The organism is Pseudomonas sp. App30 (assembly GCF_047947025.1).
Classification (GTDB): domain Bacteria; phylum Pseudomonadota; class Gammaproteobacteria; order Pseudomonadales; family Pseudomonadaceae; genus Aquipseudomonas.
The window spans coordinates 5,976,799-6,033,579 of record NZ_CP133165.1 but is presented as its reverse complement, the minus strand read 5'-3'; the positions used below and the strand labels follow the sequence as shown (position 1 = coordinate 6,033,579).

Below are 56,781 nucleotides of genomic sequence, written 5' to 3'. Positions count from 1 at the left end.
CGCTGGAGCTGATCCGCGAGGCCGGGCGCTCCATCAGCGAGGACATCGTGCTCAAGCACAACCTGCAGGGCCCGCTGCAGGTGTTCGGGGTCGACAAGATGGACCTCAACGGCATCTCCCTGACCGCCCAGTTCCGCACCATATCCGGGGGGCAGTATGGGGTGAACCGGGCATTCAACGAGCGCTTGAAAAAGCTGGTGGACCAGAGCGACAACGTACGGTTTGCGCAGTACTCGCAGCCGGTGCTGGCGGTGTCGTGATCAGGGCTGTTCGCCGGCGAACACGCTCACCGCCTCCACCGCCCTGCCCGCCCCCTCGCAGATCTGCACGATCACCTCGCCTGCCTGGTCGGCCAGGGCCACGCTGCGACCGGCCTGCTCGCGGGTGGCGTCCATGCTGGCGATGGCCGAGCGGGTTTCCTGCTGGATGCGCTCGATCATCGCCGAGATCTCCGCGGTGGAGCCGCTGGTACGCCCAGCCAACTGCCGCACTTCGTCCGCCACCACGGCAAAGCCACGGCCCATGTCGCCGGCGCGCGCGGCCTCGATGGCAGCGTTCAGGGCCAGCAGGTTGGTCTGGTCGGCGATACCGCGAATGGTATTGACGATGGTGGTGATCTGCTCGGAACGCTGGCCCAGGTGGCCGAGCATCTGCGAGGAATGGTCGATGTTAGTGGCGATCTCGCGCATCTGCCCGGCGGCCTGGTGGATCACCTCGGTGCCCTGCTCCGCCGCCCGGCGGGTGTCACGGGAAATGTGATAGGCACGGGCGGCGCTCTGGCCGTCTTCGGCCTGCTTGAGGATGCGCGCGGTGATGTCGGAGGCGAACTTGACCACCTTCACGAGCCGCCCGCTGGCGTCGAATACCGGGTTGTAGTTGGCCTCCAGCCACAACACCTGGCCGCGCTTGCCCACGCGCTCGAATTGGCCGCTGAAGAACTCGCCCTTGTTCAGGCGCTGCCAGAAGCTCTGGTAGTCCTTGCCCTTGAGCACCGCGGGCGGGCAGAACAGGCCATGGTGCTTGCCACGGATTTCCCCCAGGCTGTAGCCGGTCACGGTGAGAAAGTTGTCATTGGCGCTGATCACCCGGCCGTCGGGCTCGAACTCGATAACCGCCATGGCCCGGTCGATGGCGTGCAGGCGCCCCTGGGCGTCGTTGTCGCGCTGCACGCGGCCCGTCACGTCGGTGGCGTATTTCACCACTTTCACCACCCGCCCCTGGGCGTCGCGCACGGCGTTGTAGGTGGCTTCCAGCCAGATCGGCGCGCCGCTGGCGTCCACGCGCTGGAAGGTGTCGGCAATGAATTCACCGGCCCTCAGGCGCGCCCACAACTGGCTGTACCCGGCGCTGCGGGCGTAGTCGGGGCTGCAGAACAGGCGGTGGTGCTGGCCGATGACCTGCTCGGCGCGGTAGCCCAGGGTGCGGAGAAAGTTGTCGTTGGCGCGCAGCACCACGCCGTCGAGATCGAACTCGACCACCGCCATGCTGCGTTCGATGGCGGCCAGCAGGCTGGTCTGCTGGGCCAAGCGTTGTTCCAGGTCGGCATTGGCCTGCCGCAGGCGGGAGCTGAAGAACATGGTCGCATCTCGTATACGCAAGGTGAGGTTGATGCTCGACCTTGAGCAGACAGACGTACATGTCGATCGCTGGCCCGGGGGCCACTGCAGCGTCGTGTCGGGGAGTTGATAGCAATGTGCCAATACTCACCAGATCCTATACAAGACCTGTACAAAGCTCAACGCCCCGTCAATAAAAAATGGTACGGACGTGCCGCGCCGCACGAAAAAAAACCGCCCCCTGAAACAGGAGGCGGTCGCGGGTTACGGCATTCGACTCAGTGCATGAACAGCGCGATCAGGATGATGACCGGGATCGGCACGCCGAGGAAAAACAGCAGTAGTGAGCGCATGGTGATTCTCCTGTTAGCGGATCGGGGCGGTGGTGGTGTACGCGGTGGCAGGGATGATCACCACGGCGTCACGGCGGCGACCGCCGTAGGTAGCCGCCAGGCTGGCGAAGAAGGCACCGCACAGCAGGGCGACGAACATCCACAGCGAGGTGTAGGCGGCAACCTTGGCGGCGGCGTCAGCGGCTTTCTGCGCGGCGACCTTGGCGTCTTCCACGGCCTGGCGGGCCTGGCCGTAGACCTGGTCCACGCGCTGCTGGGCCTGCTCGGGCGTCAGGTTGGTGCGTTGGGCCACCAGCTGTGCCAGGTAGGCACGGTCCTCGGTGCTCAGTTGCCCGCCGTTGTTGACAGTGCGGGCGAACACACGGGTGACCTGGGCGTGGGCGGCGTCATCGCTGACGGCGGCCGGGCGGTCGTCACGGAACAGGGTGTCGACGAAGTAGCCGAACGGGTCGCTGTTGCCCGAGGCCTGGGCGCCGGCAGAGGCGCTGGCGGCAGTCACGGCGCCGGAGGCCATGGTGGCGCCGGCTTTCACGCCGCCACCGACCACGCCGCTGACCGAACCCACCACCAGGGTGGCGGTCACCAGGGTGGCCACGGCCCAGGCCAGGAAGCCATGGGCGGTGTCGCGGAAATACACCTCGTCACCGTGCACGGTGGCCCACTTCACCCGCAGGCGGCCGGCGATATAGCCGCCCATGCCCGAGGCGATGATCTGGGTCAGGGCCAGCCAGACAATGGCCGACACCCCCAGGGTCTTGGCGCTGGCGCCCTCCCCGGCCCACGGCGACACCGCCGAGAAACCAAGGCCGAAGCCCAGCAGCACGAGTATCAGCGACAACGCGGCGGCCGCGGCGGCCCCGGCGAATATCGCTGCCCATGAAACGCCCGAGTGGTTGGACCCCTCGGCGGCAGTGGTAGCAAGTTCAGCGTTCGTGATCATTATTGTGGTGCTCCCGGCAAACAGTCAGTGAGACATGCACAGGGAGTGGTGCAGCCCTCATGCCAGCGGCGGCGGAAACTTGTTGTCTTTTAATTCAAGCACTTACTAATCCCGTCGGGAAAAGCGTCATGCAAAGTGCATGATTGGCACCCGCGGCGGCAGGCGTAATGCATCCCCATGGCTTCATGATGGGCGTGCCGGCGCTGTGCTTAGATGAGGGCTGTGCCCATTAGCCTTGCCGGAGCTGCCATGTCCTCGTCCCTTAAAGACCACCTGCGCTTTCACCGCGAACACGATCACCTGAACACTACGTTCGGCAATGACACCTTCGCCCTCAAGGCCGAGGCGTTTGCGCGCTTCTTCGGCACGCCGACCTTCCTGGGCGCGCAGACCCTGGTGGTGGCGCTGTGGGTGCTGGCCAACGTCACCGGGCTGACGACCTTCGACGTCTACCCGTTCATCCTGCTAAACCTGGCCTTCAGCCTGCAGTCGGCCTATGCCGCGCCGTTGATTTTGCTGGCACAGACCCGCCAGGCAGCGCGGGACAAGGCGCAATCGGAGGCTGACGCGTTGCACCGCGAGGACCTGGCCAAGGCCAACGTCGAGCGCCAGGAACGGGCGGAAAAGAATACCGCGCTGCTGTTGCAGCTGATGGACCAGAACACCCAACTGACCGAGACCACCCGCCAGTTGGCCGAGCGGGTGGAGACGTTGACCAAACAGATTCACGAAAAGCTGGTGTGAGCCGTGGCCGTGTTCGACGCGGCCCAAGGGCCGCTGCTACAGGTAGTGCCATTGCACCCGGTTGCGTAGCCGCTTGCGCAAAGCGGATGTAGGGGTTGCCTCGCGCCGACCAATCCGAGTAAGGTTCGCCCGCCGCTGCACATCAGCGGTGCAGGATTGGCGTCCTGGTCGTATGGAGCAGATGGGAAGCCGCTATTAGCGGTCTTCTTCCCATTTGCGGCATGGTTGCGCCTGTTATGGGCGGGGCCGTGCGTGGGTGCCTTCGGGCACGCCGGCCCTACGACCGGTACGCCAACCCGTACGGCTTCGCCCACCTGATTGGCGTCAGGAGGGCGTTCATCACTTCGTAGGATTCAAACCATGCATAACCCAACCCGCTTAACCGCCTCAGCTTCCACCCAGCTGCAATCCCTTATCGCCTTGCTCGATAACCTCGCGCCATCCCAGGCTAACCCCGATAATCTAATCAGCCCCGACCTCCAGGCGCTGGTACTGCGACAGTTGCGCGAAGCGCTCGAAGCGTGCCCAGGCGACGCGGTAGTTCGGCACCACGCTGTTCGATCATTGGGATACCTGCGCTTGAACGCCGAAGAAAAAACGCTGGTAGAAAACCTGCGCTGGACCCGCCACAAAGGCCGCGACAAGGTGTACCGCCTGGCCGAGCAAATGCGCCTGCAAAAGCCCTGGTAACCCATCCCCGTAGCAGCAACTGTCTTGACATGGCGTCGTCTGCATCGCGACTAAAGTCAGCTCCTACACCGTTCGTGGTAGGAGCCGGCCTTGGCCGCGATGCGGGCGACGCGGTCCATGGAGTATCCGCATTCGCGTAGCAGCTGCCGCCAGGCGGCGTCCGGCTGCAGCGCGGTATGCCTGGGAATCCACTGCACCTGCGGACGAGGTTCAGGGTACCTCGTCGATCGCGTTGCCTGCATCGCGGCCAAGGCCGGCTCCTACCGAGTACGGCGTAGGAGCCGACTGTAGTCGGCGATGCGGACGACACCGTTTCAAGACCGTTGCTGCTACGGGTGCAGTGTGCGCGATTGCTGTAGCCGCTGCCGCAGGCGGCGTCCCGTCGCAATACCGTGGCGCGGCCTGTCGGCTTAATCCTTCAGGGCCTTGCCCAGGGTCTCGATGTTGGCGCGGTAGAAGCCCAGGTAGGTGCTGGCCGGGCCGCTGGCGGTGAGGGCGTCGGAGTACAGCGTGCCGCCGATGCGCGCGCCGCTTTCCTCGGCGATCTGCTTGAGCAGGCGCGCGTCCTCGATGTTCTCGATGAACACCGCCTTGATATGGTCGGCGCGGATCTGGCGGATCAGCGCCGCCACCTCGCCAGCCGACGGCTCGCGCTCGGTGTTCAGGCCCTGGGGCGCCAGGAACTGGATGCCGTAGGCCTGGCCCAGGTAGCCGAAGGCGTCGTGGGAGGTGACGATGCGGCGGTTGCCCTCGGGCAGGCTGTCGAAGGTCTGCTTGGCCACGGCCAGCAGCGCCTGGATCTGTGCCACGTAAAGGTCGTGGTTATGCTGGTACTGGCTGGCGTGGGCCGGGTCCACCTGGACCAGGCCACGCAGGATGTTGCCGGCATAGATCTCGGCGTTGGCCAGGCTGTTCCAGGCGTGCGGGTCGGGCACGGTCTGGCCTTCTTCATCGAGGGTGCGCGGCAGCACACCCTGGCTGGCCTTGATCACCTTGGCGCGGGTCTCGCTACTGGTCACCAGGCGGTCCAGCCAGGGTTCGAACGACAGGCCGTTCTCGATGATCAGGTCAGCCTGCTGCACGTGCTTGGCGTCGTCGGGGGAAGTCTCGTAGACGTGGGCGTCCTGGTCGGCGCCCACGACGTTGTCCAGCTGGATGTAGTCGCCACCAATCTGCCGAGTCATGTCGGCAAGAATGCTGAAGCTGGTCACCACCTTCACCTTGTCGGCGGCCTGGGCGAAAACGGGCAACAACACGGACAACAGCAGGATCAACGCGCGCATGGTTCGACTCACTGGGGGATGGGCGACCCGTCACGGCGCAGCACGCCATGCACCGGGCCAAACAGCACGGACAACAGGTAGCCGGCACCGGCCACCACGACAATCGCCGGGCCACTGGGCAGCGACAGGTAATAGGACAGCAAAAGGCCCAGCCACACCGACACCGAGCCGATCAGCGCCGCGCACAACAGCAGCACCGGCAGGCGCCGGCTCCAGAAGCGCGCGGCGGTGGCTGGCAGCATCATCAGGCCGACCATCATCAACGCGCCGATGGCCTGGAAGCCGACCACCAGGTTGAGCACCACCAGCCCCAGGAACAGGCCATGGGCCAGCGGGCCGAAGCGGCTGACGCTGCGCAGGAACAGCGGGTCGAGGCTATCGAGCACCAGCGCCTTGTAGATCAGCGCCAGCACCGCCAGGCTGCCGATGGCCACCCAGACCATGGCGTCGAGGGTGGTCTTGTCCACCGCCAGCGCCGAGCCGAACAGCAGGCCCAGCAGGTCCAGGCGCTTGCCCGCCAGGCCCAGGATCAGCACCCCGGAGGCCAGGGAAATGGGGTAGATAGCCGCCAGGCTGGCGTCTTCGCGCAGGCCGGTGTTGCGGCTGATCCACGCCGCCAGCCCCGCCACGGCCAGGCCGGCGGTGAGCCCGCCCAGGGTCAGGGCCGGCAGCGACAGGCCAGCGATCCAGAAGCCGGTGGCCGCGCCGGGCAGGATGCCGTGGGCGATGGCGTCGCCGATCAGGCTCATGCGCCGCAGCACCAGGAACACCCCCAGCGGCGCGGCGCTGGCGGCCAGCAGCAGGCCGCCGAACAAGGCACGGCGCATGAAGGCGAATTCAACGAAGGGTTGCCACAGGTGCGCCAGCATCAGGCCACCTTGCGCAGGCTGGCGCCGGCGATCAGCTGTTCACTCTGATCCAGCCGGCAGCCCTGGGGCGAGATCAGCAGGCATTGGTCGATGCGCTCGCGCACCGCCGCCAGGTCGTGGCACACCAGCACCAGGGTGCGGCCCTGGTGGTGCCATTGCAGCATCTGCTGCCACAGCAGGGTCTGGCTGGCCTCGTCCAGGCTGGCGTCGGGTTCGTCCAGCAGCAGCAACGGCGCCTCGGTGAGGCTCAGGCGCGCCAGCAACGCGCGCTGCAGTTCGCCGCCCGACAGCGCCTGCAGGTGGCGGTTTTCCAGGCCACCCAGGCGCCAGTCGTCCATGGCCCGGCCCAGGCGCACGCGGCGCTCGGCACGGCTCAGGCGGCTGCCCCAGAAGCCGGCGCTGACCAGCTCGCCCAGGCTGATGGGGAACTGCCGGTCGATGGCCTGCTGCTGCACCAAGTAGCCGATGCCGCCGGTGCGCGCGTCAACCTTGAGGCTGCCCGCCAGCGGCCGCTGCAGCCCGGCGATGCACTTGAGCAGGCTGCTCTTGCCGCAGCCGTTGCCGCCGATGACCGCGGTCAGGCTGCCGGCCGGCAGGTGCAGGTCCAGGGGCGGGGTCAGCGGGCGCGCGGCCGGGCCCCATTGCAGGTGTTGGCAGGTGATCAAGGGCGGCCCCCGGAACGAAGCGGGCAATAGAAGAAGGGCAATGGCATGGGTCTGGGCAGTGTCAGCGGGCAATGTTGGTTATGATATAACATCTTTTGCCACCACAGATGAAAAATCTGTCATCCCCCCGACGGTTCGTATTGCCCTGCTTTTCCCGTTATCCTGAGCGTCGTTCGCGCGCTGCGCCACGCTTTTGCTTTTCGCCTGCCCATTACAAGGAACCCATAATGTCCAAGATCATCCTGGTACTCAACGGCCCCAACCTGAACATGCTCGGCCTGCGCGAGCCGACCGTGTACGGCCACGAGACCCTGGCCGACGTCGAAGCCATGGCCACCCGCCGCGGCGAGGAGCACGGTTTTACCGTGGAGTGCAAACAGACCAACCACGAAGGCGTGTTGATCGACTGGATTCACCAGGCCCGCGGTCGCGTGGCCGGTATCGTCATCAACCCCGGCGCCTGGACCCACACCTCGGTGGCCATCCACGACGCACTGATCGCCAGCGAAGTGCCGGTGCTGGAAGTGCACATCTCCAACGTGCACAAGCGCGAAGCCTTCCGCCACCACTCCTATGTCTCGCTGGTAGCCCTGGGCGTGATCGCCGGCTTCGGCACCCAGGGCTACACCCTGGCCATCGACCGCTTCGCCACCCTTCTCAAATAAGCCGCCACATATCGTGCCTGTAGCAGCGGCCCAGGCCGCGTCCCCGGCGCCGCGTGCTTTCAGGCACACCGTTGGCGGGGCCGGACGCTGCCTTCGGCAGTTGCTACGGGGGCGCGAGCCGCCAAAATCCGGTCTATGCTTGCTGGACGCCGCTTCCCGAATGCCGTCAGGGTCGGCAAGCCATTGGAATATTTACCAAAACAGGGAGTACGCGATGACCGCAGCGGCGTTTGGCACCCTCAATTTGAGCCTCGGTGCGCTGGATGACCAAGTGATCGGCGAGGTGCGCAACCGCATCGGCCACATCACCCTCAACCGCCCCACCGAGCTGAACGCGCTGAACCTGGACATGGTGCGCACCGTGCAGGGCTACCTCGACGCCTACGCCAGCGACCCGCATATCCACGCAGTCATGCTGCGCGGCACCGGCCGTGGCTTCTGCGCCGGCGGCGATGTGCGCTGGCTGTACGACACCTACCTGGACGGCACCCAGCGCCACGAAACCTTCTTCACCGAGGAGTACGCCCTCGACCAGTGGCTGCATAACTACCGCAAGCCGGTGCTGGCACTGATGGACGGCTATACCTTGGGTGGCGGCATGGGCCTGGCCCAGGGCGCTGACCTGCGCATAGTCACCGAGCGCAGCCGCATCGGCATGCCCGAGGTGGCCATCGGTTATTTCCCCGACGTGGGCGGCAGCTACTTCCTGCCGCGCATTCCTGGCGAGCTGGGTATCTACCTGGGGGTCACCGGCGCGCAGATCCAGGCCGCCGACGCCTTGTACTGCGGCCTGGCCGACTGGTACGTGGACAGCGGCAAGCTGGCCACCCTGGATGAGCGCCTGGATAAGATCAGCTGGTCCGACTACCCGCTGAAAGACCTGCAAAGCGCCTTGGCCAAGCTGGGCGTGCAGACCTTGCCCAACGCGCCGCTGGACCGCCTGCGCCCGGCCATCGACCACTTTTTCGCGCTGCCCGACATCGCCAGCATGATCGAGCAGCTGCATCAGGTTACCGTCGCCGACAGCCATCAGTGGGCTGACGCCACCGCGCAGCTGATGAAGCAGCGCTCGCCACTGGCCATGTCGGTCACCCTGGAAATGCTGCGCCGGGGCCGCCACCTGAGCCTGGAAGCCTGCTTCGCCATGGAAATGCACCTGGACCGCCAGTGGTTCGCCCATGGCGACCTGCTGGAGGGGGTGCGGGCGCTGCTGGTAGACAAGGACAAGCAACCGCGCTGGCGGCCAGCCACCCTGGAGTTGCTGGACCGCAAGCAGGTGCAGCAGTTTTTCGAAGGGGTGTGAGGCCCGCTTCAACCATCGACTCGGTTGCCCTCAAGCCATTCCTGGGTCACGCGCAGCAGCTCGGCTTCATCCTGCAACCGCTGTTGCTCCCTGAACCAGTCATAGATCTGCAGTTCCACGCCGTCGCTCAGGGTGATGCGCAAATGCTGCGGCACCCCCTCGGCGTTGCGCCAGGGGATGGGCGCCTGCAGCAACGGTGAGGTAAATTCGCCCAGCACCGCCACGGCTTCCTCCAGGTCGGCGCCCGACAGGTCGAAACTGTCGACGATGGTAGCAGCATCGAAGGCTGGGTCCTGCAGATTGGCCGCCTCGCTGGTCGCATCGAGAAAGGCCGTCAACACGTTGTCCCAGCGCTGCTGCACTGCCGTGAACGGCGCGGGCCGCACCTGCCGCCAGTAGCGGTTCCAGAACGGTTGCTGCACCAACCAGTCGCCGAAGGCGGCCGGGGTGTCCTGCATCCGCACCGCAGTTGCCACGCGTGCAATCATGGCCTCGGTGGCGTGGGCGGCGTACAGGCGCGGGGGCTGGGGTAGCAACCGCAGTTCGGTGACCAGGGCATGGCGCAGGTAGAGGCGCATCTCGACCTCGTCAGGGGTGTAGTCCAGCAGGTCCTCATCGCTGATGTCGTCCAGCGGCTCGAGCGGCGCTTCCGGGCCTATGCCCCATAACCAGGTGCGCCGCCGCTCGCGCGCCGCCTCGATCAGCCGGGCCAGGTCGTCCACCAGGCGCTGGCGGAACAGCCGCCAGCCCAGGTGCGCCAGCGGATCGATCATCGCCTCGCCCCCTTCGATGGCCGACGACGCCGCCTGCCAGGCCTGCAACGTGGTTTCCAGTTCGTCCACCAGGGTGCTGATGCCGTCGCCGCAGGTGTCGATCACCAGGTCGGCCTGGGCGAGCAATTGCGTGCGCAAATCCTCCAGGCCCAGGCCATCGCCGGGCAGGGCATCGGCGGCAGGCACCACCGCGTCCACCAAGGCCCACATGCGCCGGCGCACGCCGTTCGGGTCCAGGGTGTAGCCATGGGTATTGGGCACCTGGTCCAGCACCCGATAGAAATTCTGCGCTTCGGGCAGCAGGCGGTCGGCCTCGCTGCGGGCGACCAGGTCTGCGGCTGCCCCTTCCAGCCAGCCGCGGCTCAGGGCCGGCCGTGGCGCAGGGGCCAGCTCGGGGCCGACAATCCCGATGCGCGCAGCGCGCAGGGTAGCCAGGCTTTCGGTCGACCATGGGTTGCCGTTGAAATTGACCATGATATTGTCGCCCAGGCCTGCCAGCACATCGACTGGCAGCGGCCCCACGTCGACCATCTGGTTGTCGCCCAGGTTAATGTCCCGCAGCTCCATGGGGTTGCGTTCAAGCAACGTGTCCAAACCGGGCGGCATGTCCAGCAGGCCGCTGTTCCACAAGCCAAGGGTACGAAGCTGGTGGAAGCTGCCAACGTCCGGCGGGACGATCAGGAAGTTGTCGCTCAGGTCCAGCCAGCGCAGGTTTACCAGCCTGGCCAGCGCTGCCTGCCGTGTGGCGTTGAGGTCAACCCAGGTGCGGCGCAGGCGCAGGTCGACAAGGGTATCGAGCTCGCCGAGCACCTCGAATGCCGCGTCATCCAGCGTAATGGCGTTGCTCGACAGGTCGAGCCAGCGCAGTTCCCTGGCACGCCGCAACGGGGCCAGCGCCGTGGCGCTCAAGGCACGGGGCTGCGGCACGCCCTCTTCAACCGTGGTGCGAAAGGCAAAGTCCAGCTCCAGGCGGGCGATGGCACTCTCGCGCCCTTCAGGGAACAGGCCTTCGAACACATCATCAGGCATTTCCAGCACATTGCCGTCCAGCCGCACCACCCGCAGCCGCTGCAGGCTGCCCAAGGCCGCGGGGATTTGCGTCAGGCGGTTGTCGCTGAGGGCCACATCGGTGACGTTGGGAAACTGGCGCAGGAAGGCCGAAGGGTCCTCCTCCAAGGCCAGGCGAGCCATACCCAGGCTACGGGCGTACGGGAACTGGGCAGTGAGCACTGGCAGCTCACCCACGCCCCGCCAGCCACTGAGCCTGAGATGACGATTTTCCCAGCGCCAGACGCCCAGCAACTCCTGGCGAAAGTGGATGCGCACGGCGCCCTGGTCCGGGCTGGTATTGGCCAGCATCCATTCGTCCAGGCTGCGTTCAAGCACCCGCAGCTCCTGCTCCAGGCCGGTGAGGGCCACCTCGAAATCGACATGGCGTGAGCGGATCCAGGCGAACAACTCTTCCTGATTATTTTCGCCGACCCAGGGAAACAGGCGCCGCACGCGCATACGCTGCCACCAACCCGCCTGGCCACGGCCGCTAAGCACATAGCCGATGTGCTGGCCTTGGCGCGTCGGCGCCTGGAACCATGGCCGCACCCGCCGCTGGCCCAACAGCAAGGCGGCGCGCTCGCGACGGGTGGCCGCCTGGCGCAACAGCTGCAGGCGCAGACGCTTGGCGGACGAGATATCCATGGCCTGGCGCACCGCCGGCGGCAAGGCCTGGGCGATGACCTCGAAGAGGTCCTGGGCCGGCGACAGCGGCTGCGCCTGCGTATCGAACGCCTGGTACACGCCTTCGCGCCTTACCACGCGGATGACCTGGCTGGCGGCTTCCGGCTCCGCCGCGGCCAAGGGTGACAACGTTTCACTCACCAGTTCGAAGCGGATATCGGCTGGCCAGCCAGCCAGGGTGTCGAGGAAGCCGAACACCAGCACATCGCGGTCCGGCGACGGCCGACGGCCATCCACCAGGCCTTCCATGGCGCGATTCAAGCGCAGCTCGCGCAGCTCCAGGCGTGCCTGCTCACCCAGGCGGGTGGGCACCTTGCCGGCAGAACTCAGCTGCTGGAACTCGACTTCAGTGGCTTGAACGGCAATCTCGTTGGCAACGCGCACCGGCAGGCCGGGAAAATCCCGCCGCAACGGTTCGGCAGCGGGCAGCAACCGTGGTTGCTGGCGCGCGACAATGCCCGCCACGATCTCCACACGGGCACGCTCGGCCTGCAACGCCAGTGCATCGGCGAGGGCGGCAGCCTGGGCGTGGATTGTGGTGCCGAGGACCTGGGGCAATAGCTCGGCGCGTTGCCCCGGCGTCAACTGGCGCAGTACCTGCGGGGCCACCTCACCGGCCAACCAGTCTTCACGGCGCAGGACCACCCGCCCACCGCCCTCACCCGGCAGCCGGTAATCCAGCACGCGCCCATCCTCCAGGGCAATGCTCAAGCCCAGGCTGCGAGGCCACGGCTGCAGCCGGGCAAGCAGCGGCATCACATAGTCACTGCCCTCGCCCAGCGGCCGCTGGCCGGCCAGTTGCTCCACCAGCACGTCCACCTGGCGCTCGCCGCGCAGCCGCGTCAAGGTGTCTTCCAGCAGCGCTGGCATGGGCGCACGGTTGACGTGCAGCGCGCGCAGCTCGCGGTCGGCCACACCGCAGGCACGGCGCATGCGGAACAACTCTTTGTCGGTGAACCCGTCGGTCAGCGGCCCGAAACGGCGCATCAGCGTCGCCCCTTCCCACTGCAACGGATCCTCCAGCACATGCTGCCAACCACCGCCGCCGTTGTGCCGCAGCACCGGGCGGTAGCGCCCGGCCAGCCTGGGGTGTTCCAGCAGCCACTGCTGACTGCGCGGGTCCCAGGCCTGCTGGTACAGCTGGTCATCCAGGGTAATGTAGTGGCCACCGTTGATCTCGTACTGGCCCTGGGCGTTGGGCTGCAAGGCCGCCGGCAGTGCCAGGTCGCTGGCGTAGGGCGCAAGGTCAGGGTGAATCAGGCTGGCTGCGCCGCTGCTGTCCGCCACCGGCACCAGGCTTTCCATGAACGGCGAGCGCGCGATGGCCACGCCGCCCAGCACCCCCGCCGCCACCATGGCCAGGCTCTCTGCCACGCTGGCGAAGTGCGCCATGGCCTCTTCGGTCTGGCCGTGCTGCCAGTCATCGACGCCCACGCACAGGTCCCGAACCAACTGCTCGGCGCCTACCACCGCCATCAGCGCACCCACCCCGGGCACGGCGAAGGCCGCCAGGTTCAGCAGGTTCAGGCCCGCGCTTTGCCACCAGGCCACCCGTGCCCGGCGCGCCTGCTCATCGTGCTGGGCGGTGGGCACCATCTGCGCGAGGGCGTTGCGCTGCACCAGGTCGACGTACATCTTGAACAGCACCCGCGTCAGGCTGATTTTCTGCCCCGGCAGCACCAGGCCGATGTCAGCCTCGGGATCCGGGGTGCCGGGACGCGGGAACTGGCCTGGCAGCAGCACCGGCGGCGGTGTCAGGCTGTTGTTCAGCCGTTCGAAGAAGCCCGACGCCCGCTGATGGTCGAGGAATCGTTCGAAGTAGCGCTGGTAGCCACGGTCGCGCAGCTTTTCGCGCAGGGCGTGCTCGAACGCCGTGCGGTTGGGGTACTGCTTCAACGGCTGGTCGGGGTCGCCAGGCAAATACACCACGCACGGCCCCGGCACCTTGTCCACGTAGCGGCGGCTGATGCACAGGGCGCCCAGCAGCTCCACCGGCTCGTGATAACGCGTGCGCAGCAGCCTGATCTTTTCCACGTAGGCCTTCTGCCCATCCCACATCGGCACCTGGTTGGCCGATTGCGGCTGGGTGAATTGCAACAGCATCTGATAAGCCGTCTCGGACAGGTCACCTTTCATGAATGCTGTGACCGCCTCCACTTCCAGGCGGTCGCGCAGGTGGAACTTGAGCAGCGTGCGCTGCTTCTGCGGCGCCAGGTCCTGGCTGGGCGCCTTGTAGCGGCCAACGCCGCAAACGGCCTCGATGTGGGCCTGGTAAAGCTTGCCCAGGTCCAGGCTGCGACACAGGCCGGCAAAGGCATCGGGCGTAAGGTCGACCACCTTCGATTGCGGGTAGGTGTAACGCAAGGTGCCTTTGTCGGTGATCTCGAAGGTGAACACGCCCACGGGCAGGATCACCGAGCCACGCTCGAAACCGCCAGACTGCGCGTCGCCAGGGGCGAAATTCTGCATCGCCGCCTCCAACAGCGTCTGGTGTTGGGGCCGCAGGCGGCTGTACAGCGCGTCCACGTCGCGCGTCATGCGCACTAGCTCATGCTCGATGGCGTGTAGCTTCAGCGCCGGGTATTGGCGGTCCAGCTCGGCCTGCAACAAGGGCGCGCAAAAAGCCGCTGGGGCCTGCAACCGCGCCATCAGCGGCCGCGCGGCGGCGGTCGAGCGAAAGCTCACGCCACTGCTGTCGAAAAAGCGCTGGCGCAACGCCGCTGGAGCGTGCACCAGCCACCCTGGAAGCGCAGCTTCAATCAGTGCGCGGTGGGGGGTGCGTTCGTCGGGGAGTAGATCAAGGGACATGCCGGTAGCTCCATCTGCCGGGCCTGCCGTGGAAGTACGGCAGGCGGGGCAGCAGTGAAGCAGTTCACCGGGCAGGCAATGGCATAGATAGTTAGGCGGCCTTCGACGCGGCGCGGCGCCGCTGCTACAGGGGCTTGTCGTCACCTTCGCACAGCGAGGCCGGCGGCGCCTGGGCAATGCGTGCCAGCCCGGCGTTGACCTGGGCCGGCACGTTCAGGCCATTGCCGCCAGGCTGCGTCCGGCACGCTACCACTGCCTACGAAAGAAACGCTTACGATTATTTCCATTCCTTCAGGCAAGGTTTGGATACCCTGCCGGCCCATTCGGGGAGCTCATCACCCTTCCATCACCGGCACACCGGCCTTGTCTAAACCGTACTTTATAGACTACAGTGGCATCATTGAAAAAGATCGAATCCAGCAAATTCCGATCCTGGCTTACCAAGCTGAAGGACGACATAGGTCGAGCCCGTATTACCGCACGGATCAACCGACTGGCAGAGGGGCTACCTGGCGACGTTGCTTCGGTCGGCCAAGGGGTGTGGGAATTACGTATTCATTTCGGGCCCGGCTATAGGGTGTATTTTCACCAGCAAGGCGACACATTTATCATTTTGCTTTGCGGTGGTGACAAGGGAAGCCAGAGCCGTGACATCGAGGCGGCCCAGCAAATCCTGCAAGCGTGGAGAGCACAACATGACTGAGACCTTCAAAGACTTTGATCCCGCTGAATACCTCACCACGCCCCAAGCGATTGCCGAGTTCATGAACGACGCCCTGGAAACCGGCAATGCCGGGTACGTCGCGAAGGCCCTGGGCGTGGTGGCGCGCGCCAAGGGCATGACCGAATTGTCGAGGGAGACCGGCTTGTCGCGGGAACAGCTTTACCGCTCATTCAGCGATCAGGGAAACCCGACCTTGAAAACCTTGTTGGCAGTAATGAAAGCCCTGGGAATTGATCTCGCCGCGCGCCCACACAGCGCGACCTGATCAGGACCGGTGCAAGCGTGGGCTTTCATGTAGCAGCTGCCTCCATGCGCCCGGGGCTCAACGCCCCTTGAACCGCGCCTCGCGCTTGGCGATGAACGCCGCCATGCCTTCTTTCTGATCCTCGGTGGCAAACGCCGCATGGAACACCCGACGCTCGAACCGCACGCCTTCGCTGAGGCTGACCTCGAAGGCGCGGTTGACGCTTTCCTTGACCATCATGGCCACCGGCAGCGACTTGGCGGCGATCTGCGCGGCGCAGGCCATGGCTTCCTCCAGCAACTGCTCGGCCGGCACGATGCGCGCGACGATGCCGGCGCGCTCGGCCTCCACCGCGTCCATCAGGCGCCCGGTAAGGCACAGTTCCATGGCCTTGGCCTTGCCCACGGCGTGGGTCAGGCGCTGGGTGCCGCCCATGCCCGGGAGCACGCCGAGCTTGATTTCCGGCTGGCCGAAGCGCGCGGTATCGGCGGCCAGGATGAAGTCGCACATCAGCGCCAGTTCGCAGCCGCCGCCCAGGGCAAAGCCGGCTACCGCGGCGATCATCGGCTTGCGCCGGTTGGCGATACGGTCGGTCTCACTGAACAGGTCGTCGAGGTAGATCTGCGGGTAGGTGCGCTCGGCCATTTCCTTGATGTCGGCGCCGGCCGCAAAGGCCTTGGCCGAGCCGGTGATGACGATGCAGCCGATGTCACGGTCCGCGTCCAGCACGTCGAGGGCCTGGTTCAGCTCACTGATCAACTGGGCGTTGAGCGCGTTCAGCGCCTCGGGCCGGTTGAGGGTGACCAGGCCGACACGGCCACGGGTTTCCAGCAGCAGGGTGTGGTACGCCATCAAGCTCTCTCCTTGTTATAAGTTGCGCGCAATGACCATCCGCTGGATGTCGCTGGTGCCTTCGTAGATCTGGCAGATGCGCACGTCGCGGTAGATGCGTTCCAGCGGAAAGTCATTGAGATAACCATACCCACCCAGGGTCTGCAACGCGTCCGAACAGACCTTTTCGGCCATTTCCGAGGCGAAAAGCTTCGCCATCGATGCCTCCACCAGCGCCGGCTGGCCGCCATCGCGCAACGCCGCCGCGTGGTAGACCATCTGCCGGGCGACGCTGATCTGCGTGTGCATGTCGGCCAGGCGGAAAGCCACGGCCTGGTGTTCGAGCAGCGGCTTGCCGAAGCTTTCGCGTTCGCGAGCGTAGTCGCGCGCCACCTCGAACGCGGCGCGGGCCATGCCCACCGCCTGGGCGGCGATGCCGATGCGCCCACCCTCGAGGTTGGCCAGGGCGATCTTGTAGCCCTGCCCCTCGCTGCCCAGCAGGTTCGCCGCCGGTACGCGCAAATCCTCGAACACCAGCTGGCAGGTGTCGGACGCATGCAGGCCAAGCTTCTCCTCCACCCGCACCACCTGGTAGCCGGGGCTGTCAGTGGGCACGAGGAAGGCGCTGATGCCGCGCTTGCCCGCCTGCGGGTCGGTGACCGCGAAGACGATGGTCATGCCGGCGTTGCTGCCCGAGGTGATGAACTGCTTGCTGCCGTTGATCACGTAATGATCGCCGTCGCGGCGGGCACGGGTGCGCAGGTTGCTGGCGTCGGAACCGGCCTGGGCCTCGGTGAGGGCGAAGGCGCCGAGCATGGCGCCGCTGGCCAGGGGTTGCAGGTAAAGGGCCTTCTGCGCCTCGGTGCCAAAGTTGAGAATGGGCACACAGCCCACCGAGTTGTGCACGCTCATGATGGTGGAGCAGGCGCCGTCGCCGGCGGCGATTTCCTCCAGGGCCATGGCGTAGGCCAGGTAGCCGGTGTCACAGCCGCCCCACTGCTCGGGCACCAGCATGCCGAAGAAGCCCAGCTCGGCCATCTCGGCCAGGGCTTCGCGGGGGAAGCTGTGGTCGCGGTCCCACTGGGCGGCGAACGGCCGCAGGCGCTCCTGGGCGAACTGGCGGGCGGCGTCGCTGATCTGGCGTTGTTCGTCATTGGCTAGCATGGCAATTCCTTAATAGACGCATTCGATGGCCACGGCGGTGGCTTCGCCGCCGCCGATGCAGATGGCGGCAATGCCGCGGTGCAGCTGGCGTTGGCGCAAGGCGTTGAGCAGCGTCACCAGGATGCGCGCGCCCGAGGCGCCGATGGGATGGCCCAGGGCGCAGGCGCCGCCGTGCACGTTGACCTTGGCGTGGGGTAAGTCCAGGGCCTGCATGGTCACCAGGGTGACCACGGCGAAGGCCTCGTTGATCTCGAACAGGTCGACCTCGGCCAGGTCCCAGCCGGTGCGTTTGACCAGCTGTTGAATAGCGCCGATGGGCGCGGTCGGGAACAACCCCGGCGCGTCAGCGAAGGCGGCGTGGCCATGGATAATCGCCAGTGGCTGCAAGCCACGGTGGCGCGCTTCGCTCTCGCGCATCAACACCAGCGCGGCGGCGCCGTCGGAGATGGAACTGGCGTTAGCGGCAGTCACCGTGCCGCCCTCGCGGAACGCCGGCTTGAGGCTGGGAATCTTGTCCAGGCGCGCCTTGGGCGGCTGCTCGTCGTCGCTGACCAGCCGGGTGTCCTTGCCCACCCGCACGCTCAGCGGCACGATCTCGTCCTTGAACTGGCCGTTGGCGATGGCCTGCTGCGCGCGGGTCAGCGAGGCGATGGCGAAGTCGTCCTGCTGCTGGCGGCTGAAGCCGTTGGCCTGGGCGCAGTCTTCGGCGAAGGTGCCCATCAGCCGGCCCGGCTCGTAGGCGTCCTCCAGGCCGTCGAGGAACATGTGGTCCAGCACCCGGCCGTGGCCCATGCGATAGCCGCTGCGGGCCTTGTCCAGCAGGTAGGGAGCGTTGCTCATGCTTTCCATGCCACCGGCCACCACCACGCTGGCGCTGCCGGCCAGCAGCTGGTCGTGGCCGAGGATGACCGCCTGCATGCCCGACCCGCACATCTTGTTCAGCGTGGTGCAGGGCGTCGCCTGGGGCAGCCCGGCGCCCAGCGCGGCCTGGCGTGCCGGGGCCTGGCCAAGGCCTGCGGGCAGCACGCAGCCCATCAGCACCTGGTCGACGGCGTCGGGCGCCAGGCTCGCGCGGCTGACAGCGGCGCGGATGGCCTCGGCGCCCAGCTGCGGCGCGGTCAGGCTGTGCAGGTCGCCTTGCAGGCCGCCCATGGGCGTGCGCACGGCGCTGACGATGACGATGGGGTCGTGGTTCATGGTGCTCTCCTTCATTTCGCGGCCATGCGCAGGGCGCCGTCGAGGCGGATCACCTCGCCGTTGAGCAGGCGGTTTTCGAGGATGTGGCGCACCAGCGCCGCGTATTCGCTCGGCTGGCCCAGCCGTGGCGGGAACGGCACGCCGCCGGCCAGGGAGACGCGCACCTCGTCGCTCATGCCGGCCATCATCGGCGTCTCGAAGATGCCTGGGGCGATGGTCATCACGCGGATGCCGAAGCGCGCCAGCTCGCGGGCGGCCGGCAGGGTCATGCTGACGATGGCGCCCTTGGAGGCGGCATAGGCGGCCTGGCCGACCTGGCCGTCGTAGGCGGCGATGGAGGCGGTGTTGATGATCACCCCGCGCTCGCCGTCCTCGCCCGCCTCGGCCTCGGCCATGGCCGCGGCGGCCAGGCGCATCAGGTTGAAGCTGCCGACCACGTTGATGTCCAGCAGGCGGCTGAAGCTGTCGAGGGCGTGGGGGCCCTGCTTGCCGAGGATTTTTTCGCCGGTGACCACGCCGGCGCAGTTGACCAGGCCGTGCAGGCCGCCGTAATGGCTGAGCGCCAGTTGCACGGCGGCCTCGGCCTGGTCTTCGCGGCGGATGTCGGCCACCGCGCAGCGGCTACGGTCGCCCAGTGCCTGGGCCTGGGCGGCCACGGCGTCGGCGTTGAGGTCGACCAGCACGACGTTGGCGCCGGCCTCGACGAGCATGCGCGCAGTGGCGGCGCCGAGCCCCGAGGCGGCACCGCTGACCAGGAAAGTCCGTTGGGCAAGTTGCATGGAGCGCGTCCTTATTGTTGTTGGCGTCTCCCTGAAATATGGCCCCGCCCTGCCCGCGCGGCAATGGCCAAAGCGCTCAGCCGGGGTGAGCGGTTTGGCCAGTACCGGCCAGGATCAGGCTGCGGTATTGGCCGGGGCTTGCCCCCGACCATTTGCGGAAGGCCTTGTAGAACGAGCTGGCATCGGCGAAGCCCAGGCGCTCGGCGATGCTCTCGAACGACAGCGGCGCCTCGGCCAGCCAGGCCATGGCCAGCTCGCGGCGCACGCTGTCCTTCAGGCCCTGCCAGGTCTGCCCTTCCTCGGCCAGGCGGCGGCGCAGGGTGGCCGCCGACAGGTGCAGCTGGCGCGCCAGCTCCTCGGCCTCCGGCCAGCTGTGCGGCGGCTGCGCGCGCAGCTGCTGGCGCAGGCGCCGGGCCAGGCTGTCGGGGTCGCGGTACTTGACCAGGATGTTGGCCGGGGCGCGGTTGAGGAAGCGCTGCAGCTCTTGCGGCGTGCGCCGCACCGGCAGGTCCAGGCAGTCGGCGGCGAAAATGATGCGCGTGCGCGGCCGCTCGAAACGCAGGTTGTGCGAGAACATCACCCGGTAGTCGTCGCAATAGGCCGGCGCCGGGCCGCGCAGCTCCACCGCCAGGATGGGAATGCGCCGCCCGGCCAACCAGCAGGCCACGCCGTGGACGATCATCCAGTAGGTGAAATAGGTGAACGCGCGGCGCGGTGGCAGCGCGGCGTCGTCGATGACGATAGCCGCCAGGCCGTGCTCGCGCACCAGCTGCGCGGGCAGGTCCTGGAGCATCAGCGACAGGAAGCCCAGGGCGCTGTCCAGTGCCGCCGCCAGGGCCGGCTGGGCCATGGCGCCGCGGCACAGGAACGCCAGGCTGCCGGAGCGCAGCGGGCGTGGGTCCATGCCGAAAAACTCGTCGTCCCGGCGCAACGCCAGGTGGCGCCACAGCCGCGCGTAGAGCAGCACCGGCACGCGGGCGTCGGCCTGCTGCAGCAGCGCCGGGTCGATGCCGACTTCCGCCAGGAAGGCCACGGGGTCGACGCCGCTTTGCTGCAAGGCTTCGCGGACCATTTGCATGGAGATGGTGTCTTTTTGCGCCATGGGCGAACTCGTCGGACGGATAACGCATCCTACCCCATCGCGTAGCCGCTGCCGAAGGCTGCGCTGGCCCTGTGCCTCACGGCAGATTTGTAGTGCACATGAGGGCCAGCGCAGCCTGGCGGCAGCGGCTACGGTGCGGTGGTGGTTTCGGACTTGGGGCCCGGCGCGGTAAAGTCCAGCCTACCGCTCCCCTGCAAGGACCACCCATGCTGCGCCTGCCCGCCTTCCTCCTCACCTGCCTGCTCGCCGGCGCCACCCACGCCGCCACCCAGGCGCCGGTCTACGGCCCGGAGCTGCAAGGCTTCGACTACCCCTACCCGCTCAAGCATTTCGAATTCGACTCCCAGGGCAAGTCCCTGCAGATGGGCTACATGGACGTGCCCGCCAAGGGCCATGCCAACGGCCAGACCGTGCTGCTGATGCACGGCAAGAACTTCTGCGCCGCCACCTGGGGCACCTCGATCAAGGCGCTGACCGAGGCCGGCTACCGGGTGGTGGCCGCCGACCAGATCGGCTTCTGCACCTCCAGCAAGCCCGACTACTACCAGTACAGCTTCCAGCAGCTGGCCAACAACACCCACGCGCTGCTGGCGTCCCTGGGCGTGGACAAGGTCACGGTGCTGGGCCACTCCACCGGCGGCATGCTGGCCACCCGCTACGCCCTGCTCTACCCCGACCAGGTGCAGCGCCTGGCCATGGTCAACCCCATCGGCCTGGAAGACTGGAAAGCCCTGGGCGTGCCCTTCCGCACCGTCGACCAGTGGTTCGCCCGCGAGGCCAGGCTCAACGCCGACGGCATCCGCAACTACGAGCGCAGCACCTATTACGCCGGGCGCTGGAAGCCCGAGTTCGAGCAATGGGTGACCATGCTCGCCGGCCTGAACGAGGGCCCGGGGCACAACCTGGTGGCATGGAACTCGGCGCTGATCTACGACATGATCTTCACCCAGCCGGTGGTCTACGAGTTCAAGGACCTGAAGATGCCGACCCTGCTGCTGATCGGCGACGCCGACACCACCGCCATCGGCAGTGACATCGCGCCGCCCGAGGTGAAGGCGCGCATCGGCCACTACGCGGTGCTGGGCAAGCAGGTGAGCCAGGTCATCCCCCACGCCACCCTGGTGGAGTTCCATGGCCTGGGCCACGCCCCGCAGATGGAAGAACCCGAGCAATTCCACAAGGCCCTGTTGGCCTGGCTGTCGAAAAACTGACCTTCAAGGAGCAAACGCCGTGCGCATAGCCGTGATTGATGACTGGCAGGACGTGGCCAGTGACGTGGTGGATTGGGCGCCGTTGCAGGCGCTGGGCCAGGTGGATTTCCTGCCGGACTACCCGGCGGACACCGACACCATGGTGGCGCGCCTGGCGCCCTATGAGGTGATCTGCGTGATGCGCGAGCGCACGCTGTTCGACGCGGCGCTGCTGCGTGGCCTGGGCAACCTCAAGCTGCTGGTGACCGGCGGCATGCGCAACGCCGCCATTGACCTGGCCGCGGCCAAGGCGCTGGGCGTGCAGGTGGTGGGCACCGACAGCTACAAGCACGCCGCGCCCGAGCTGACCTGGGCGCTGATCATGGCCTCGACCCGCAACCTGCTGGCCGAAGCCACCTCGCTGCAGGCCGGCGGCTGGCAGATCGGCCTGGGCGGCGACCTGCACGGCAAGACCCTGGGCATCCTCGGCCTGGGCAGCATCGGCCAGAAGGTGGCGAACTTCGGCAAGGCGTTCGGCATGAACGTTATCGCCTGGAGCCAGAACCTCACCGCCGAACACGCTGCCAGCGTCGGCGTGCAGTGGGTGAGCAAGCAGGAACTGTTCGCCCAGGCCGACATCCTCAGCGTGCACCTGGTGCTCAGCGAGCGCACCTGCGGCCTGGTGGACCGCGAGGCGCTGGGCTGGATGAAACCACGGGCGCTGCTGGTGAACACCGCGCGCGGGCCCATCGTCGACGAAGACGCACTGGTGGAGGCCCTCAAGGCCAACCGCCTGGGCGGCGCCGCGCTGGACGTGTTCAGCGTCGAACCGCTGCCGGCCGGCCACCCGTTCCGCACCCTGCCCAACGTGTTGGCCACGCCCCATGTGGGATACGTCAGCGCCAACAACTACCGGCTGTTCTACAGCCAGATGATCGAGGACATCCTCGCCTGGCACGCCGGCGCGCCCATCCGCCTACTGGCCTGACCACACCTGGGCCTCGGTCCAGCCCAGCTCGGCGAAGTCGCGGGCGCGCAGGTGCGCCTCGCCCTCGCAGAAGAACTCGTCGAGCTGCGGCGGCTTGATGTCGGTGTCGGCCAGCATGGCGTGGACCTGGCCGCGATGGTGCACCTGGTGCTCGAACAGGTGCGCCAGCAGGCGCACGCGGGTGTCGCGCTGGGTGCGGTCGGGGCGCAGGATGATCACGTGGCGGCCCAGGCTGTCGTCCTTGAGCAGCTGGCAATAGGCGATCAGCCGGTGGTCGGCCTGGGCCTGCTCGCGGTGCAGGGCCAGGCAGGTGTTGAACGGCTCCTCGGGCTCGAAGAAGCGCTCGCTGTCCAGCTCCGGGGCATCGCCGCCCTGTTCGCATTCCAGCGCCTGGAGGTAGAACCAGTCCACCGTGAGGATGTGATTGAGGGTGGCCTTGATCGACGGAAAGAAGCTGCTGCGCGGCGCCAGGAACTCGTCCTGGCTCAGTTGCAGGCAGGCCTTGTACAGGCGGTGGTTGGCCCAGCCGTTGTTGTAGGCCTGGGCCAGCAGGTAATGGGACAAGGGGTCAGCCATCGCGTGCTCCTCCTCAGCTGAAGCGTTGCAACTGCATCTCGCGCAGCCGGCTCAGGGTGCGCCGGAACGGGAATGCCAGGTACCCTTGAGTGTAGAGCGCATCCAGCGCCACCCGCGCCTCGATATACAGCGGCACCTTGCGGTCGTAGCACTCGTCGACCAGGGCGATGAAACGGCGCACGCCGTCGTCGTTGGGCGACAGCTGCGGCAGCTCGCGGTCGCCGGCCACCACCCGCTCCGCGCCGTCCTCGGTGCCGCGGGCGATTTTTGCCGCGCGCTGCTCGGCGCCCAGGGCCGGTACTTCGCCCAGCAGGATGGCGCTGAAGCGGTCGCACAGCTGCATGAAGTCCATGGCCGCCCACGGCTGCTCGCACAGCTGCGCGTAGGTGCACCACAGCACGTGTTCACTCGCCCGCACCACCGGCAGCTGGCGATAGCCCACCGCCAGCGGCTGCGGCGAGGCCGCTTCGTCGCCCCTCAGCGCCTCGAACGTGCTGGCCAGGGCACCAGGATCATTGACCCAATAGCGCTGCAGCGCGGCGCCGGGGTGCAGGCGGTGGTCTTGGTCGCCGTCCACCGCCACCACCTGCATGTGCGCCTGGATGGCGCGGATGGCCGGCAGGAAGCGCTCGCGGTTGAAGCCGTCGGCGTAGAGTTGGTCCGGCGGCTGGTTGGAGGTGGCGACCACCGTCACCCCGGCGTCGAACAGCGCGGTCATCAGCCCGCCGAGGATGATGGCGTCGGCAATGTCGGTGACGAAAAACTCGTCGAAGCACAGCACGCGGATGTCCTTGGCCAGGCTGCCGGCCAGCACCTTCAGCGGGTCGCGCACGCTGTCCAGCTGGAACAGGTGCTGGTGTACCCAGGCCATGAAATGGTGAAAGTGCTGGCGCCGGGCGGGCACGGTCAGGCAGCCGTGGAACAGGTCCATGAGCCAGGTCTTGCCGCGGCCCACCGGGCCCCACAGGTATACGCCGGGGCACGGCTGGCCGGCTTCCACGGCGGCGAAACAGGCCTGTAACGCCTGGGCGGCACGGGCCTGGGCGGGGTCGTCGGCGTAGCCGCGGGCGCTGATGGCTTGCTGGTAGGCGGTGAGTGGCTCAAGCATAAAACGTCCTGGTCGGATGCGAAAAACACCGCGCCGTAGCCGCTGCCGCAGGCTGCGCTGGCCCTGTGCCTCACTGGAAATCCACAGTGTACATGAGGGCCAGCGCAGCCTGGCGGCAGCGGCTACGGGCTCATTGTTGCAGCCCTACTTTAAGCAGCTGGCCGTCGTCCGCATCGGTGAGCACGTAGAGGAAGCCGTCCGGGCCCTGGCGCACGTCGCGGATGCGCGCCTTCAGGCCGCCCAGCAGGCGCTCCTCGTGGCTGACCTTGTCGCCGTCGAAGGTCAGGCGGATCAGTTCCTGGTCGGCCAGCGCGCCGATGAACAGGTCATGCTGCCAGGCCTTGAAGCGCTCGGCGTCGTAGAACGCCATGCCGCTGATGGCCGGGGATTTCGCCCAGACGTGCAGCGGGTCCTTGGCGCCCTTGAGCGTCTTGCCCTGGGCCTCGGGAATCGGCGCCAGGTTGTAGTTGATGCCGTGGGTGGCCAGCGGCCAGCCGTAGTTCTGCCCGCGCTCGATGACGTTGATCTCGTCGCCACCGCGTGGCCCGTGCTCGTGGGTCCACAGGGTGCCGGTCCAGGGGTTCAGCGCCGCGCCCTGCTGGTTGCGGTGGCCGTAGGACCAGATCTCCGGGCGCGCGCCCTTCTGCCCCACGAAGGGGTTGTCGTCGGGCACGCGGCCGTCGGGGAAGATGCGCACCACCTTGCCCTGTAGCTTGCCCAGGTCCTGGGCGGTGGGCCGCTGGTTGTTCTCGCCCAGGGCGATGAACAGGTAGCCGTCGCGGTCGAACACCAGCCGCGAGCCGAAGTGCTCGCCGGTGGACAGCTTGGGCTGCTGGCGGAAGATCACCTGGAAGTTGTCCAGGCGGGTCAGGTCATCGGAGAGCTTGCCGCGGCCCACGGCAGTGCCGGCCTTGCCGTCCGGCCCGGCCTCGGCGAAGGACAAATAGACCAGGCGGTCTTCCCTGAACTGTGGCGACAGTGCCACGTCCAGCAGGCCGCCCTGCCCGTGCGCCCACACGCTGGGGCCGCCGCTGATGGGCGCCGACAGCTTGCCCTCGGGGCTGACCACCCGCAGGGTGCCCGGGCGCTCGGTCACCAGGAAGCCCTTGTGGTCGGGCAGGAAGGCCAGGGCCCAGGGGTGGTGCAGGCCCTCGGCCACCGGGGTAACGCTCAAGGGCCCTTGTTCGCTGGGGTAGGTGGCAGGTGCCGTGGCGGCGTGTACGGCGAGGGGCAGGCTTAGCAAGGCACTCAACAGAATCTGACGAAGCATGGGCTATTCCTTTCAGCGGTTGTCATCGCGCGCGGGGCGCTGGCTGTCGAAGTCGGGCTTGGCGGGGGTGCTGCGCAGGTTGTTGCCATTGCCGATGCCGCCGTTCTGCAACGTCGGCGGGTTGGGGTTGACCTGCTGGCGCAGGGCTGGCGAGGTGGGCGTGACCGGGCGGGTGCCCTGCATGCTGTTGGGGTTGGCGCGGCGCACGGCGCTGTTGTAGGGGTTGCTGGTGTCGGCCCAGGCGCTGGCGGCCGTGGCGGCCAGCAGCAGGGCGAGGATGGGCGGTAATGCTCGCATGGTGCCTTCTCCCGTTGACGAATCCTGACTATAGGCCCATTGGAACCGCTGCCTGGGTGAGCGTTCGATGAAACCTGCGTCAGAGTCGTAACATTTTGTGGCCAGCATCGGGCTACTGCGGCGAACGCGAGGGCTTGGTGGTGGTCTGACGCAGACAACAACACCTGTCTCGAGAATGTGAACATGCGTCGATTCGTACTGCCCGCCCTGCGCCACTACCTGCTGCTGATGCTGGTGGTGGGCCTGAGCGCCTGCGCCCTGCTGCCACCCCAGGACCCGATCAACATCAACGTGGTGGGCATCGAGCCGTTGCAGGGCCAGGACCTGGAAGTGCGCTTCGCGGTAAAGATCCGCCTGCAGAACCCCAATGAAGACAGCTACACCTACAACGGCGTGGCCCTGAACCTGAACGTCAACGGCCGCCCACTGGCCTCGGGCGTCAGCAATGAAAGCGGCACCCTGGCGCGGTTCTCCGAAACCATCGTCACCGTGCCGGTCAGCGTCACCGCCTTCAGCGTGCTGCGCCAGACCCTGGGCCTGAGCCAGACCCAGTCGCTGGACAACCTGCCTTACGAGCTGCACGGCAAGCTGGCCAACGGCGTGTTCGGCACCGTGCGCTTCAGCGACCACGGCACCCTGTCGCTGGCGCCGCTGGCGGGCGACAGCGCGCCGCAGCCGTCGCAGAACCCGTACAAGAACAGCCGTTGGCCTGCCGCCACCCCTTGATTACACTGCGGGGACTGACACGGAGTCCCCGCCATGCCCCCTGAGCTGCACACCGAACGCCTGCTGCTGACGCCGCTGCAACTGAGCGACGCCGCCGACATCCAGCGCCTGTTTCCCCAGTGGGAAGTGGTGCGCTACCTCGACAGCCACGTGCCGTGGCCCTACCCCGCCGATGGCGCCCTGAGCTGGGTGCGTGATTGCGTGCTGCCGGCCGTGGCCGCGGGCAAGCAGTGGGAGTGGGCGATTCGCCTGCGCAGCGCGCCGCAGTCGTTGATCGGCTGCATCGGCCTGATGGATCAAACCGACAACCACCGGGGCTTCTGGCTGGCGCCCGCGTGGCAGGGCCAGGGCTACATGAGCGAGGCCTGCAGCGTGGTGACCCACTACTGGTTCGAGGTGCTGGACCGGCCCGTGCTGCGGGTGCCCAAGGCGCTGGCCAACACCGGCTCGCGACGGGTGTCGGAGCGCGAGGGGATGCGGCTGGTGGGTGAAGCGCAGGGCGAGTTCGTGTGCGGGAGGCTGCAGCGCCAGTTGTGGGAATTGCGCCGCGAGGAGTGGCGACGCGGCCTTGTGGCCGCTGCTACAACAGGTTCATGACGGCGACGCGGCCGTCGGCCGCTGCTACAGGACCTGTAGCAGCGGCCAAAGGCCGCGTCCAGCGATCATTGATCGCGGTACGGCATATCTTCTTCCGGCCCCAGGTACACCGGCACGCGCCAGCCCACTTCACGCAGGGAATGCTGCACCTGGTTCTCCACGCCCAGCAGGGTGGCGAAGATGGCCATGCGCACGGCGATGCCGTTGTCGGTCTGCTTGAAGATGGCCAGGCGCGAGTCGTGGTTCAGGTCCACGCTCAGGTCGTTGGCGCCCGGGCGCGAGTCGCGCGGCAGCGGGTGCATGATCAACGTGTGCGGGCCGCAGGTGGCGTTGACCAGGGCCTGGTTGATCTGGAAGTCGGCGCTGTAGCCTTCCAGGGTCTCGTCCTGGGCGAAGCGCTCTTTCTGGATGCGCGTGGCGTACACCACGTCGGCGCCCTTCAGCGCGGTGTGCAGGTCGTGGGACTGCTCCACGTGGTGGCCGTGGCTGGCCAGGTATTCCACCAGGTGGGTCGGCAGCATCAGCGACTGCGGCGACACCAGGGTGATGCGCAGGTTGCGGTACAGCGCCAGCAGCTTGCTCAGCGAGTGCACGGTGCGGCCGTACTTGAGGTCGCCGGCGAAGACGATGTGCGCGCCGTCGATCAGCTTGTCCAGGCGCGAGAACTCGCGCTGGATGGTGTACAGGTCCAGCAGCGCCTGGCTGGGGTGCTCGCCAGGGCCGTCACCGGCGTTGATCACCGGCACGTGGGTGGCCTGGGCAAATTCGGCGACCGCGCCCAGGTCGGGGTGGCGGACCACGATGGCGTCGGCATAGCCGGCGATGACGCGGCTGGTGTCGTGGATCGACTCGCCCTTGGCCATCGACGAGAAGGTGAAGCCGGTGGTGTCGCACACCGAGCCGCCCAGGCGCGCGAACGCCGAGCTGAAGCTCAGGCGCGTGCGGGTGCTGGCCTCGAAGAACAGGTTGGCCAACACCGCGCCTTCCAGCACGCGGGTGGTCTTCTGGCGGCGGGCGATGGGTTGCATGATATCGGCCACGCGCAGCAGGTCTTCCACCGAGTCGCGGGTGTAGCCGTCCACGGAAAGCAGGTGATGGCCCATTTCGCTGTTGGCGGCGTGAACGTGTACACCCTGTGTATCCAGCGCCACACCTTTCAGAATCTCCAGCATGAAGCGCTGGGCGATGTCGGGCATCTTGCGCATTTCCGGCGACTCGTCCGGCAGCAACCAGCTGTCCAACGCCCGGCGAGACACGCCAATGCGCTGCGCCAGGGCGTCGCGGGTGAAGTTGAGGCGGCGCATGGCATCGCGCAGGAAGACTTGCTGGGACATGGAGGGCGGACTCGGCTGGATATACACGCTGCGGATTATCCGCGCGTGCCTTGATCAGCGCAAGCGTGACCTGTGGGAGCTGGCTTGCCAGCGAGCTGTTGAGGCCCAAAAGCTCGCTGGCAAGCCAGCTCCCACACAATCAAGGGCGACTCAACAACGCCAGGCGCACCGCCAGCATGGTCAGCACCGTCGCCAGCCCCAGCGACTGCACCTTGGCCCAACGCCCGTTGGCCGCCAGCCGCCGGTAAATAGCCGCGCCGAATACCGCCAGCAACGAATGAAACACCGTGGCGGTCAGCGCCAGCATCACCCCCAGCTGAATCAGCTGCCAGCCCACCTGGCCGCGCGCAGGCTCGACGAATTGCGGCAGGAACACCATGAAGAACAGCAGCGCCTTGGGGTTGAGCAGGCTGTTCAGCGTGGCGGAGAACAGGATGCGCGCCAGCGGCAGTTGCTCGCCGCGGTTCAACGCGCCCAGGCCGCCACCGCGCAGGGTCTTGAACGCCAGCCACAGCAGGTAGAGCGCCCCGGCGTAGCGAATCAGGTCGAACGCCGGCGGCCAGCTGGCCACCAGCGCGGTCACGCCCGTGGCAGTCAGCACTGCCAGGCTGAGGTCGGCGATGGTGATGCCCAGCGCCGCCATCAAGCCGCCGCGCCAACCGCGGGCGATGGCCTGGCTGAGCACGAAGGCCATGTTCGGCCCCGGCGAGAGCAGCAACAGAATTACGGCCAGGAAAAACACTGGCAGCGTATCGAGGGAGATCATGATGTCGCGTCCTTGCCCTGGAAATTGAACCGCCAGCGTACGCGTGACGGGGCATGACGTCCCATAACAGTGAGGGGCAATTTCACCCGAGCAGTCGAGTTTCATTTTCCATGGGTTGACGCCGCCGCTCGGCATGGGGCACCGTAACGCCATGAACAACGCCCTGCGCACCACCTCGACCTGCACCACCACGACCGCCACCGGCGGGCCGTGCGGCGAGGCGTGAGCAACACCTGACACGCAACACCCAAGGCCCCGCCAGCAATGGTCGGGGCCTTTTTTGTGCCGCACCGGCGCTGGTCATTTCAAGGAGCAACACCATGGCTGCATTGAAGCTCAACCGCCCCGCCCTGCTGATCGTCGACGTCCAGGTCGGCCTGATCCACGGCCCGCAAAAGCCCTGGCAAGGCGAACGCCTGCTGGCCACCATCAACCAGGTCATCGCCCAGGCCCAGGCCGCCGGCGCGCCGATCCTGGCGGTGCGCCACACCGGCCCCGCCGGTTCACCCATCGCCCAGGGCAGCCCGTTCTGGCAGGTGGCGCCCGAGTTGAACCTGGCCCACGGCAACGTACGGCTGTTCGACAAGCAGGCCTCCAGCGCCTTCCAGGGCACCGACCTTGAGCAGTGGCTCAAGGCCGAACAGGTGGAGGACCTGGTGATCGTCGGCCTCAAGACCCAGTACTGCGTCGACAGCGCCTGCCGCGCCGCCGCGCAGCTGGGTTTCAAGCCGGTGCTGGTGGCCGACGGCCACAGCTGCATGGACACCGACCTGCTGGCCGCCGAGATGATCATCGCCCACCACAACCAGACCCTGCACGGCCCGATCGCCCGCGTGGCGGCGGCGGCCGAGCTGCAGTTCTGAGCCACTGGCGATAAAAAACCTGCTTGCAGGCAATGAAAAAACTGGCCTGCAAGCCCCCCACGGCAGCCCCTGGGGTTGGTATTGTTCCAGCTGGTCTGGAGCCGTGGTACGCGACTTGCTGGTTGCCTGCCACTTGCCAACATCGAGGTCCGCCGTGGCTGCCTACAACCTGCGTCAACTGAAGTACTTCATCACCACCGTCGAATACGGCAGCGTCGCCGAGGCGTCGCGCAAGCTGTACATCGCCCAGCCGTCGATCTCCACCGCCATCAAGGCGCTGGAAGACAGCTTCGGCGTGCAACTGCTGATCCGCCATCACGCCCAGGGCGTGTCCCTCACCCCCAGCGGCGCGCGCTTCTACCGCAAGGCCCAGGAACTGCTGCGCATGGCCCGCGAGTTCGAGCAGAACGCCCTGGCCGATAATGACGTGGTGGCCGGGCAGATCGACATCGGCTGCTTCGAGACCGTGGCGCCGCTGTACCTGCCGCAGCTGATCGCCGGCTTCAGCGCGCTCTACCCCGGCGTCGAGATCCGCATCCGCGACGGCGAACAACAGGAGCTGGTGCAAGGCCTGACCTCGGGCAGCTTCGACCTGGCCATCCTCTACAAGCACGACCTGGACAGCACCATCGAAACCGAGCCCCTGATGCCGGCCCAGCGCCCCTACGCCCTGTTGCCCGCCGACCACCGGTTCGCCCAGCAGGCCCAGGTGTCACTGCGCGACCTGGCCACCGAACCGATGATTTTGCTCGACGTGCAGCCCAGCCGTACCTATTTCGTCAGCCTGTTCGAAGAGCTGGGCCTGACCCCGCGCATCGCCTTCAGCTCGCCGTCCATCGAGATGGTCCGCGGCATGGTCGGCCAGGGCTTCGGCTTCTCGATCCTGGTCACCCGCCCTCACTCGGAATGCACCTACGACGGCAAGAAGGTGGTGTGCGTGGACATCGTCGAGGACGTCACCGGCTCCGGCCTGGTGGCTGCCTGGCTCAAGCGCGGGCAACTGACCAAGCCGGCGCAGCTGTTCGCCGACTACTGCCGCGAACAGCTCACAGCCAAGGCAACCGCCGCGCGCCCCGCCCCGTAACAGCAACTGTTATGCATTCACTTCCGGGCACCGCGGTGTTACCGACGCAGCCTGGCGGCAGCTGCTACAACCTGTGGGAGCTGGCTTGCCAGCGAGTTGTGGGGCCATAAAAGCTCGCTGGCAAGCCAGCTCCCACAAGGGAAAGCAGCTATCATGCTTGGCATCCGGCCCTAAAAGGATTCCAGCCGCCCAATGCCGTTCTTCGCCAAAACGCCACGCCCGCCCCGCCCCCTGCGCCTGCTGGCCCCTTGGCTTGCCGGGGCGCTGCCGCTGGTACTGGGCCTGGGTATTCTGTACTGGCAGGCCGAGCGCGACCTTGCGGCCAACGCCCAGGACACCGCCGAGCAGGCCCTGGCGCAGTTCGACCTGATGCTGGACAACGTTGCCGAATCCGCCAACGCGCTGCTGCCCCTGGCTGGCCAACCCTGCGCCGACGCCACCCTGGCCCTGCGCGAGCAGGTCACCCGCCGGCCCTTCGTGCGCTCCACCAACCTGGCGCTCGACGACCACCTGTATTGCAGCTCGCTGTTCGGCGAGTTCAGCGAGCCCATCAACCCCGGCGACTACGTCGACGGCCACCTGTGGCTGATGGACGGCAACCCGGTCACCCCCGGCCACGCGCTGCTGGTGTACCGCGCCTTCGATGACAACCAGACCGCCCTGGCGACCCTGGACGGCTACCACCTGGCCAACGCCCTGCGCATGATCGGCCGCGAGCAGCCGGTGCTGCTGCAGGTGGGCAACAGCTGGCTGGCCCCCGACGGCCAGGTGCACGACGCCCCCGTGCCGGCGTTCCCGGTAGCACCCACGCACCTGGACTCCAGCCGCTACCCGCTAAGCGTGAGCACCGGCTACCCGGCCGGCGAGCCCTGGCGCTGGGTCAGCGCGCAATACCCCTTGCTGCTGGCCCTGCTGGTGCTGCTCGGCGTGTTGGCCGGCGGCCTTTGCCGCTGGCTGCTGAACCGCCCGCAGTCGCACCGCGCGGAAATCGCCCGGGCGCTGGAGGCCGACGAGTTCCTGCCCTATTACCAACCGGTGGTGCGCAGCCTCACCGGGCGCTGGTCCGGCGCCGAGGTGCTGATGCGCTGGCAGCACCCGCGCGAAGGCCTGGTGCCGCCGGACCTGTTCATTCCCTTCGCCGAGCACTCGGGGCAGATCGTGCCCATGACCCGCCGCCTGATGCGCCAGGTGGCCGAGGACCTGCGCCCCCACGCCGAGCTGCTGGAAGACGACTTCCACCTGGGCATCAACATCAGCGCCGAGCACTGCCAGGACCTGGCCCTGCTGGACGACTGCCGCGACTTCCTGCAAGGCTTCCCACCGGGGCGCATCACCCTGGTGCTGGAACTGACCGAACGCGAACTGATCCGCCCCAGCGCCGTCACCCACCAGCTGTTCGAGGCCCTGCACAACCTGGGCGTGATGATCGCCATCGACGATTTCGGCACCGGCCACTCCAGCCTGGCCTACCTGCGCGAGTTCAAGGTGGACTACCTGAAGATCGACCAGAGCTTCGTCGCCACCATCGGCAAGGATGCGCTGTCGGGGCACATCGTCGACAGCATCATCGAACTGTCCGGCAAGCTCGACCTGGGCATCGTCGCCGAGGGCGTGGAGGACGAGGTGCAGCGCGAGTACCTGGTGCAGCGGCAGGTGGAGTTCCTGCAGGGCTACCTGTTCGGCAGACCAATGCCCATCGACGCCTTCCTGCAAACCCTGGCCGAAACAACGCCTACCGCGTAGCCGCTGCCGCAGGCTGCGCTGGCCCTGAGCCTTGCTGCAGATCTCCAGCGTACTCAGGGGCCAGCGCAGCCTGGCGGCAGCGGCTACGGTCTCGCAACGCCAGCTTTTGCTCCAATATGGACCACTGCGCCCCATTTTGGTGACACGCCCTGCCCCACAATGAGATCATTGCCGGCCTTACCTGCCCGTTCCACCCCGCGCTCCAGAGGCTCTCTTGTCCAAAGGCATCATTTCGTCCGTCACAGCGTCCAGCCTGTTCGCCGTGATGTACTTCTATACCTCGCTGCTCACCCCGCTCACCGGCGAAGAAATCTTCGGCTGGCGCATCCTGCTGACCGTGCCCTGCGTGACGATGTTCCTGCTGATCACCCGCGACTTCAAGCTGGCCGTGGGCCTGCTCAAGCGCATGCGCGAGCGGCCGATCCTGCTGCTGGGCAGCATCGGCACCGCGTCGCTGCTGGGCGTGCAGCTGTGGCTGTTTCTCTGGGCGCCGCTGCATGGCCGCAGCCTGCCGGTGTCACTGGGCTATTTCCTGCTGCCGCTGACCATGGTGCTGACCGGGCGGCTGGTCTACGGCGAACGGCTGTCGTACCTGCAGAAGGTGGCGGTGGGCTTCGCCCTGTGCGGCGTAGGGCATGAACTGTGGGTGCACGGCAGCTTCGCCTGGGAGACCCTGCTGGTGGCGTCCGGCTACCCGGCCTACTTCGTGCTGCGGCGCAAATGCCAGACCGACCACCTGGGCGGCCTGTGGACCGACATGTGCCTGATGATGATCCCGGCCACCTGGTTCGTCACCACCGGCCCGCTGTCGGCTGCCGACATGCTCCAGCACCCGGCCCTGTACGGCCTGATTCCGGTGCTGGGCATGATCAGCGCCCTGGCGCTGGTGTCCTACGTCATGGCCAGCCGCCTCCTGCCGTTCAGCCTGTTCGGCCTGCTCAGCTACGTGGAACCGGTGCTGCTGGTGGGCGTGGCGCTGCTGCTGGGCGAAAGCATCGCCCGTGACCAGTGGTGGACGTATATCCCGATCTGGCTGGCGGTGGTGGTGCTGATCATCGAAGGCTTCAAGCACCTGGTGCGTTCGCGGCGGCGCAGCATGTAATTCAAGGGTGCACCAGCAGCAACACCGCGCTGATGCTCAGAAATGACGCCAGCGTGGTCAGCACCAGCGCCGCCGCGCAGCGCCCTTCCAAACCGAAGCGCTGCCCCAGGATGGGGTAGACGCTCATCATCGGCGCGCTAGCGATCACCACGCCGGCCAGCATCATCGGCGCCGGCACGTCGGCCAGCAGCCAGAACATCAGCCCCAGCAGCAGCGGGTGCACCAGCAGCTTGCCGGCGCCGATCAGCCCCAATTCGTTGAGCTGCCCGCGCACCTTGGTGCCGTACAGCACGCCGCCGATCACGAACAGCGCCGCCGGCGCCGAGGCCTGGGCCAGCATGTCGATGACCTTCAGCGGCGCCACCGGGATCTGCACACGTGCCAGCGACAGCGCGCCGCCGACGATGATCGACACGATCAGCGGGTTGCGGCCCAGGCGCTTGAGGGTTTCGACCATCACCCGCCGCGCCGAGCCGCCCTGCTGCTCCCCGGCCTCGGCCATGGCCAGCGCCAGCGGGATCATCACCAGGTTCTCGATGACCATGCCCAGCGCCAGCGCCACCACCGCCGGTGGCCCGGCGACCATGGCGGCGATGGGGTAGCCGATGAAGCCGCTGTTGGACACCGACATGCCCATGCCGGCGATGGCAGCGTTGGCCACGCTGGCCTGGCGCAAGCGGCGGAAGACCAAAAAGCCGGCGGCGAAGCTGCCCAGCGACGCCAGGCCGTAGGCCACCAGGTAGTGGTAGTTGAAGACCTCGCTGATGGGCCGCTGGGCCAGCGCGCGGATCACCAGCGCCGGCAGGCAGAAGACAATGACGAAGGTGCCGACGCCGCGCACCTGTTCGCGGCTCAGCAGCTTGAGCGCCGTGGCCAGGTAGCCCAGGGCGATGATGATGAAGATCGGTGCGGTGATGGCGAGCACGTCTAGCAACGACTGGTTTCCTTTTGGACGCGGCCTGCGGCCGCTGCTACGGGAGCCTCGCGATCAATCCTGGCGCACGTCGACCTGTTCATGACTGTTGCACGCCTGGGCGATGGCTTCCACCACCCGCAGGTTCTGCAACCCGTCGCGCACGCTCACCAGCGGCTGCGCCTGGCCGCGGATCACCTGGCAGAAATGCGCCAGCTGGCGCGCCAGCGGGTCGGCGCGGTCCTGGCGCAGTTGTTCGCTGATGAACGGCTTCCACCACGAACGGTCCTCGGGGCTGCCGTAGCGCTTGAGGCGCATGGTGGGCACCGACAGCTGGCCGAAGGTGCCGGTGATCACGTAGCAGTCCTCGTCATCGTAGTGGCTGTAGGTCTTGTTCTCCTGGCTGGTCTGCTCCCAGCTGCGCGGGCTGGCGGCGGTGTCCGAGAGCAGGAAACTGCCCAGCGCGCCGCTGGCGAAGCGCAGGCTGATGGCCACCGTGTCTTCCACCTCGAAGCCGCGGGTGGCGTGGGAGGCCATGGCCTGCACCGCGACGATCTCGCCGCACAGCGAGCGCAGGTTGCCGATCTCGTGGATCAGGTTGAGCAAAATCGGCCCGCCGCCCACCTGGGTACGCCACGGGCCTGCGGCGAAGTATTCATCAGGTTTGTAGAACAGCGCCGTGCCCATCACCGCCACCAGGTTGCCCAGCAGGCCATCGGCGATCACTTGCCGGGCCTGGGCCAGGATCGGGCTGTGGGCGCGGTGATGGCCCACCAGCAACGGCGTGTCCGCGGCGCGACTGGCCGCGTACAGCCGCTCGCCCTCCTCCAGGGTGTGCGCCAGCGGCTTCTCGATCAGCGCCGGCACCCGCGCGGCCAGGCACTCGAACGCCTGGGGCACGTGCAAGGCGTTGGGCGTGGCGAGGATGACGCCATCGGGACGAAACTCGGCGAACAGCGCCTCCAGCGAGGTGAACAGCGGCACCTGCAGGCGCGCGGCCAATTCCACCGCGGCGGGCGATGGGTCGACAATGGCCGCCAGTTGGCATTCATGGCTGGCCTGGATCTGTTCGATATGGAAGTGGCCGATGGCACCGGCGCCGGCTACGGCAATGCGAAGAAGGGACATATGGCTCTCTGATTATTCTTGGGGATTATTCTGGCTGAGCAATGGCCATAGCTTAATCAATCGCGATCAGGACATAATCGGCCATTATGAAGATTCAGAATGCGCAATTAGCGAATAATGAGCCGTTCCTGCGCGACCTGCAGCTGTTCTGCAGCGTGGCCCGCCATGCCAGTTTTGTCACGGCGGCCCAGGAAAGCGGCATCTCCCCGGCCCACCTGAGCAAGCGCATCGCGCTGCTGGAGGCGTCCCTGGGGGTCAAGCTGTTCCAGCGCACCACGCGCCGGGTCAACATCACCGCCGACGGCGAGACCGCCTTCACCTGGGCGCAGACCCTGCTGGGCAACGTCGACGACATGCTGCAGGCGCTGTCCGGGGTGCGCAACGAGCCGCGCGGTGCCCTGCGCATCAGCACCAGCCTGCGCCTGGGCCGCGAGTACATCGCGCCGGTGATGGCGCGCCTGCGCCAACGCTACCCGGCGCTGGAGGTGTGGCTGGAACTGCTGGACCGGCGCGCCGACCTGATCGCCGAGAACTTCGACATCGACATCCGCGTGGGCGAGGTGCTGGAACAGCACCTGATCGCCCACCGCATCACCAGCAGCTACCGCATCCTCTGCGCCGCCCCCGCCTATATCGAACGCATGGGCAGCCCGCGCAGCCTGGCCGAGCTGGCCCAGCACGACTGCCTGCTGTTCCGCGAGCGCGACCAGCGCTTCGGCCTGTGGCGCCTGCACGGCAGCGCCGGCGAGGAAAGCGTGAAGGTTACCGGGCCCATGGCCTCCAACCACAGCGACGTGGTGCGCCAGTGGGCCCACGAGGGCTACGGCATCATCATGGCCTCGGTGTGGGACGTGGCCGCCAGCCTCAAGGCCGGCGAGCTGGTGCAGGTGCTGCCCGGCTACCGCCAGCCGGCGGACGTGTGGGCGGTAACCACCGCGCGCGGCGGCGAATCGGAGAAGATTCGCGTGTGTATCGAATTCCTCAAGGAAGCCCTCACCCAGGGCCCGCAAACCCTCATGATCCACACAACGCCGTAGGCTCTTGTGGGAGCTGGCTTGCCAGCGAGCTGTTGGCCCCCCCCAAAAAAAGCTCGCTGGCAAGCCAGCTCCCACAGCACCGGTTCATGGCCTTCTTATTCAATTCTGGTACGAAGGTGCAACAATTGGCACACTTCTTTCTAATGGTTTTCGACCGCGGTGTCAGGATCCCCTTTTCATTGGATCCGCAGGTGCACACAATGCACCATTTGCTAACAACGGGCAGCTACCCTGTCCATTACCAGTGCAGAAATTCCGCCAAAAGCGGTAGAACAGGAAGTCGGATCTATGTTCGAAGTGCCGTCCTCAATCAGGTTGTTGCTGTCCCGCTTCAGCCAGGCCCACGCGGGCCATTTCCACTCCCTGCGCTACGTCCGCCAGGACAGCCTGGGCCTGTCGGTCACCCGTAACGTCGTCGACCCACCGCGCCGCCACCGCAGCAGCGGCGTGATGCTGTGCGTGCGGGTCAACGGCAACGAAGCGTTCGCCGCCACCAGCGACCTCACCGAAAAAGGCCTGGAGCACGCCTACGACCAGGCGCTGCTGCTGGCCCACGCCATGGGCCAGCGCGCCCTGCTGAGCCTGCCGCCGTTGCAGGGCAACGCCGTGCACACCCGCTACAGCTCGCCGGCCGCCGACCAGCCGCTGCCCGATGCCGGGCACTGGCTGGAGGTGCTGCGCGCCGAATCGGCGCGCGTGCCGCAGCACGAACGCCTGGTGAACTGGTCGGCCAGCCTGGGCATCACCGACAGCCAGCAGCTGTACGTGGACAGCACCGGCAGCGAGATCGCCAGCCACAAGCGGCTGTTCTTCCCCGAACTGGACGTGACCGCCTTCGACGGCCAGCAGAGCCAGCGCCGCACCTGGGCCATCGCCCGCCAGGGTGGCAGCGAGCTGGTGCATGAGTCGGGCTTCATCGGCCAGATCGAACAGGTGGCCGACCAGGCCCTGCAACTGCTGGCCGCGCCCAACACCCCGGAAGGCCCGCGCGACCTGCTGCTGATGCCCGACCAGATGATTCTGCAGATCCACGAGTCCATCGGCCACCCGCTGGAGCTGGACCGCATCCTGGGCGATGAGCGCAACTACGCCGGCACCAGTTTCGTTACCCAGGACATGTTCGGCAGCTACCAGTACGGCTCGCCGCTGCTCAACGTCAGCTTCGACCCGCAGGTGCCGGACGAGCTGGCCAGCTACAGCCACGACGACGAAGGCACGCCGGCGCACAAGCACCTGCTGATCGAAGCCGGCGTACTCAAGCGCCCCCTGGGCGGCGCCCTGTCCCAGGCACGCAGCGGCCTGGCCGGGGTGGCCAACAGCCGCGCCTGCGACTGGAACCGCCCGCCCATCGACCGCATGGCCAACCTCAACGTCGAGCCCGGCGACCAGAGCCTGGCGCAGATGATCGGCAACATCGAGCACGGAATCCTCATGGCCACCAACCGCTCCTGGTCCATCGACCAGGCCCGCAACAAGTTCCAGTTCGGCTGTGAATGGGCCCAACTGATCGAAAACGGCGAGCTGGCCGGCGTGGTCAAGAACCCCAACTACCGCGGCATTTCCTCGCAGTTCTGGCGCAACCTCAGCGCCGTTGGCGACCGTTCCACCTTCGAGGTGATGGGCACCCCCAACTGCGGCAAGGGCGAACCCAACCAGGCGGTCACCGTGGGGCACGCGTCGCCGCCCTGCGTGTTCAAGCAGATCGACGTGTTCGGGGGGCAAGCGTGATGAATCACACTCTCTACCGCCGCTCCTTCGACATGCTGGAACAATGGCTGCACACCCAACTGGCCGCCGGCGAGCACTTCTCGCTGTGGTTCAGCGCCGAGGACTCGCAGTTCATTCGCTTCAACCACGGCCAGGTGCGCCAGGCCAGCCAGGTGCTGCAGATCGACGCCACCCTGCGCCTGATCCACAACGAGCGCCATGCCAGCGACACGCTTAACCTGACCGGCGACGTGGCCACCGACCGCGAGCGCCTGGGCGAAGCCCTGGCTGGCCTGCGCGCGCTGCTGCAAGTGCTGCCGCCCGACCCGTACCTGCAACTGGACAACCAGGTGTTCGCCAGCGACCGCGTGCCCGAGGGCAGCCTGCCCAGCGCCGACGCGCTGATCGAGCAAGTGGGTGCGCTCAGCCAGGGCCTGGACATGGTCGGCATCTACGCCGGCGGCCCGATGTACCGGGGCTTCGCCAGTTCCTGGGGCGGCCGCGGCTGGCACGTGGCGATCAGCGCCAGCCTGGACTTCAGCCTGTTCCATGAGAACGGCGAGGCGGTGAAGATCACCTACGCTGCCAGCGAATGGGACGCCGACGAACTGGCCGCGCAATTCGCCCAGGGCCGCGAGCAACTGGCGCACCTGGGCAAGCCGCGCAAGACCCTCGCACCCGGCCAGTACCGCGCCTACCTGGCGCCGGCCGCCGTGGAAGAAATCATCGGCATGCTGCAATGGGACGGCTTCTCCGCCCGCGCCCTGGCCACCCGCCACAGCCCGCTGCAGGCCCTGCAGCTGAAAACCGCCAGCCTGTCGCCCCAGGTCAGCATCAGTGAGATGGCCTCCACCGGCCTTGAGCCGCTGTTCAACAGCGAAGGCAGCCTGCGCCAGGACCAGGCGCTGATCGAGCACGGCCACCTGGTGGGCCAAATGGTCAGCTCGCGCTCGGCCCAGGAATACCACCTGGAAGCCAACGGCGCCGACACCTATGAAAAGCCTTCCTCGCTGGTGATGGCCGGCGGCGACCTGCCCAGCGCCGAGGTGCTACAAGCGCTGGGCACCGGCCTGTACATCGGCAACCTGTGGTACCTGAACTACTCCGACATTGGCCTGGCGCGCATGACCGGCATGACCCGCTTCGCCAGTTTCTGGGTGGAAGACGGCAAGATCGTCGCGCCCATCGACACCATGCGTTTCGATGACAGCGTCTACGACCTGTTCGGCGCCAACCTGCTGGCCCTGACCCGCGAGCAGAGCCTGCGCATCAGCACCAGCACCTACTCGCAACGCGACGCCCAGACCCTGCTGCTGCCGGGCGCGTTGATCGAGCGTTTCACCCTCACGCTGTAGACCGTGCGGTAGACCCCGGGGCCAGGCCTGGCCCCAGGGGCTTTTTATTACTGTTATTCGCCTGTGTGCCTGACGCCAACTTGAAAGACTGTTTTCACTAACGGTCGCAGGCTTTTATTTTTTACAACTTCACTTCAGCACCACCCGGGACCTAATTATTGAATAAATAAACACCTCAAGCACGCACCAAATAAAACCGCACTTGCCGGTTTGGTGCACACCCAACTAATACCCTGCACCGTGCCGATTCGATGTTTAACCCACATCGTGATCACGGCCTCGTGCAGCCCGAAACTTGCCCAGTGATGGCCGCTCGATTGCCCGTCAGGACCCCGTGCGGCCTGGTGCTGGAACAAACGTACAAGAATGCGACATGGTGTGTGTAAATTGGCGCCAAACGCTCTACAGCGCAGGTTCTGGCACAGCGGTTGCTCTGTATTAGCTCAGCCACATTCCCGTACAACCTTGTACATACGATAAAAAGGAAGGCGTCATGAAACCGTACACAGCCACCTCTACTTAGTTGCAGAAGACTGAATTCTGACACGTACTGGCAGACTTCAGTATGACCGCCTATTTGCGCCGCCCACAGTCGAACATTAATTAAATGTTTGAGCGGTACCGCTTTGCCCTTCTTTTTATTCGAGGGAGACTTGATGAATGACGCGGTAAAAAAGAAGCCACCCCAGGTGCCCACTTCAATAGTTCCCGCCACGCCGTGGCCCGGTATACCATTCCGGCCCAATACGTCGCGCCCGGGCATATTGAAGAAACAACAGGTGCTGATATTGGTGGCGGTGTCCGTGCTGTTGCACGGTGGCGCCTGGTGGTTGATGCAACAGGCCAAGGCGCCCGTGCCGGAAGTTGCCCCGCAAGTACCGGAAATGACCGTGGAGCTCACCAGCCCGACGCCCCCCACGCCCGAGCCGCCACCGCCGGAACCACCGCCGCCGCCGCCCCCTCCGCCGCCACCGGCGCCCGAGGAAGACCCGGACGCGGTGAAACCGCCGCCCAAGCCGGTGGAGAAGAAGGTCGAGAAGCCCAAGCCGGTGCCCAAGCCGCAGCCGCTGAAAAAGCCTGCGCCACCGACCCCGCCGGCCCCGACGCCGACGCCTGCGCAGAGCGCGCCGCCCAGCCCCACCCCGGCACCGGCGGCGCCTGCGGCAGCGCCCGGCCCGGTGAAAGAGTCGGCGGCCATTTCCGGCCTGGCCAGCCTGGGCAACCCGCCGCCCGAGTACCCGTCGCTGGCCCTGCGCCGCAACTGGGAAGGCACGGTGGTGCTGCGCATCAAGGTGCTGGCCAACGGCCGCGCCGGCAGCGTCGAGGTCACCAAATCCAGCGGCAAGCCGCAGCTCGATGAAGCGGCGGTGGAAGCGGTGCGCAACTGGAAGTTCATTCCGGCCAAGCGCGGCGACACGCCAATCGAAGGCTTCGCCACCCAGACCATCGACTTCAAGTTGCCGCAGTAAACGAACTCAACCCTATTCACGTTGTGCGAGGTAGAAATCATGAATGCTTCAATGTCCGCAATGATCGTCCCGGGCGTGCTCTGGGCCCTGGTGTTGTTCTCCGTACTCAGCTGGGGCCTGCTGCTGATCAAGTCGGCCCAGTACCTGCGCCTGAAATCGCAGAACAAGCAGTTCACCCGCGCCTTCTGGGCCGCCCCCGACCTGCTCACCGCCGCCGAGCACTCCACCCAGTACCCCGGCGCCCTGGCGCGCATCGCCAACAGCGGCTTCGAAGCCATGGCCAGCGATGACAACCCGCGCAACGCCCAGCAACTGGCGCACACCATCAACCGCCAGGACCGCCTGGAGCGCAACCTGCGCCAGCAGATCCAGAAGGAACGCCGCGCCCTGGAAGCCGGCCAGGCGATTCTGGCCAGTATCGGCAGCACCGCGCCCTTCATCGGCCTGTTCGGCACCGTGTGGGGCATCATGGAAGCGCTGCAGAGCATCGGTGCCAGCGGTTCCGCCAGCCTGGAAACCGTTGCCGGGCCCATCGGCCACGCGCTGATCGCCACCGGCGTGGGCATCGCCGTCGCCGTGCCGGCGGTGCTGATCTACAACTTTTTCCTGCGCCGCCTGAAGCTGGCCATGGCCGACATGGACGACTTCGCCCATGACTTCGACAGCCTGGCCCAGCGCAGCGCCTTCGCCGTCAGCCGCGAGCCCATCGCCCACAAGCACGCCGCCCGCGTGCAGGAGGCGAGCTGACATGGCCTTCTCTACCCAAGACAGCGACGAAGTGCTCAGCGAAATGAACGTCACGCCGCTGGTGGACGTGATGCTGGTGCTGCTGGTGGTGTTCATCGTCACCGCGCCGCTGATGACCAACGCCATCAAGGTCAACCTGCCGAAGACCGACGCCGTGGCCCCCGCCGAGAAAAAGGACCCGGTAGTGGTCAGCGTCGACCAGGACGGCAAGTTCTTCCTGGCCAAGAGCGAAATCGCCCCCGAGCTGCTGGAAAAAAGCCTCTCGGACGTGAAGGCCAAGGACCCGGAAGTCCGGGTGCAGTTGCAGGCCGACACCAGCGTCAACTACGGGCAAGTGGCCAAGGCCATGGCCTCCATCGAGCGCTCGGGCATCACCAAAATCTCGGTGATGACCTCGCGGTGACACGCCGGCCGGGCGGGGGATGAGACAGCCCGGCCAGGCGTTGCGGTAAACGGTCGTTCCACACCTGTGCGGTGCCCCTTTGGGCGCTGCAGGGGAGCGGCTGGCTTGAAGCAGAGGAGTTTCGTCCGGGGCCGGCATAACCCATCCGGAACAAGAGGGCTCACAAGGCCATTTCACTAAACGTCTGAAAAAGTCGGAAATTACCATGTTGATGAGTTTGCAACGTTTTACCCTCAAACCACTGGCGGCCACCCTGCAACGGCGCAGCATGGTGCCGCTGTGCGTGATGGCCATGGGCATGAGCACCGTGCAGGCAGCCGAAACCACCGATGACGCCGGTACCGCCGCCGTGGTCGCGCCGGCCACCACCCAGTTGCAGAAGGTCGAAGTGACCGGCTCGGCCATCCGCCGGGTCGACGCCGAGACGGCCGTGCCGGTGACCATCCTGCGCGCCGCCGACCTCGAGAAGCAGGGCGTGACCACCACCGCCGAGCTGATGCAGCGGGTGACGGGCAACAACTCCATCGGCAACTCCGCCGGCTCCGTGGGCGCCGCCACCGGCGGTGCCAGCTTCGCCGACATGCGTGGCATCGGCGCCAACAAGACCCTGGTGCTGCTCAACGGCCGCCGGCTGGCCAACAACGCCATGTCCGGCACCAACAGCCAAGGCGGCGCGGTGGACCTGAACATGATTCCGTTCGCCGCCATCGACCGCGTGGAAGTGCTGCGCGACGGCGCCTCGGCGCTGTACGGCACCGACGCCATTGGCGGGGTGATCAACTTCATCACCAAGAAGTCCCTCACCGACGGCACCCTCACCCTGGGCGGCGAAGACCCCACCAACAGCGGTGGCGGCGGCAGCAAGGACATGAGCGGCAGCTGGGGCTACGGCGACCTGGACAAGGACCGCTTCAACGTCATGGGCGTGTTCAACTACCGCACCCAGCAGAACCTGGAAGCCAAGGACCGCAGCTTCGACCAGGACTACGTGCCCGGCCGCGGCCTGGACAACACCTCGGGCACCGCCTTCCCGGCCAACTACAGCCAGAACGGCAACGCCGCCAACCCGCTGGGCAGCGCCTGCAGCGGCGCCAACCTGATCGCCAGCAACGGCGTGTGCCGCTACAGCACGCGCAACTCCATCGACCTGCTGCCGCAGACCGAATCCACCTCGTTCTTCGGCAAGGCCACCGGCAAGCTGGCCGACGACCACAACGTCAACCTCGAATACTTCTGGAGCCGCAACGACAACAGCACCACCGTGGCTCCGGCGCCGCTCACCGGCCTGAGCCTTGCGCCCAGCTCGCCCTACTACCCCGGCAACGGCATCACCCCGCTGCCCACCGGCTTCGCCCTCGACCCCACGCAACCGGTGGGCGTGAACTGGCGTGAAACCGCCGCCGGCGACCGCGAATCGAAAGACCAGAACACCAGCCAGCGCCTGTTGCTGAGTTTCGACGGCAGCGTCGGCGGCTGGGACTACAACGTCGGCGCCGGCTACAACCAGAACCGGGTGGTCAACAGCGTCACCGGCGGCTACGTCAGCGACTCGGCGCTGACCGCCGGCCTGGACAGCGGCCTGCTCAACCCGTTCGGCGCCCAGAGCGCGGCCGGCCAGCAGTACATCGACGACAACGCCTACCACGGCGCCTACGCCGTCTCCACCGGCCGTGTGGCCTCGCTGGACGGCAAGGTCACCCGCGAGATCGGCGACTGGTTCGGCGCCGGCCCCGTGGGCCTGGCCCTGGGCGGCGAGTACCGCAAGGAGAAATACCACGAGTCGGTGGCCGACTGGGCCGGTGACCTGTCCAGCCTGGGCGTGGACCCCAACAGCTCGGTGTCGGGCGAGCGCAGCATCAGCGCCGAATACGCCGAGATCAACGTGCCGGTGATCGACAGCCTGGAACTGGGTGCCGCGATCCGCCACGACAAGTACAGCGACTTCGGCAGCACCACCAACCCCAAGTACACCTTCCGCTTCCAGCCGTTCAAGGAACTGGTGATGCGCGGCGCCTACAGCGAAGGCTTCCGTGCCCCATCGCTGTATGAGCTGAACAACCCCACCTACACCACCTTCACCCAGGGCAACTACAACGACCCGACCCTGTGTGCCGGCGGCGTGGTGCGCCCGGGCGGCAACGGTGGCCGCGACTGCAACCAGCAATTCCTCAACAGCACCGGCGGCAACCAGGACCTCAAGCCCGAGACCGCGCGCAACGTCACCCTGGGCTTCGTCTACCAGCCAGTGCGCAACCTGTCCATGGGCCTGGACTTCTGGTGGATCAAGATCGCCGGGCAGATCGAGGAGTTCCCCGAGTCGGAAGTGTTCGCCCACCCCGACGAGTACGCCGACCGCATCGTGCGCGCCGCCGACGGCTCCATCGACCACATCATCACCGGCCTTGCCAACCTGGGTAACGTGAAGACCAGCGGTATCGACGTCAACCTCAACTACCGCTTCCCGCAGACCACCATCGGCCAGTTCGGCCTGGACCTGACCGGCACCTACGTCACCCGCTACGACTACCAGCAGACCATCGGCGGTGCCTACACCGACCGCGTCGGCGACTTCCAGGGCGACCAGGTGGCGCAACGCTGGAAACACAACATCACCGGCAGCTGGAACTTCGGCGCCTACCGCGCCTCGGTCACCAACCGCTTCACCACCGGCTACAACGACTACGACCCCACCACCAACAGCCGCGTCAGCTCGTACTCGCTGTGGGACCTGTCGGCCGGCTACACCTTCAACAAGGTGCTGGACGTGGACCTGGGCGTGAAGAACGTGTTCGACCGCGACCCGCCGTTCTCCAACCAGGCCTACACCTTCCAGAGCGGCTATGACCCGCGCTACACCGATCCGTTGGGGCGCACCCTGTTCGCGCGCATGACCTACCACTTCTGATCGGGATCGACGGGGGCTGAGCTCCGGCCCCCGGCACGATCCGCCTGCGATATCGCACCCCCGGCGTCCCTCCGCGCCGGGGGCTTTTTCCAGGCCTGTGTTAACGCGGTTCGAGGAATTCCAAGCATGTCACAGCCCCTCAAGTTTCTGCTGGCCAGCCTGTTCTGCCTGGCCAGCCTGCCGGCGCACGCAGCACCCGTCAGCGCCATGACCGTGTACGGCGATGCGCCCAGATACCCGGCCAACTTCCAGCACTTCGACTACGTGAACGCCGACGCGCCCAAGGGCGGGTCCCTGAGCCGCTCGTCCATGGAGATCGGCCAGTTCAACTACATCCTGCCCTACGTGGACCAGGGCACCGGTGTGGTCCAGGTCGACACCTGGCTGTACTCGCCGCTGGCCTACCGTTCGCTGGACGAGCCCTACACCGTCTACGGCCTGGTGGCCGAGAAAATGGAACACGACCCCGACGGCCTGTGGATGCGCTTCTACCTCAACCCCAAGGCCACCTTCGCCGACGGCACGGCCATCACCGCCCAGGACGTGGCCTTCACCTTCAACCTGCTGATGACCAAGGCCAGCCTGAGCTTCCGGCTGCTGTACGGCGACGTGCAGGACGTGGTGGTGGAAGGCCCGCGCCAGGTGCGCTTCAACTTCAAGAACAACCTCAACCGCACCCTGCCCCTGGACCTGGCGTCCATGCGCGTGCTGCCCGAGCACTACTGGAAGGACCACGACTTCGCCAGCGGCGGCGGCTTCACCCCGCCCCTGGGCAGCGGCCCCTACCGGGTGACCAAGGTCGACCCGGGCCGCAGCATCACCTTCGAACGCAACAAGGACTGGTGGGCCCGCGACCTGCCGGTGAGCCGCGGCATGTACAACTTCGACAGCCTGACGGTGAATTTCTACGCCGACACCGAGATCGCCCGGCAACTGCTGCAGGCCCAGGCCTACGACTACAACCGCGAGTTCTCCTCGGGCGGCTACGTGGTGGGCTACCAGAGCCCGGTGCTCGACGACGGCCGCCTGCAACGGCAGATCCTCGCCCCCGCGCAGCCCAAGGGCGCCCAGGGCTTCGTCTTCAACCTGGAGCGGCCGGTGTTCAAGGACCGCCGGGTGCGCCAGGCGCTGACCCTGCTGTGGGATTTCGACTGGGCCAACCGGCAGATCATGCGCAGCTTCTACACCCGCCAGGACAGCTACTTCCCGAACAGCGACCTGGCCGCCACCCAGCTGCCCGACGCCCAGGAGCTGGCGATCCTGGAACCGCTGCGCGGCAAGGTGCCGGACGAGGTGTTCACCCAGGTCTACCACTCGCCGCGCACCGACGGCAGCGGCAACATTCGCCCGCAGCAGTTGCAGGCGCTGAAGCTGCTGGCCGAGGCCGGCTGGCACCCCGTGCATAACCGCCTGGTCAACGCCCAGGGCGAGCAATTGAAGTTCACCTTCCTCGATGGCCAGGGCGGCTTCGACCGCCTGCTGCTGCCAATGAAGCGCAGCCTGGCGCAGATCGGCATCGACCTGGAACTACGGCGCATCGACCCTGGCCAGTACAACAACCTGATGAACGCCCGCGACTACGACTTCACCGTGGTGCAGTTCCCGCGCAGCGGCGACCCGATCATTTCCCCCGGGCGCGAGCTGTACAGCCTGTACGGCAGCGCCAGCGCCACCCAGCCGGGCAGCTCGAACTTCATGGTGCTGCGCGACCCGGCGGTGGACAGCCTGATCGACGGCCTGGTCAAGGCCACCACCCGCGACGACATGGTGCACTACGCCCGCGCCTTGGACCGGGTGCTGCAGTGGGGTTACTACTCGATCCAGAACTACTACAGCGAAGGCACGCCCACGGTGTTCCTCAACCGCTTCGGCAGGCCCAAGGTCGCTCCCACCTACGACGTCGGCCTGGACACCTGGTGGCAGGTCAGCCCCACGCCCCTCACCACCCTGCAAATGAGCGCACTGGCGCGCAATTCCGAGGAGCACTGAGATGCTGCGCTATATCTGTCGGCGGCTGCTGCTGATCATTCCCACCCTGCTGTGCATCCTGGTGGTCAATTTCGTCATCGTCCAGGCCGCGCCCGGCGGCCCGGTGGAACAGGCCATAGCGCGCCTGCAGGGCGCCGGCGGCCACGGCGTGGGCGGCGGTGGCGGGGAAAGCGCCGGGGGTGGCGGCAGCCGCTCCAGCCGCGGCCTGGACCCGGCGCTGATCGAGGAGATCAAGCACCACTACGGCTTCGACCAGCCCATGCACGCGCGCCTGTGGTTGATGCTGAAGAACTACGCCCACCTGGACTTCGGCACGAGCTTCTTCCGTGGCGCGCCGGTGACCGAGCTGATCGCCCAGAAGCTGCCCACCACCCTGTCCCTGGGGCTGTGGGCGACGCTGATCACCTACCTGATCTCCATTCCCCTGGGCATCCGCAAGGCGGTGCACCACGGCACGCGCTTCGACGTGTGGACCAGCACCGCGATCATCATCGGCTACGCCATGCCGGCGTTTCTGTTCGCCATCCTGCTGATCGTGGTCTTTGCCGGCGGCAGCTACGTCAACTGGTTCCCGGTGCAGGGCCTGGTGTCGAGCAACTTCGACCAGCTGTCCACCCTGGGCAAGGTCGGCGACTACCTGTGGCACCTGGTGCTGCCGGTCAGCGCCCTGGTGATCGGCGGCTTCGCCACGCTCACCATTCTCACCAAGAACAGTTTCCTCAACGAGATCAGCCGCCAGTACGTAACCACGGCGCGGGCCAAGGGCCTTACCGAGCAGCGCATGCTCTACGGCCACGTGTTCCGCAACGCCATGCTGCTGGTGCTGGCGGGCATTCCCCAGGCGCTGATCGACGTGTTCTTCGCCGGCTCGCTGCTGATCGAGACCATCTTCAACCTCGACGGCATCGGCCGCATGAGCTACGACGCCGCCGTGTCGCGCGACTACCCGGTGGTGTTCGGCACGCTGTTCCTGTTCACCCTGTTCGGCCTGTTGATCAAGCTGCTGGGCGACCTGTGCTACACCCTGGTCGACCCGCGCATCGACTTCTCCGCGAGGACTGCCTGATGTTCCGGATCTCCCCTTTGGGCCAGCGCCGCCTGGCCGCGTTCAAGGCCAACCGCCGTGGCTGGTGGTCGCTGTGGCTGTTCATCGCGCTGCTGCTGACGTGCCTGTGCAGCGAGTTGCTGGCCAATGACAAGCCGCTGCTGATCCACTACCAGGACAAGATGTACTACCCCATCCTCCACGAATACCAGGAGACCGATTTCGGCGGCCAACTGCCGTTCGAGCCCGACTACAGCAGCGAGTACGTGCGCGGCCTGATCAGCGCCAAGGGCGGCTGGATGCTGTTCCCGCCGATTCCCTTCAGCGACCAGTCGGTGAACTACGACCTCAGCCAGCCCTCGCCCAGCCCGCCCACGCGCGACAACTGGCTGGGCACCGACCAGCAGGCCCGCGACGTGCTGGCGCGAGCGCTGTATGGGGCGCGGGTGTCGATTCTGTTTGCGCTGATACTGACCGTGGTCAGCACCCTGATCGGCGTCTGCGCCGGCGCCGTGCAGGGCTTCTATGGCGGCTGGGTGGACCTGATCGGCCAGCGCCTGCAGGAGATCTGGTCGGGGCTGCCGGTGTTGTACCTGCTGATCATCCTCTCCGGCTTCGTCGCCCCCGGCTTCTGGTGGCTGCTGGGGATCATGGCGCTGTTCTCGTGGTTGGCGCTGGTGGACGTGGTGCGCGCCGAATTCCTGCGCGGCCGCAGCCTGGAGTACGTGAAAGCCGCCCGCGCCCTGGGCGTGACCGACGGCGCGCTGATGCGCCGGCACATCCTGCCCAACGCCATGACCAGCACCCTCACCTACCTGCCCTTCATCGTCACCGGCGCCATCTCCACCCTCACCGCCCTGGACTTCCTGGGCTTCGGCATGCCCGCCGGCAGCGCCTCGCTGGGCGAGCTGGTGGGCGAGGCCAAGCAGAACCTCGAGGCGCCCTGGCTGGGCATCACCGCCTTCTGCGCCCTGGCGCTGATTCTTTCGCTGCTGGTGTTCATCGGCGAGGCCTGCCGTGACGCGTTCGACCCAAGGACCTGAGCATGACCGACAACCTGATTGAAATCCGCCACCTGAGCGTGGCTTTCGGCGAGCGCGAAGTGGTGCACGGCATCGACCTGGACATCCGCCGCGGCGAGTGCCTGGCGCTGGTGGGCGAGTCCGGCTCGGGCAAGTCGGTGACGGCCCACTCGATCCTGCGCCTGCTGCCGGGCAAGAGCGTCAACACCGGCGGCAGCATCCGCTTCAACGGCGAGGAACTGGTGGGCGCCAGCGACAAGCAGCTGCGCAACCTGCGCGGCAACCGCATCGCCATGATCTTCCAGGAACCCATGACCTCGCTGAACCCGCTGCACACCGTGGAGAAGCAGATCGGCGAGGTACTGGCGGTGCACAAGGGCCTGGCCGGCCGCACAGCGCGGGCGCGGGTGCTGGAGCTTTTGGAACTGGTGGGCATCACCGAACCTGCCAAGCGCCTCAAGGCCTACCCGCACCAGCTGTCCGGCGGCCAGCGCCAGCGCATCATGATCGCCATGGCCCTGGCCAACGAGCCGGACCTGCTGATTGCCGACGAGCCGACCACGGCGCTGGACGTGACCGTGCAGCAGAAGATCATGGAGCTTTTGCGCTCGCTGCAGGCGCGCCTGGGCATGTCGCTGCTGCTGATCAGCCACGACCTCAACCTGGTGCGGCGCGTGGCCCAGCGGGTGTGCGTGATGCGCGGTGGCGAGATCGTCGAGGAAGCTGACTGCAAGACCCTGTTCGAGCGCCCTGCCCATCCCTACAGCCGCCAGTTGATCGACGCCGAGCCCGACGGCCGGCCAGTGCCGGTGATGTTCGACCAGTACCTGCTGGAAGTGGACGATGTGCGGGTGTGGTTCCCGCTGCCCAAGCCGCTGTTCAGCCGCCAGCGCGACTACATCAAGGCGGTGGACGGGGTGAGTTTCAAGCTGCTCAAGGGCAAGACCCTGGGCATCGTCGGCGAGTCGGGCTCGGGCAAGTCCACCCTGGGCCAGGCGATATTGCGGCTGGTGGAATGCCAGGGCAGCATCCGCCTGGGCAACAAGGAACTGACCCTGCACAGCCAGCGCCTGATGCGGCCGTTGCGGCGGCAGATGCAGATCGTCTTCCAGGACCCGTTCGCCAGCCTCAGCCCGCGCATGTCAGTGCAGCAGATCATCGCCGAGGGCCTGGAGACCCATGGCATCGGCACCCCGGCCGAGCAGGAGGCGGCGGTGATCCGCGTGCTGGAGGAAGTGGGCCTGGACCCGGCCACCCGCCACCGCTACCCGCACGAATTCTCCGGCGGCCAGCGCCAGCGCATCGCCATCGCCCGCGCCCTGGTGCTGGAACCGGCGCTGATCCTGCTGGACGAACCCACCTCGGCGCTCGACCGCACCGTGCAGAAGCAGATCATCGAGCTGCTGCGCAGCCTGCAATTGCGCCATGGCCTGACCTACCTGTTCATCAGCCATGACCTGGCCGTGGTGCAGGCCCTGGCCCATGACCTGATGGTCATACGCCACGGCCGCGTGGTAGAGCAAGGCCCCGCCCGACGCGTATTCGCCGACCCGCGGCACGCCTATACCCAGGAGCTGCTCAAGGCCTCCAGCCTTCACAAACGCACACCGCAGATCGCGTAGCAGCGGCCGCGCTGCACCAGGCAAACCGCGTGTACCGCGAATGCGTATACCGCATAAATCGCGTCGCCTGCATCGCGGCCAAGGCCGGCTCCTACCACGAACGCTGTAGGAGCCGACTTTAGTCGCGATGCAGACGACGCGATCGACCGTAGCAGCGGCCGCAGGCCGCGTCCCAGACGCCGCCTGGCGGCAGCTGCTACGGGGGCTAGGCGCGGGAATGAAAAAGGCCGCCCCTTTTCGGGGGCGGCCTTCGGTTTTTGCAGGCTTGTGACTTACAGCTTGTCGCCCTGCAGCACCAGCGGCGGGTTAGGCAGCCCCTGGTCCTTGCGCAGCTTGGCCACCTGCTTGGCGTCGACGGTCGCCGCCGCCGGGTTGCCGAACTGGGTGAAGACGTAGTTGGTGACCTGGGCCACCTGCTCGTCCGTCAGGTCTTCGGCGAAGGATGGCATCAGGATTTCGCCCTTCTCCATCTTGCGGTTCACCGAACCCAGGATCACCGAGACCACGTTCTTGGCGTCCGCCGCACCGGTGGTGGTGTGGTTGAACAGCGCCGGGTAGGCGCCGAAGCCGCTGCCCGCGCCCTGGCCCTTGGCGCCGTGGCAGGTGGCGCAGTTGCCCATGAACAACGCACGGGCCGGGTCCTGGGCGAGGATCGCCGGGCTCTGGCCGCGCAGGTCGACGTAGCCCTCGCTCGGCTTGCCGAAGCTCGACCGCGAACCTGGCTGCTTGTCATCGGCAATGGCCGGCACCGACTGCAGGTAGGTGGCGATGGCCGTCAGGTCGGTATCGGGCAGGTACTGCAGACTGTGCTCGATGGCCTCGGCCATGGGCCCGGAGGCCGTGGCGCGACCGTCGACGTGGCCGGTCTTGAGGTAGGTGACCAGCTCGGCCTGAGTCCAGTTGCCGATGCCGGCGACCTTGTCCGGGGTGATGTTGTAGGCCACGAAGCTGCCCAGGTCGCCACCGGCGAACGGCTTCTTGGTGTCCATGCCCATGGTCAGGTTGCGCGGCGTATGGCAGGTGCCGCAGTGCGCCAGGGCTTCCACCAGGTAACGGCCCTGGTTCCACTGGGCAGTCTGGCTCGGGTCAGGCTTGAGCTCGCCGGCCTTGAAGTTGAAGAACTTCCAGAACGTCATGCCCCAGCGCTGGTTGAACGGGAACGGCAGGTCGGTCTTGGGCGAGGCCTCGGCCACCGGCGGCAGCGACATCAGGTAGGCCTTGATGGCCAGCACGTCGTCGCGCGACATCTTGGTGAACGAGTCGTAGGGCATGGCCGGGTACAGCTGTTCGCCGTCCTTGCCCACGCCGTCACGCACCGCGGCGACGAACTGGTCATCAGTCCAGTTGCCGATGCCGTGCTCCTTGTCCGAGGAGATGTTGGTGCCGTAGATCACGCCGAACGGCGTGCCCACCGGGTAGCCGCCGCCGAACGCCTTGCCCTTGGGCGCGGTGTGGCAGGCGGTGCAGTCGGCGGCGTGGGCCAGGTATTCGCCACGGCTGATCAGCGCCGCGTCGGGGGATTGTTCGGCGGCCTGGGCACCCAGGCTGGCCACCAGCGGCAGTACCGCCATGAGGAATTTTTTCATCGATAGCTCCCGGTTCATGCCAAGCTCTTGAGCACGGTGTCGGCCATGCGCAGCGCCAGCGCGGTGCCGGTCAGGGTCGAGTTGACGATGGCGGCGGTCGGCATCACGCCGGTGCCGGCCATGAACAGGTTCTCGTGCTCGTGGCTGCGCAGGTCGCGGTCCACCACCGAAGTAGCCGGGTCTGCGCCCATGCTCAGGGTGCCGGTGATGTGCTGGTTGTTGTCGTACACGCCACGCTTGCTGAACACCACTTCGGTACCGCCCATGGCACTGGCGATTTCCTTGTAGACGTCGATGGAGTGGTCGTAGCCCTTGTGCACGTATTCCGGGAACTTGTAGTGCACCTCGATGCGCGGCAGGCCCCAGGCGTCCTTCTCGGTCTTGCTGAGCATGACGCGGTTGTCGCGGTCGGGCAGGATTTCCATCATGCCTTTCAGCAGCACGTAGTGGTCGGCCTGGTACTTGAGCTTCTCGTTCAGCGCCTTGCCGTAGTAGCCCTGTTTGATCAGGCGCTCGGTGAGCATGCGCGTCGGGTTGGTGTTGGCAAGGTCAATGCGCAGGCCCGAACGGTCGGCGCGGAAGGCGCCGTCGCGGATGTTGTTGATGCTGCTCGGGCGCATCGGGCCACGGCCGAAGTAGATCGGCTCGTCGGCCAGGAACTCCACGGAGGAGCCAGGATGGTCCATCAGGTGGCGGCCGACCATGTCGTTGCTGTTGGCCACGCCGTTGGGCAGGCGGTCGCTGGTGGACATCAGCAGCAGCTTGCTGCTTTCGATGGCGTTGGCGGTCAGCACGAAGCGCTTGCCGGTGACGCGGTGGCTGGCCTTGTTGGCGTCCAGGTAGTGGACGGCGACGATGCGGCCCTTGTCATCGGCCTCGATGCGGTAGACCACCGCGTTGGCGACCAGGCGCACGCCGGCGTCCAGGGCTTTGCGCGCGGCGATGCCGCCGTGGTACTGGGCGTCGATCGGGCACACCGGCATGCAGTTGTTGTTGCCACAGCAGGCCGGGCGGCCGTCGAACGGCACGCTGTTGCGCGCCTGCGGGCCGATGCCCACTTCGTAGCCCAGGCCCTTGAGGCGCTGCTTCATGCGCTCGAAGCCGTACGGCAGCGGAATGCCCGGCAGCGGGTACGGTTGCGAACGTGGCGAGCCCAGGTCGCTGTCACCGGACACACCCATCTGGAACTCGGCGTCGCAGTAGTAGGGTTCCAGCTCTGCATAGCTCAGCGGCCAGTCCACGCCCACGCCGTACAGCGATTGCAGCTTCATGTCGTTAGGCAGGATGCGGAACGCCTGCCCCGCCCAGTGCCAGGTGGTGCCACCCACGCCGCGCAGGTACGAGGCCAGGTACGGGTCCGGGCCTTTCTGGATCAGGTAGCCGTTGTCCACCGGCTGGAACTTGGGCTGCGGCGCCCAGGGTTTCGGTGGGTAGGGTTCGGTGAAATCGCCCTTGAGCGGGCTGTTGCGGAACAGCTCCACGGCCTCGTCACGCTTGATCTCGGGACCCGACTCCAGCATCAGCACCGAAGCACCGGCCTTGGCCATTTTCAGCGCCGACAGGGAACCGGCGATGCCGGCACCAATGACGACTACATCTGCACTGAGGGAATCAGACATGGGCCACGCTCTCGGACTGGGGGGGTTGAATCCAGAAATTCGGTTCGCCGGCGCAGTAGCTCGGCGGGGTGAAGGAGGTGCTCAGCAGCTGGTAGCTGACGATGGTTTCGAAGCCGACGCACACGGGGTTCATCTTGCTGCCCACCACGCCCAGGTACCAACCGCCCAGCAGGGCCTGGTACAGCGCGGCCACACCGGCGGGCTGCGCGGCGATCTGCGCCTGGAAGGCATCCGGGGCCAGGCCCTGGTGCGCGTCCAGCAGGCCGTTGAGGCTGGCCATGTTGGCGGCCAGCTGCGGGTCGGCGTGCTTGAGCCAGTCATGCAGGCGCTGGCCCAGTTGCAGGTCGGGCTTGTCGATGCCGGTCAGGCGCATGGACAAGGCCAGGAAGTCTGCGGGCAAGGTCAGGTTGTTGACCAGCGGGGCGCTGGCGAACGCGTTGGAAACCAGCAAGGTCTTGCCCAGGGCACCCGCAGCCAGGAGGCTGGTGGCGCCGAAGACCAGATGGCGTCGGCTTAGATTTATCATGGTTGATCGTCCGATGTGATCACATCCCCGATAGCCAGGCTCCGGGGCTTTTAATGGTGTGCACAGTGGGGCGCCGCGACGGGCATGAGCCTGTCGCGGGACCGGTTGCAACGGTTACAGCAAGGAGTGTTACTTGAGGGCTTGCGCCGCGGTCTCGCTGGCCTGGTTGTCCAGGGCCTGCACCGGGGTGCTGACGCCGACTGCGCCGACCACTTCACCGTTGAGGGTCAGCGGGTAGCCGCCACCCAGGGCCACGGCGTGAGGGATTTCGAGCACGGTGGACTCGCCTTTCTGCAGGCGTTCCATGAATTTCACCGACGGCGCGCGGTACAGCGCCGAGGTGCGGGCCTTGCCGATGGAGGCATCGACGCAGCCCAGCGGCGCGCCGTCCAGGCGTTCAAAGGCCAGCAGGGTGCCGGAGACGTCCACCACCGCTACGCAACCAAAGCTTTTCTGCGCGGCGAGGCTGGCCTTGACGCTGCTGATGACCTGCAGGGCCTGGGCGTTATCCAGTTGCTGGTGGGTCGCGGCGAAGGCGCTGGAGGATGCCAAAGCCAGAATGCTGGCACCGAAGAAAAAAGACAGGGTTTTCATGAAGTTGCCATTCCTATGAGCAGTAACCAATTTTAACCAACTGGTTAGTCCACTAACCATCCGCATTTGCGCAAATGATCGTTACAAAAAAGCGAACAATTGCCGCATTGACATTTCACGCAAGGCTCTGGCATGGCGTGCACGACCGCGTTGATGCGTCCAAAATCCCGTAGCCGCTGCCGCAGGCTGCGCTGGCCCTGGTGGTCACTGAAGATCTCCAGCGAGGCACAGTGCCAGCGCAGCCTGCGGCAGCGGCTACGGTGGGATATGGGACGCAATTTGCGTAAACTAGGTGCCCCGATTTCACAGGCACCCTCGATGAGCAACGAACTACTGGTCGAAGACCTGCAACCTGGCACCGGCAAGGCCGTGGTCAAGGGTGCGCTGATCACCACCCATTACCGCGGCACGCTGGCGGACGGCACCGAGTTCGACTCGTCGTGGTCGCGCGGCAAGCCCTTCCAGTGCGTGATCGGCACCGGCCGCGTCATCAAGGGCTGGGACCAGGGCCTGATGGGCATGCAGGTAGGCGGCAAGCGCAAGCTGTTCGTGCCCGCGCACCTGGCCTACGGCGAGCGCAGCATGGGCGCGCATATCAAGCCGGGCAGCGACCTGTATTTCGAGATCGAGCTGCTGGAAGTGCTGACTCGCGACGATTGAGCCTGCAACCGCTAAAACGCCTTGACCTGCCAGCGGCGATGGTTATAAAGGTCAGGTCATTTTCGACATGAAGCCCTCTGAACAATAAGGCACCTATGGATACCGGAACACGACTGAAGTTGGTGCGCGAACGGTTTCAACTGTCCCAACGCGAACTGGCGCGCCGCAGCGGCGTGACCAACTCGACCATTTCCAACATCGAGCAGAACCGCGTCAGCCCCTCGGTCAGCTCGCTGAAGAAACTCCTGCAAAGCATTCCCATGAGCCTGGCCGACTTCTTCACCTTCGACGAGCCGCCCAAGCAGGAGCGCTATGTGTTCCGCTCCGACGAACAGCCGGACCTGGGCCGCGAAGGCCTGCGCCTGCTGCTGGTGGGCGCCACCCTG

51 protein-coding genes (2 of these 51 cut by a window edge) are annotated in these 56,781 nt (G+C 66.6%); 28 read left to right on the top strand and 23 right to left on the bottom strand.

Translation table 11 applies throughout. The annotated features are described in order from the left end of the window. Nucleotides 1–260, top strand: the end of a protein-coding gene (locus RAM80_RS27820) for a mechanosensitive ion channel family protein (protein ID WP_416423593.1). Its footprint begins 1,759 nt before the window's first position; the window shows 260 of its 2,019 coding nt (coding positions 1,760–2,019); its start codon lies beyond the left edge, outside the window; it ends in the stop codon at nt 258–260. On the opposite strand, the gene RAM80_RS27815 is transcribed toward RAM80_RS27820, so the two are convergent. After that, on the bottom strand, nt 261–1,577 hold the full coding sequence (locus RAM80_RS27815; RefSeq protein WP_416423592.1) for a methyl-accepting chemotaxis protein: 1,317 nt from the start codon (nt 1,575–1,577) through the stop codon (nt 261–263). 345 nt (nt 1,578–1,922) lie between these two features. Continuing rightward, the gene (locus tag RAM80_RS27810; protein WP_416423591.1) at nt 1,923–2,849 is read right to left on the bottom strand and encodes a hypothetical protein; all 927 of its coding nucleotides are present in this window, start codon (nt 2,847–2,849) and stop codon (nt 1,923–1,925) included. A 249-nt stretch (nt 2,850–3,098) separates the two neighbouring features. On the opposite strand from RAM80_RS27810, the gene RAM80_RS27805 reads away from it, so the two are divergent. Both RAM80_RS27805 and RAM80_RS27800 read left to right on the top strand, forming a co-directional pair. Beyond that, nucleotides 3,099–3,593, top strand: a complete 495-nt coding sequence (locus RAM80_RS27805; RefSeq protein ID WP_416423590.1) for a DUF1003 domain-containing protein — start codon at nt 3,099–3,101, stop codon at nt 3,591–3,593. Between the two features lie 360 nt (nt 3,594–3,953). Continuing rightward, on the top strand, nt 3,954–4,283 hold the full coding sequence (locus RAM80_RS27800; RefSeq protein WP_416423589.1) for a hypothetical protein: 330 nt from the start codon (nt 3,954–3,956) through the stop codon (nt 4,281–4,283). Between the two features lie 410 nt (nt 4,284–4,693). Here the strand turns inward: RAM80_RS27800 and RAM80_RS27795 are convergent, their stop codons facing one another. The 3 genes from RAM80_RS27795 to RAM80_RS27785 are packed head-to-tail and all read right to left on the bottom strand — an operon-like array spanning nt 4,694 to nt 7,100. After that, nucleotides 4,694–5,566: a metal ABC transporter substrate-binding protein gene (locus tag RAM80_RS27795; protein WP_416423588.1), complete on the bottom strand. Its 873-nt coding sequence runs from the start codon at nt 5,564–5,566 to the stop codon at nt 4,694–4,696. 8 nt (nt 5,567–5,574) lie between these two features. Next, on the bottom strand, nt 5,575–6,435 hold the full coding sequence (locus RAM80_RS27790; RefSeq protein WP_416423587.1) for a metal ABC transporter permease: 861 nt from the start codon (nt 6,433–6,435) through the stop codon (nt 5,575–5,577). Next, nucleotides 6,435–7,100 (bottom strand): metal ABC transporter ATP-binding protein, encoded by a 666-nt coding sequence (locus RAM80_RS27785; protein WP_416423586.1) that lies wholly within the window; start codon nt 7,098–7,100, stop codon nt 6,435–6,437. The genes RAM80_RS27790 and RAM80_RS27785 overlap by 1 nt, the downstream gene beginning before the upstream one ends. Before the next feature lie 227 nt (nt 7,101–7,327). Between RAM80_RS27785 and aroQ the strand changes: the two genes are divergently transcribed. Then, nucleotides 7,328–7,765 (top strand): type II 3-dehydroquinate dehydratase, encoded by a 438-nt coding sequence (gene aroQ / locus RAM80_RS27780; protein WP_416423585.1) that lies wholly within the window; start codon nt 7,328–7,330, stop codon nt 7,763–7,765. Between the two features lie 214 nt (nt 7,766–7,979). Continuing rightward, the gene (locus RAM80_RS27775; RefSeq protein ID WP_416423584.1) at nt 7,980–9,068 is read left to right on the top strand and encodes an enoyl-CoA hydratase/isomerase family protein; all 1,089 of its coding nucleotides are present in this window, start codon (nt 7,980–7,982) and stop codon (nt 9,066–9,068) included. 8 nt (nt 9,069–9,076) lie between these two features. Here the strand turns inward: RAM80_RS27775 and RAM80_RS27770 are convergent, their stop codons facing one another. Then, complete coding sequence (locus tag RAM80_RS27770; RefSeq protein ID WP_416423583.1) at nt 9,077–14,383, bottom strand: dermonecrotic toxin domain-containing protein; 5,307 nt, start codon at nt 14,381–14,383, stop codon at nt 9,077–9,079. 400 nt (nt 14,384–14,783) lie between these two features. On the opposite strand from RAM80_RS27770, the gene RAM80_RS27765 reads away from it, so the two are divergent. Beyond that, complete coding sequence (locus RAM80_RS27765) at nt 14,784–15,086, top strand: type II toxin-antitoxin system RelE/ParE family toxin (RefSeq protein ID WP_416423582.1); 303 nt, start codon at nt 14,784–14,786, stop codon at nt 15,084–15,086. Further along, entirely contained in the window at nt 15,079–15,372 is a 294-nt protein-coding gene (locus RAM80_RS27760) for an addiction module antidote protein (RefSeq protein ID WP_416423581.1), read from the top strand. Before RAM80_RS27765 ends, RAM80_RS27760 begins: the two co-directional genes overlap by 8 nt. Before the next feature lie 57 nt (nt 15,373–15,429). Here the strand turns inward: RAM80_RS27760 and RAM80_RS27755 are convergent, their stop codons facing one another. The 5 genes from RAM80_RS27755 to RAM80_RS27735 form a co-directional block, all read right to left on the bottom strand. Beyond that, a complete protein-coding gene (locus tag RAM80_RS27755) occupies nt 15,430–16,203 on the bottom strand; it encodes an enoyl-CoA hydratase (protein ID WP_416423580.1) in 774 nt (257 codons plus the stop codon). 15 nt (nt 16,204–16,218) lie between these two features. After that, complete coding sequence (locus RAM80_RS27750) at nt 16,219–17,346, bottom strand: acyl-CoA dehydrogenase (RefSeq protein WP_416423579.1); 1,128 nt, start codon at nt 17,344–17,346, stop codon at nt 16,219–16,221. Nucleotides 17,347–17,355: 9 nt separating this feature from the next. Next, nucleotides 17,356–18,543 carry an acetyl-CoA C-acyltransferase gene (locus tag RAM80_RS27745; protein ID WP_416423578.1) on the bottom strand — a complete coding sequence of 396 codons (1,188 nt, stop codon included), beginning with the start codon at nt 18,541–18,543 and terminating at the stop codon, nt 17,356–17,358. Between the two features lie 11 nt (nt 18,544–18,554). Continuing rightward, nucleotides 18,555–19,322, bottom strand: coding sequence for an SDR family NAD(P)-dependent oxidoreductase (locus RAM80_RS27740; protein WP_416423577.1), 768 nt, complete (start codon nt 19,320–19,322; stop codon nt 18,555–18,557). A 76-nt stretch (nt 19,323–19,398) separates the two neighbouring features. Next, nucleotides 19,399–20,424: an AraC family transcriptional regulator gene (locus RAM80_RS27735; RefSeq protein WP_416423576.1), complete on the bottom strand. Its 1,026-nt coding sequence runs from the start codon at nt 20,422–20,424 to the stop codon at nt 19,399–19,401. A 206-nt stretch (nt 20,425–20,630) separates the two neighbouring features. On the opposite strand from RAM80_RS27735, the gene RAM80_RS27730 reads away from it, so the two are divergent. After that, nucleotides 20,631–21,635 (top strand): alpha/beta fold hydrolase, encoded by a 1,005-nt coding sequence (locus RAM80_RS27730; RefSeq protein ID WP_416423575.1) that lies wholly within the window; start codon nt 20,631–20,633, stop codon nt 21,633–21,635. 19 nt (nt 21,636–21,654) lie between these two features. After that, a complete protein-coding gene (locus tag RAM80_RS27725) occupies nt 21,655–22,602 on the top strand; it encodes a D-2-hydroxyacid dehydrogenase family protein (RefSeq protein ID WP_416423574.1) in 948 nt (315 codons plus the stop codon). Here RAM80_RS27725 and RAM80_RS27720 read toward each other — a convergent pair. The 4 genes from RAM80_RS27720 to RAM80_RS27705 all read right to left on the bottom strand — a co-directional run bounded on the left by RAM80_RS27720 (nt 22,591) and on the right by RAM80_RS27705 (nt 25,853). After that, nucleotides 22,591–23,178: a DinB family protein gene (locus tag RAM80_RS27720; RefSeq protein ID WP_416423573.1), complete on the bottom strand. Its 588-nt coding sequence runs from the start codon at nt 23,176–23,178 to the stop codon at nt 22,591–22,593. The two genes, RAM80_RS27725 and RAM80_RS27720, sit on opposite strands and share 12 nt — an antisense overlap. 13 nt (nt 23,179–23,191) lie before the next feature. Continuing rightward, nucleotides 23,192–24,286 carry a cell division protein ZapE gene (zapE, locus tag RAM80_RS27715; RefSeq protein ID WP_416423572.1) on the bottom strand — a complete coding sequence of 365 codons (1,095 nt, stop codon included), beginning with the start codon at nt 24,284–24,286 and terminating at the stop codon, nt 23,192–23,194. Between the two features lie 130 nt (nt 24,287–24,416). Then, on the bottom strand, nt 24,417–25,556 hold the full coding sequence (locus RAM80_RS27710) for a PQQ-dependent sugar dehydrogenase (protein ID WP_416423571.1): 1,140 nt from the start codon (nt 25,554–25,556) through the stop codon (nt 24,417–24,419). 12 nt (nt 25,557–25,568) lie between these two features. After that, a complete protein-coding gene (locus RAM80_RS27705; RefSeq protein WP_416423570.1) occupies nt 25,569–25,853 on the bottom strand; it encodes a hypothetical protein in 285 nt (94 codons plus the stop codon). 183 nt (nt 25,854–26,036) lie between these two features. Between RAM80_RS27705 and RAM80_RS27700 the strand changes: the two genes are divergently transcribed. Beyond that, a complete protein-coding gene (locus RAM80_RS27700) occupies nt 26,037–26,579 on the top strand; it encodes an LEA type 2 family protein (protein ID WP_416423569.1) in 543 nt (180 codons plus the stop codon). A 33-nt stretch (nt 26,580–26,612) separates the two neighbouring features. Continuing rightward, nucleotides 26,613–27,176 (top strand): GNAT family N-acetyltransferase, encoded by a 564-nt coding sequence (locus RAM80_RS27695; protein WP_416423568.1) that lies wholly within the window; start codon nt 26,613–26,615, stop codon nt 27,174–27,176. A gap of 65 nt (nt 27,177–27,241) precedes the next feature. On the opposite strand, the gene RAM80_RS27690 is transcribed toward RAM80_RS27695, so the two are convergent. Continuing rightward, complete coding sequence (locus RAM80_RS27690) at nt 27,242–28,510, bottom strand: aspartate carbamoyltransferase (RefSeq protein ID WP_416423567.1); 1,269 nt, start codon at nt 28,508–28,510, stop codon at nt 27,242–27,244. A gap of 139 nt (nt 28,511–28,649) precedes the next feature. After that, the gene (locus tag RAM80_RS27685; protein ID WP_416423566.1) at nt 28,650–29,276 is read right to left on the bottom strand and encodes a LysE family translocator; all 627 of its coding nucleotides are present in this window, start codon (nt 29,274–29,276) and stop codon (nt 28,650–28,652) included. Nucleotides 29,277–29,596: 320 nt separating this feature from the next. Between RAM80_RS27685 and RAM80_RS27680 the strand changes: the two genes are divergently transcribed. The 4 genes from RAM80_RS27680 to rarD all read left to right on the top strand — a co-directional run bounded on the left by RAM80_RS27680 (nt 29,597) and on the right by rarD (nt 34,068). Next, nucleotides 29,597–30,139, top strand: a complete 543-nt coding sequence (locus tag RAM80_RS27680) for a cysteine hydrolase family protein (protein ID WP_416423565.1) — start codon at nt 29,597–29,599, stop codon at nt 30,137–30,139. 154 nt (nt 30,140–30,293) lie between these two features. Further along, complete coding sequence (locus RAM80_RS27675; protein WP_416423564.1) at nt 30,294–31,223, top strand: LysR family transcriptional regulator; 930 nt, start codon at nt 30,294–30,296, stop codon at nt 31,221–31,223. A gap of 192 nt (nt 31,224–31,415) precedes the next feature. Beyond that, nucleotides 31,416–32,966, top strand: coding sequence for an EAL domain-containing protein (locus tag RAM80_RS27670; RefSeq protein ID WP_416423563.1), 1,551 nt, complete (start codon nt 31,416–31,418; stop codon nt 32,964–32,966). Between the two features lie 214 nt (nt 32,967–33,180). Further along, nucleotides 33,181–34,068 (top strand): EamA family transporter RarD, encoded by an 888-nt coding sequence (rarD, locus tag RAM80_RS27665; RefSeq protein ID WP_416423562.1) that lies wholly within the window; start codon nt 33,181–33,183, stop codon nt 34,066–34,068. A 1-nt stretch (nt 34,069) separates the two neighbouring features. Here the strand turns inward: rarD and RAM80_RS27660 are convergent, their stop codons facing one another. Then, nucleotides 34,070–35,002 (bottom strand): AEC family transporter, encoded by a 933-nt coding sequence (locus tag RAM80_RS27660; RefSeq protein ID WP_416423561.1) that lies wholly within the window; start codon nt 35,000–35,002, stop codon nt 34,070–34,072. 54 nt (nt 35,003–35,056) lie between these two features. After that, entirely contained in the window at nt 35,057–36,109 is a 1,053-nt protein-coding gene (locus RAM80_RS27655; protein ID WP_416423560.1) for a Gfo/Idh/MocA family protein, read from the bottom strand. 86 nt (nt 36,110–36,195) lie between these two features. Between RAM80_RS27655 and RAM80_RS27650 the strand changes: the two genes are divergently transcribed. From RAM80_RS27650 to RAM80_RS27600, 11 genes are all read left to right on the top strand, one after another. Beyond that, on the top strand, nt 36,196–37,146 hold the full coding sequence (locus RAM80_RS27650; RefSeq protein WP_416423559.1) for a LysR family transcriptional regulator: 951 nt from the start codon (nt 36,196–36,198) through the stop codon (nt 37,144–37,146). A gap of 288 nt (nt 37,147–37,434) precedes the next feature. Next, the gene (locus tag RAM80_RS27645) at nt 37,435–38,874 is read left to right on the top strand and encodes a TldD/PmbA family protein (protein WP_416423558.1); all 1,440 of its coding nucleotides are present in this window, start codon (nt 37,435–37,437) and stop codon (nt 38,872–38,874) included. Next, nucleotides 38,874–40,208: a TldD/PmbA family protein gene (locus RAM80_RS27640; RefSeq protein WP_416423557.1), complete on the top strand. Its 1,335-nt coding sequence runs from the start codon at nt 38,874–38,876 to the stop codon at nt 40,206–40,208. Before RAM80_RS27645 ends, RAM80_RS27640 begins: the two co-directional genes overlap by 1 nt. A gap of 656 nt (nt 40,209–40,864) precedes the next feature. Then, nucleotides 40,865–41,677, top strand: coding sequence for a TonB family protein (locus tag RAM80_RS27635; RefSeq protein ID WP_416423556.1), 813 nt, complete (start codon nt 40,865–40,867; stop codon nt 41,675–41,677). Nucleotides 41,678–41,737: 60 nt separating this feature from the next. After that, complete coding sequence (locus tag RAM80_RS27630) at nt 41,738–42,424, top strand: MotA/TolQ/ExbB proton channel family protein (protein ID WP_416427576.1); 687 nt, start codon at nt 41,738–41,740, stop codon at nt 42,422–42,424. Nucleotide 42,425: 1 nt separating this feature from the next. Beyond that, nucleotides 42,426–42,827, top strand: coding sequence for an ExbD/TolR family protein (locus tag RAM80_RS27625; RefSeq protein WP_416423555.1), 402 nt, complete (start codon nt 42,426–42,428; stop codon nt 42,825–42,827). A 205-nt stretch (nt 42,828–43,032) separates the two neighbouring features. Next, nucleotides 43,033–45,732, top strand: a complete 2,700-nt coding sequence (locus tag RAM80_RS27620) for a TonB-dependent receptor (RefSeq protein ID WP_416423554.1) — start codon at nt 43,033–43,035, stop codon at nt 45,730–45,732. Nucleotides 45,733–45,858: 126 nt separating this feature from the next. Continuing rightward, nucleotides 45,859–47,721: an extracellular solute-binding protein gene (locus RAM80_RS27615; RefSeq protein WP_416423553.1), complete on the top strand. Its 1,863-nt coding sequence runs from the start codon at nt 45,859–45,861 to the stop codon at nt 47,719–47,721. A gap of 1 nt (nt 47,722) precedes the next feature. Further along, entirely contained in the window at nt 47,723–48,787 is a 1,065-nt protein-coding gene (locus RAM80_RS27610) for a microcin C ABC transporter permease YejB (protein ID WP_416423552.1), read from the top strand. Beyond that, on the top strand, nt 48,787–49,809 hold the full coding sequence (locus RAM80_RS27605; protein WP_416423551.1) for an ABC transporter permease: 1,023 nt from the start codon (nt 48,787–48,789) through the stop codon (nt 49,807–49,809). Before RAM80_RS27610 ends, RAM80_RS27605 begins: the two co-directional genes overlap by 1 nt. A 2-nt stretch (nt 49,810–49,811) precedes the next feature. Then, entirely contained in the window at nt 49,812–51,410 is a 1,599-nt protein-coding gene (locus tag RAM80_RS27600) for an ABC transporter ATP-binding protein (protein ID WP_416423550.1), read from the top strand. Nucleotides 51,411–51,682: 272 nt separating this feature from the next. On the opposite strand, the gene RAM80_RS27595 is transcribed toward RAM80_RS27600, so the two are convergent. From RAM80_RS27595 to RAM80_RS27580, 4 genes are all read right to left on the bottom strand, one after another. Next, nucleotides 51,683–52,996, bottom strand: a complete 1,314-nt coding sequence (locus tag RAM80_RS27595) for a c-type cytochrome (protein WP_416423549.1) — start codon at nt 52,994–52,996, stop codon at nt 51,683–51,685. A gap of 14 nt (nt 52,997–53,010) precedes the next feature. Further along, the gene (locus RAM80_RS27590; RefSeq protein ID WP_416423548.1) at nt 53,011–54,615 is read right to left on the bottom strand and encodes a GMC family oxidoreductase; all 1,605 of its coding nucleotides are present in this window, start codon (nt 54,613–54,615) and stop codon (nt 53,011–53,013) included. Then, nucleotides 54,608–55,141 carry a sugar dehydrogenase complex small subunit gene (locus RAM80_RS27585; RefSeq protein ID WP_416423547.1) on the bottom strand — a complete coding sequence of 178 codons (534 nt, stop codon included), beginning with the start codon at nt 55,139–55,141 and terminating at the stop codon, nt 54,608–54,610. The genes RAM80_RS27590 and RAM80_RS27585 overlap by 8 nt, the downstream gene beginning before the upstream one ends. A gap of 129 nt (nt 55,142–55,270) precedes the next feature. Next, nucleotides 55,271–55,735, bottom strand: a complete 465-nt coding sequence (locus RAM80_RS27580) for a GlcG/HbpS family heme-binding protein (protein ID WP_416423546.1) — start codon at nt 55,733–55,735, stop codon at nt 55,271–55,273. A 318-nt stretch (nt 55,736–56,053) separates the two neighbouring features. Here RAM80_RS27580 and RAM80_RS27575 point away from each other — a divergent pair, with 318 nt between their 5' ends. Both RAM80_RS27575 and RAM80_RS27570 read left to right on the top strand, forming a co-directional pair. Continuing rightward, nucleotides 56,054–56,395, top strand: coding sequence for an FKBP-type peptidyl-prolyl cis-trans isomerase (locus tag RAM80_RS27575; protein ID WP_416423545.1), 342 nt, complete (start codon nt 56,054–56,056; stop codon nt 56,393–56,395). Between the two features lie 95 nt (nt 56,396–56,490). Then, nucleotides 56,491–56,781, top strand: partial view of a cupin domain-containing protein gene (locus RAM80_RS27570; protein WP_416423544.1) — the 5' portion only. It continues 258 nt past the right edge of the window; only the first 291 of its 549 coding nucleotides appear in the window; it begins with the start codon at nt 56,491–56,493; its stop codon lies off the right edge, out of view.

Bases quoted from the DNA above. Each gene is read 5' to 3' on its own strand.
- RAM80_RS27730 (WP_416423575.1), top strand. From the start codon at position 20,631: ATGCTGCGCCTGCCCGCCTTCCTCCTCACCTGCCTGCTCGCCGGCGCC.
- RAM80_RS27700 (WP_416423569.1), top strand. From the start codon at position 26,037: ATGCGTCGATTCGTACTGCCCGCCCTGCGCCACTACCTGCTGCTGATG.
- RAM80_RS27800 (WP_416423589.1), top strand. From the start codon at position 3,954: ATGCATAACCCAACCCGCTTAACCGCCTCAGCTTCCACCCAGCTGCAA.
- RAM80_RS27735 (WP_416423576.1), bottom strand. From the start codon at position 20,424: ATGGCGCAAAAAGACACCATCTCCATGCAAATGGTCCGCGAAGCCTTG.
- RAM80_RS27620 (WP_416423554.1), top strand. From the start codon at position 43,033: ATGTTGATGAGTTTGCAACGTTTTACCCTCAAACCACTGGCGGCCACC.
- RAM80_RS27645 (WP_416423558.1), top strand. From the start codon at position 37,435: ATGTTCGAAGTGCCGTCCTCAATCAGGTTGTTGCTGTCCCGCTTCAGC.
- zapE (WP_416423572.1), bottom strand. From the start codon at position 24,286: ATGCTTGAGCCACTCACCGCCTACCAGCAAGCCATCAGCGCCCGCGGC.
- RAM80_RS27790 (WP_416423587.1), bottom strand. From the start codon at position 6,435: ATGCTGGCGCACCTGTGGCAACCCTTCGTTGAATTCGCCTTCATGCGC.
- RAM80_RS27815 (WP_416423592.1), bottom strand. From the start codon at position 1,577: ATGTTCTTCAGCTCCCGCCTGCGGCAGGCCAATGCCGACCTGGAACAA.
- RAM80_RS27805 (WP_416423590.1), top strand. From the start codon at position 3,099: ATGTCCTCGTCCCTTAAAGACCACCTGCGCTTTCACCGCGAACACGAT.
- RAM80_RS27770 (WP_416423583.1), bottom strand. From the start codon at position 14,383: ATGTCCCTTGATCTACTCCCCGACGAACGCACCCCCCACCGCGCACTG.
- RAM80_RS27605 (WP_416423551.1), top strand. From the start codon at position 48,787: ATGTTCCGGATCTCCCCTTTGGGCCAGCGCCGCCTGGCCGCGTTCAAG.
- RAM80_RS27585 (WP_416423547.1), bottom strand. From the start codon at position 55,141: ATGATAAATCTAAGCCGACGCCATCTGGTCTTCGGCGCCACCAGCCTC.
- RAM80_RS27595 (WP_416423549.1), bottom strand. From the start codon at position 52,996: ATGAAAAAATTCCTCATGGCGGTACTGCCGCTGGTGGCCAGCCTGGGT.
- RAM80_RS27575 (WP_416423545.1), top strand. From the start codon at position 56,054: ATGAGCAACGAACTACTGGTCGAAGACCTGCAACCTGGCACCGGCAAG.
- RAM80_RS27670 (WP_416423563.1), top strand. From the start codon at position 31,416: ATGCCGTTCTTCGCCAAAACGCCACGCCCGCCCCGCCCCCTGCGCCTG.
- RAM80_RS27775 (WP_416423584.1), top strand. From the start codon at position 7,980: ATGACCGCAGCGGCGTTTGGCACCCTCAATTTGAGCCTCGGTGCGCTG.
- RAM80_RS27625 (WP_416423555.1), top strand. From the start codon at position 42,426: ATGGCCTTCTCTACCCAAGACAGCGACGAAGTGCTCAGCGAAATGAAC.
- RAM80_RS27810 (WP_416423591.1), bottom strand. From the start codon at position 2,849: ATGATCACGAACGCTGAACTTGCTACCACTGCCGCCGAGGGGTCCAAC.
- RAM80_RS27580 (WP_416423546.1), bottom strand. From the start codon at position 55,735: ATGAAAACCCTGTCTTTTTTCTTCGGTGCCAGCATTCTGGCTTTGGCA.
- aroQ (WP_416423585.1), top strand. From the start codon at position 7,328: ATGTCCAAGATCATCCTGGTACTCAACGGCCCCAACCTGAACATGCTC.
- RAM80_RS27685 (WP_416423566.1), bottom strand. From the start codon at position 29,276: ATGATCTCCCTCGATACGCTGCCAGTGTTTTTCCTGGCCGTAATTCTG.
- RAM80_RS27795 (WP_416423588.1), bottom strand. From the start codon at position 5,566: ATGCGCGCGTTGATCCTGCTGTTGTCCGTGTTGTTGCCCGTTTTCGCC.
- RAM80_RS27760 (WP_416423581.1), top strand. From the start codon at position 15,079: ATGACTGAGACCTTCAAAGACTTTGATCCCGCTGAATACCTCACCACG.
- RAM80_RS27635 (WP_416423556.1), top strand. From the start codon at position 40,865: ATGAATGACGCGGTAAAAAAGAAGCCACCCCAGGTGCCCACTTCAATA.
- RAM80_RS27630 (WP_416427576.1), top strand. From the start codon at position 41,738: ATGATCGTCCCGGGCGTGCTCTGGGCCCTGGTGTTGTTCTCCGTACTC.
- RAM80_RS27640 (WP_416423557.1), top strand. From the start codon at position 38,874: ATGAATCACACTCTCTACCGCCGCTCCTTCGACATGCTGGAACAATGG.
- RAM80_RS27690 (WP_416423567.1), bottom strand. From the start codon at position 28,510: ATGTCCCAGCAAGTCTTCCTGCGCGATGCCATGCGCCGCCTCAACTTC.
- RAM80_RS27650 (WP_416423559.1), top strand. From the start codon at position 36,196: ATGAAGATTCAGAATGCGCAATTAGCGAATAATGAGCCGTTCCTGCGC.
- RAM80_RS27745 (WP_416423578.1), bottom strand. From the start codon at position 18,543: ATGAACCACGACCCCATCGTCATCGTCAGCGCCGTGCGCACGCCCATG.
- RAM80_RS27695 (WP_416423568.1), top strand. From the start codon at position 26,613: ATGCCCCCTGAGCTGCACACCGAACGCCTGCTGCTGACGCCGCTGCAA.
- RAM80_RS27755 (WP_416423580.1), bottom strand. From the start codon at position 16,203: ATGGCGTACCACACCCTGCTGCTGGAAACCCGTGGCCGTGTCGGCCTG.
- RAM80_RS27610 (WP_416423552.1), top strand. From the start codon at position 47,723: ATGCTGCGCTATATCTGTCGGCGGCTGCTGCTGATCATTCCCACCCTG.
- RAM80_RS27710 (WP_416423571.1), bottom strand. From the start codon at position 25,556: ATGCTTCGTCAGATTCTGTTGAGTGCCTTGCTAAGCCTGCCCCTCGCC.
- RAM80_RS27615 (WP_416423553.1), top strand. From the start codon at position 45,859: ATGTCACAGCCCCTCAAGTTTCTGCTGGCCAGCCTGTTCTGCCTGGCC.
- RAM80_RS27680 (WP_416423565.1), top strand. From the start codon at position 29,597: ATGGCTGCATTGAAGCTCAACCGCCCCGCCCTGCTGATCGTCGACGTC.
- RAM80_RS27720 (WP_416423573.1), bottom strand. From the start codon at position 23,178: ATGGCTGACCCCTTGTCCCATTACCTGCTGGCCCAGGCCTACAACAAC.
- RAM80_RS27750 (WP_416423579.1), bottom strand. From the start codon at position 17,346: ATGCTAGCCAATGACGAACAACGCCAGATCAGCGACGCCGCCCGCCAG.
- RAM80_RS27590 (WP_416423548.1), bottom strand. From the start codon at position 54,615: ATGTCTGATTCCCTCAGTGCAGATGTAGTCGTCATTGGTGCCGGCATC.
- RAM80_RS27600 (WP_416423550.1), top strand. From the start codon at position 49,812: ATGACCGACAACCTGATTGAAATCCGCCACCTGAGCGTGGCTTTCGGC.
- RAM80_RS27740 (WP_416423577.1), bottom strand. From the start codon at position 19,322: ATGCAACTTGCCCAACGGACTTTCCTGGTCAGCGGTGCCGCCTCGGGG.
- RAM80_RS27655 (WP_416423560.1), bottom strand. From the start codon at position 36,109: ATGTCCCTTCTTCGCATTGCCGTAGCCGGCGCCGGTGCCATCGGCCAC.
- RAM80_RS27705 (WP_416423570.1), bottom strand. From the start codon at position 25,853: ATGCGAGCATTACCGCCCATCCTCGCCCTGCTGCTGGCCGCCACGGCC.